This window comes from Parapedobacter sp., from assembly GCF_035556095.1.
In the GTDB taxonomy this organism is placed as follows: Bacteria; Bacteroidota; Bacteroidia; order Sphingobacteriales; family Sphingobacteriaceae; genus Parapedobacter.
Map to the genome: position 1 here is coordinate 690483 of NZ_DATMFT010000021.1, position 55872 is coordinate 746354.

Sequence of the window (55872 nt, forward strand, 5' to 3'; positions counted from 1 at the left end):
GCGATAGTAGCTGATTCTTTCATCACATCCCCGAGGTTGCCGGTAAGTGTCAATTTACCTTTTCCGGGGCTTAAACTTGATTCGATATAGAGGATATCACCGCCAACTTGGGTCCATGCCAAGCCGGTAACAACACCTGCTACGTGGTTGTTTTCGTAGTATTCTTTATCGAAGATGGGGGCGCCTAGTACTTGCTCCACCATATCAACACCGATCGGCAGAGGCAATGGATCTTCCATAACGAGGTGGGTAGCCACGCCACGGACAAGGGAACCGATTTTCTTTTCCAAGCCACGCACGCCCGACTCACGGGTATATTCATCGATAACCTTCTCTATGACGTTGGCACGGAGGGCGAACTCCTTGGCATTAAGGCCATGTAATTCCCGCTGTTTCGGAATCAGGTGCTTCTTGGCAATCTCGATTTTCTCTTCGATGGTGTATCCGTTAACCTCGATAACTTCCATGCGATCCAATAACGCCGGCTGGACGTTGCTCAATGAATTGGCTGTAGCGATGAACATGACGTTAGACAGATCGTAGTCGAGTTCGACATAATGATCGTAAAATGCATTGTTTTGCTCAGGGTCGAGTACTTCCAGCAGTGCGGATGAAGGGTCGCCACGGAAGTCGCTTCCTACTTTGTCTATCTCGTCGAGTACGAATACCGGATTGGATGTTCCAGCTTTTTTTAGTGACTGGATAATGCGCCCCGGCATGGCGCCAATGTAGGTTTTCCGATGCCCCCTGATTTCGGCCTCGTCGCGGATACCACCTAGCGCCATGCGGGTATATTTACGGCCGATTGCTTTGGCTATCGACTTGCCCAACGATGTTTTTCCGACACCCGGAGGGCCCACCAAGCACAGTATCGGTGCCTTCATGTTGTGTTTGAGCTTCAGAACGGCAAGGTATTCGACGATTCTCCGCTTTACTTTCTCGAGACCGTAATGGTCTCGATCCAATATCCGCTTGGCACGCTTCAGATCGAAATTATCTTTAGAGAAATCATTCCAAGGTAGGTCAAGTAGCAGTTCTAAATAGTTGACCTGAACGGAATAGTCTGCCGCAGCGGGGTTGATGCGCGCGAGCTTGTCGAGCTCTTTGGTGAAGTGTTCGGCGACTTCCTTGGACCATTTTTTTCCCTTCGCCCGTTTGCGCAGGTCTTCCATTTCCAGATCGGGAGTGTTGCCGCCCAATTCTTCCTGAATGGTTTTTAATTGCTGGTTGAGAAAATAATCCCGTTGCTGCTTATCTAAATCGCCCTTAACCTTATTCTGTATCTGGTTTTTAAGTTCCAGCAATTGAAGTTCAATGTTGAGCTGTTCCAACACCTTGGCCGCCCGCTTCTCAAGGTTAGCAATTTCCAGTAATTCCTGCTTAAATGGCAGGTCGGCATTGAGGTTGGAAGAAATAAAATTAATCAGAAACCCGGGGCTCTCGATGTTTTTTATCGCAATGCCTGCTTCGCTGGGAATGTGCGGCGACAGCTGAATGATTTGCAACGCCATCTCTTTGATGGAGGAAATCAGGGCGTTAAATTCCTTGCTGGTTTTGTGTTTTTTCTCTTCGAAACGCTCAATGTGGGCCTTAATATAGGGTTCGCTCTGAATGAGGCCACGGAGCTTAAAACGTTGCTTGCCTTGGATGATAACGGTAGTATTGCCATCCGGCATTTGCAATATTTTGATGATCATCGCTACGGTACCAACCGGATGCAACTGTTCGAACGTAGGGTCCTCGATTGACATGTTCTGTTGGGATACGACCCCGATGATGCGATCGCCTTTATAGGCTTCCTTTACCAACTTGATGGATTTGTCGCGCCCCACGGTGATGGGGATGACCACACCAGGAAACAGTACGGTGTTGCGTAAAGGGAGAATGGAAAGCGACTCGGGGAGGTCGGCATTGCTCATCTCATCTTCATCTTGCTGGCTTAATAAAGGAAAGAATTCCGTGTCTTCATTTATAATGGGAATGGCTTGATTAAAATCAAATGGATCAAAGTTGCTCATGAATAAATTTTCGTCTATGATGGGGCGCCATTTTGGCAGCCGTATACTTGCGCTGTGTTAATTGTATTTCTTGTGGACATAATTGCAATGCCTATGCCAATAGTATGTGTTTCCGCTAATTCTACGAATATCATATCATTCAGACATATGTGCTGAAAAAAAGTCAGCAATAAAAGACACGGTCGGGTTGCATATGCATTGTGAGGTGTCGTCATGTTAAGTCACTAATATAGGGATTTGCGAGATAAAATTAAATTGGCAAATAATAAATTGCTGGTTTGGAAGTTTTAAGTTGAGGCTGGGGGTCACTGGAGTTGCACATAGCGATGCTTATAGTTATGTTTGTAGCACGGAAATTGTAGTAAGGGATAAATGACCGGGTGTCAGTTCAATAAAAAGTGGTGCCCCCGTGTATGTTGTATAATTTAGAAAGCGATGAAAATAAACGATTTGAAGATTATTTTAAAACGATTGAACGTTGGTGTAGTGGTAGGAATAATGTGTTTAACTGCGTTGGTTGCGCAAGCTCAAACGACGGAGACCGCACCGAGTAATCCTAACGTGCGCTTAGGGCAGAAGGCGCTGATTGATGGTGATTTTAAAGCCGCAGCAGGTCATTTGCAAAAAGCACTCCCCGCAGAGGCCGGTGATCCGAATGTGATGTATATGTTAGCGTACTCGCAATACCAAATAGGCGAATACCGGAAATCGCTGGAATCATTCACTAAGGTCATCGAGTTGCGGCCAGACCATGAGTCGGCTTATTATTACCGCGGCAAAGCAAATAATGCGTTGGCTGTGCAAACCGACACACGAATTAGTTCGAGTAATCGGGAGAAAATGTTGAATCAAGCGATAATAAATTATACCAAGGCGATTGAGCTCAATGGTGAGGACGTGAAATATTACCAAAATAGGGGTATTGCCTATAGGGATTTGGGAATATTACGTGGTACAGCCGGAACTGCGAACTACGACAAATCCATAGCTACTGACGCCTACAACAAAAGTGTAGTGGATTTTGAGCAGGTGCTGGTTATGGCTCCGGGTAAAAAAGATATCCAAACGGAACTCAAGAAAGCGAAAGTTTATCGCGATAACTTGAAATAAACTGAATTTAGTGTCTTTATTATAGCCACTCACCGGTAACGGTGTAGTGGCTTTCTCCAATTACCAGTACGTGTTGCTGTTTCGTGATCCGGTATAAGGAGTCTACGTAATAATCGAGCTGTTCGTTGGTTTGATAAAGCATATTGCTAACTTGGTTGATTACGCGGACATGCGTCACAGTACCTGAATCTGTTTTTTCTATCCGGATTTCTTTCGTACGTAACGTCGAATCGATAGGAGTATAGGTAACGGAAGAGCCTGTGCTATCCACCCGATAGCTGTTTTGCCAGGCTGGTTTATTGATGTCAGCGTCTATAAATAAAGCAAATTCGCTCTTCCAATCGGCTACATGGATTTTCTTCCGCTCATCTTCCCCGTTTTTTGCTGCCGTTTTTATAATTTCGGGATTATGTTGCTGCAATCGCGCGGCTTCTTTTTCAAAATATTCTGCTAAACTGAAGTATGGTGCCGTATGCAATGCATTTGATACGCGCTCGGAGTCGCTGCATGACGATAACGTGATCAGCAACACCGTGGCGCTATAAACAAAGGGTATATTTAACCGCCGCATATGACCTCGTCGTTATACCAAAATATTGCCCGTCATCTCTGGTGGGGTGGGTACGCCCATAATCGTCAAAATTGTAGGGGCAATATCACCCAATTTACCATCGACTATGGCGTTGTAGTTGTCGTCGATGAGTATACAAGGTACCAGATTGGTGGTATGTGCCGTGTTGACCGAGCCGTCGTCATTTATCATAAATTCTGCATTTCCATGGTCGGCAATGATGATAAAGCTGTAACCTTCCCGGCGCCCACATTCAATGACCTGTTTAGCACAATGGTCCACTGTCTCCACAGCGCTTACCACAGCGTCAAATACGCCAGTGTGTCCCACCATGTCAGGGTTGGCGAAGTTTAGGCAGATGAAATCGGGCTTGTTGGTTACCATATCTTCACAAATGGCATCGGCCACGCCCTGTGCGCTCATTGCTGGCTGCAGGTCGTAGGTCGCGACTTTGGGAGAGGGAATCAGAATGCGGTTTTCACCACGGAATGCGCGTTCGCGCCCGCCCGAAAAGAAAAAGGTTACATGGGGATATTTTTCCGTTTCCGCGATACGGGTCTGTGTCTTGTTGTGTGCCTCCAACACTTCGCCAAGCGTATTGGTAAGGTTGTCTTTAAGAAACAATACCTGAACGTTTTTGAAAGTCTCGTCATAAGTGGTCATGGTGAGGTAGTGGAGGTCGAGCGGGTGCATACCGAACTCGGGGAATGCCTGCTGCGTAAGGGCTATCGTAATTTCCCGCCCGCGGTCCGTACGGAAATTGAAGCAAACAACGACGTCGCCGCCCGCAATTGTCGCCAAAGCATTGCCATTGCTGTCGGTCTTGACGATGGGCTTAACAAATTCATCGGTAACCCCTTCGTTGTACGACTGCTGGATGGCCTCACGGATGTCCGTCGTGGGCATGCCGATGCCGTGTGCCAATAGATCGTAAGCCTGTTTAACTCGTTCCCACCGGTTGTCGCGGTCCATGGCATAATACCGGCCAATCGCGGACGCCAGCTGGCCCACACTTGCGGCTAAAAACTGCTCCATATCCGTTACGTAACCAATTCCCGAATTGGGGTCGGTGTCGCGACCATCTAAAAATGCATGTATGAAAACATGGTCATTGGTCAGCCCAGCATGTTTGGCTGCTTCGCATAACCCTTTCAGATGCCTGGTATGTGCATGTACACCGCCATCAGATAATAGGCCGATAAAGTGTACACGTTTGCCGTTGGTTTTTGCATAGCCGAATGCTTCTTGCAATGTGGTATTTCTATTGAATTCACCATCGGCAACCGCCTTATGTATCCGTCCCAACTCCTGGTAGACAATCCGTCCAGCACCTAAGTTCATATGGCCTACTTCGGAGTTGCCCATCTGGCCTGCAGGAAGGCCAACGGCTTCGCCCGACGCTTCAAGCGTGGCATTGGGGCGGGTGGCCAGCAATTCATCTAAAAATGGTGTGTTTGCCGCTCGCACGGCATTGGATTGGTCCTCTTTGCCATAACCTAAACCGTCTAAGATTACGAGCGCTACTTTTTTGTCTTTCTTCACGGAACAAACTTAGATAAACTTGCTTTTAGATGCAAGTTTATTCGATGTTGGTGGGCACGCGGTATGTGTAGATTGGGTGATTGTCAAAAGATGGCATGTTTTTAGCGGTACGTTGGTCGTTAAGCAATAATTCGGTCAGAGGCTGCTTTTTGTAGAATTTAATCTACACTTGAGCGCTTTTCGCGGACAAGAAATAGGTTGAATGCCAAATGCAATTGATATTTGAATAAACAATTACAGTGAAAGTGATGGGAATCAGATTGATCAGAAAGATGGGGTTGACGGGGGTGATGTGCTTCGTGATGACAGTAGGGTTTGCTAACATCAACGATGTAATTGACGACATCGCCTCTTGCGTAAGGGGGGGCAATACCAAGGAGCTTTCCAAGTATTTTTCGTCGACAGTGAGTATGACGTTGCTGAATGACGAGGGAATTTATTCCCGTGTACAAGCTGAGATTATTTTACGGGATTTTTTCGGTAGGAACGCCCCCACGGGTGTGAAGATTGCCCATCGGCTGGATTCAAATCCCAATTTTAGATACGTTGTTCTCAATCTCGAGACCGCTAAAGACACTTTCCGGGTTTCTTACAAGCTGACAAACAACGACAATATGTTCCAAATTACGGAATTTCGTATCGAACCCATTTATTAACAACCCATCCGATTTTTATTTTTATTCTTCTTCTTTTGTTTTAAATAGCCATCTTAGCGCCGTTTAATAACGCTGTTTTTGTGTCTATCCAAGTTGGCTCTGTACGCTTGGTGTGCACGAAATGCACATGAACAATAACCAATGACTCAGCTAGAAAACGAGCAGTTGCAGCGGTTTATCACTGCAGCGCTCACAGAAGATGTAGGCGACGGTGACCATACTTCGCGGTCTACCATTCCGCCGAATGCCGTAGGAGAGGCCCAATTGATTATCAAGGAACCAGGGATATTAGCGGGTGTGGAAGAGGCGTTGGCGGTGTTCCGTGAGGTGGAAGCTGCCCTGTCGATAACCACATTCAAATCCGATGGCGATGCCGTCGACGTTGGTGAAGTGGTACTAACCGTGAGGGGGAGTATCCACAGTATTTTACTTGCGGAAAGATTAGTGCTCAATATCATGCAACGGATGAGTGGCATTGCTACCACCACGCATCGTATCGTCGCTGCCATAGCTGGGACTGGCACAAAGGTATTGGATACGCGGAAGACTACACCGTTGCTTCGGTTTCTGGAAAAAAAAGCCGTACTAATCGGTGGTGGTGTAAACCATCGATTCGGCTTATACGACATGATGCTGATAAAGGATAATCATGTGGACTATGCCGGGGGGATAACGAATGCAATTAGGCGGGCAAACGATTATCGCAAAAAGATGGATAGGCCCATAGCAATTGAAGTGGAAGTACGAAATCTGGGTGAGATTGAACAGGTACTGGCTGTGGGCGGGGTAGAGCGTATTATGCTCGATAATTTCACTCCTGATGCGCTGCGGGAAGCCGTGGCCTTGATTAATGGGCGGCTGGTTACCGAAGCATCGGGCGGAATTACCATAGACAATATCCGCGATTATGCCATGGTGGGGGTAGATTTCATTTCTATTGGCGCCCTAACCCATTCGGTGAAAAGTTTGGACATGAGCCTCAAAGCAAAGGTGGTCGATTAAACAATGGAGGTGTTGGTTTTTGCTTCTTTTTCGTTAATTTGCAATTCATGATATCGATCTATCTCATAGGAGCCGTTGTCTTGGCCTACTTGTTCGGATCCATCCCTACGGCCGTATGGTTGGGGCAATCGTTTTATCGGGTGGATGTGAGGGAATACGGCAGCGGCAATGCAGGTGCTACCAACACATTCAGGGTGCTAGGCACGAAGGCCGGCGTAGCCGTGATGCTAATCGATATTTTGAAGGGGTGGACGGCGACTAACCTGGCCTACTTCATTGGCCCTTCCGTTACTGGCCCGCAGACCGCTGCACAATTTGTCAATTATCAGCTTGCCTTGGGTGTAATTGCTGTAGTAGGGCACCTATTTCCGGTTTTTGCCGGATTCCGCGGCGGAAAAGGAGTAGCAACCTTGTTTGGGATGATTCTAGCAGTTCATTTCCAAGCGGCGCTGGTGTGCGTGTCTGTGTTTCTCATCATGCTGTTGCTTACACATTATGTTTCGTTAAGTTCGATTAGCGCTGGGTTTGCTTTTCCGTTCAGTATCGTTTTCCTGTTTCATACGTCGGTTAAATCGGTGTTGTTGTATGGCATATGCATTTGTGTGTTAATTTTGATTACCCACCAAAAAAATATTGAACGCCTACTCAAAGGCAAGGAGTCAAAAGTTTATTTATTTGGGAAACGCGCAAAGGTATAACTTCTTATATTTCGGCATATATATTGCTTTCTTTGAAAGAAAATGGTTGTTGGCTATCTAAAAAAATTACATCATGAAACTGTCATGGTTTTCAAAACTACACAAGGAAATGATTAAGCCATGACAGCTTCATTACCACTAAAGAAAAATTTAAACAGATGAAAAAAATCATAAAACATACGTGTATGCTATTGGCCGCTGTCATTATCGTTTCATGCGCCACGGTTCCACTTACGGGAAGACGGCAGCTGAGCTTGGTCAATGAAGCCGAAATCCAACAGCAAGCCGCGTTGGTCTATAAGGATTTTTTGGGGGATTCCAAAACCAAGGTAATCAAGAGTTCAAACCAAGCACAGTTGGTGCAGCGGGTGGGGAAGAATATCGCCAATGCGGTTAATCGCTTCCTGCAAGAAAACGGGTATGGCGACCAATACGATTTCCATTGGGAATTTAACCTGATTGAGGAAGACCAAATCAACGCATGGTGTATGCCGGGTGGTAAGGTTGCTGTGTATAGCGGCATTTTGCCGGTAACGAAAAACGAGGCTGGCCTGGCGACCGTGATGGGGCATGAGATTGCCCACGCTATTGCCAAGCATTCGGCCGAGCGGATGTCGCAAACCATATTGGCCCAAGCGGGCGGTGTTGCCGTAGACGTTGCCACTGCGGAAAAATCGAGTACCACCCGTGCTGTACTCAATACAGCTTATGGATTAGGCGGGCAATTGGCGTTGCTCAACTACTCGCGGAACCAAGAGAGCGAAGCAGACCGATTGGGTTTGGTATTCATGGCCATGGCCGGCTATAACCCCAATGAAGCGATTGGTTTTTGGGAGCGTATGGCCCAAGCTAAAGAGGCCCAAGGTGGGGGAGCGCCTCCGGAGTTTCTGAGCACGCACCCCAGTGATGCGCGCCGCATCAACAACATTAAAAAATTGATACCTGAGGCGCTAACTTATTACAAGAAATAGAGGATAAGGCTGATGACGTTAAAGCAACCCGATATCGCAGCTATTCGGACGACGTATAAGATGGGTGAATTGCGTGAAAGCGAAATAGCTCCGGATGGGATAGTTCAGTTCAGGAGATGGTTCGAAGAAGCATTGGAAAAAGATGTTATGGAGCCGAATGCCATGACGCTGGCTACGGTATCAACAGATGGGCAGCCGTCGGCACGGATTGTTCTTCTTAAAGACCTTAACGACTCCGGTTTCGGTTTTTTTACCAATTACGAGAGCCAGAAAGGGAGGGAACTGAGCGGTAACCCAGCTGCGGCATTGCTGTTTTTCTGGCCGGAACTGCAGCGGCAGGTACGTGTCGTTGGGAAGGTAACCAAAATGCCAGCCGCGCAGTCGGACGCATATTTCCGTTCCCGGCCAACTGGGAGCCAGTTGGGAGCTGTTGCGTCTCCACAAAGCCGGGAGATTTCGGAACGGGCGGTGCTTGAAGTGCAGTTGGCCGAATTGGAGCAGCGTTACGCTACTGGGACGCCTATTCCGAGGCCATCGCATTGGGGCGGCTATCGTCTCAAACCCGACACCATTGAGTTTTGGCAGGGTGGGGATAACAGACTCCATGACCGCCTGCGCTATTCGCGTGACAAAGCAGGATGGAAAATCATACGATTGGCTCCTTAACAACGACTCAGATGGGAATCATAATACGCGTTCAAGAATTATTGGCGGCCGAATTTGGTGATCAAGCCGTGACGGCGGTCGAAGAGTTGGGACTGCAACCGGCATTGGTGATACATCGCGAAAAGCTGGCAGCAGTATGTCTATTTCTCCGCGACCATGAAGAAACCTATTTCGACTTCCTTTCTTGTATCAGTGCGGTCGACAATGGGGTGGAGAGCGGTTCGTTTTCGGTGGTGTACCATCTGGCCTCCATACCACACCAACATCAGCTTACATTGAAAGTGATCGTTGAAAACGACCGGCATTTGGACAACCTTCCGGTTGTACCTACGGTAAGCGGTGTCTGGCGAACCGCCGATTGGCACGAACGGGAGGCATTCGATCTCATGGGGATTTACTTCGAAGGTCATCCGGACCTGCGGCGGATACTGCTGCCGGAAGATTGGGAAGGTTACCCATTGCGAAAAGATTACCAAGAAGCGGAAACATATCATGGCATTGCAATTAAGTGATACACCATCTTACCAAGAAGTGCAACCTTATCAGGGAGCGCAACGGGCATATGAAGCGAGGTTGGCTGCTATAGGTGCGGAAGAGATGATCATCAATATGGGGCCGCAGCATCCATCCACTCATGGGGTGTTACGGTTGCAGTTGGTTACCGATGGCGAAATAGTCAAAGAAGTCATTCCACATGTAGGTTACTTACACCGTTGTTTCGAAAAACATGCGGAATCCATGAACTATGGTAAAACCATTCCGTTTACCGATCGGATGGATTACCTCGCTTCGATGAACAACAGCCACGCTTTTGTAATGGGCGTGGAGCGCATGCTTGGCATCGACCAGAAAATCCCAAAACGGGTTGAATACATCCGGGTGCTGGTATGTGAGCTCAATCGAATCGCTTCGCACCTCATCGCTATCGGTACCTATGGTATCGATATTGGGGCGTTCACACCTTTTATGTGGTGCTTTCGCGACCGGGAGCATATCATGAATATGCTTGAATGGGCATCGGGGTCGCGGATGCTTTATAATTACATCTGGGTGGGTGGGTTATTCTATGACTTGCCCGTTGGCTTCGAAGAGCGTTGTGGCGAGTTTATCCGATATTTTAAGCCCAAGCTGCCCGAATTAGACGAATTGCTAACAGCGAATCAGATTTTTATATCGAGGACTGCGAATATCGGCACACTGCCTGCTGATGTGGCGATTAACTATGGCTGTTCCGGACCGACGCTTCGCGCCTCGGGTGTTAAGTGGGATTTGCGGCGCGTGGATGAATATTCGGTTTATCCGGAGTTAGCGTTTGACATTCCGATAGGCAAGGGCGAGATGGGATGTGTGGGAGACTGTTGGGACCGTTTCAAGGTGCGCGTGGAGGAAATCAAGGAATCCGTACGCATTATCGAGCAATGTCTGGAGCGATTAGAAGGGCCGTTGAAACGTACCGCCGATTTTGACCCGCGTGCATTGGTGCCAAAAAAAGTGAACCTTAAAGCACAGGATTACTACGTGCGAGCCGAGAATCCGAAAGGTGAACTGGGTTTCTATTTTGTAACGCAGGAAAAAACTGATATTCCGAAACGCGTGAAAGCCCGTGGGCCAAGCTTTAACAACCTCTCCGTGCTTCCCGAATTATCGAAAGGTGTGCTGATTGCCGATCTGGTAGCCATCCTTGGTTCCATCGATATCGTGTTGGGGGAGGTAGACCGATGATTGATAATCAACTGTTTATATGGTTATTGATGGAGAATGGCGTGGACAGATAAACTGAGTGAAATAAAATTTGGAAAGTTGCAAATAATCATTACCTTTGCAGCTTCATAATTTAGGTTTATAATTGGTTAGTAAAGGTTTCCATTCTCCCCGTTTGGAAACCTTTCTTGTTTTTATCCCCCTCTCTTTTTCCTTTGCTTTTGCTGGTTATTTCTGGTATCGAAGTAGGAGCTAAAAAAAACGCCCCGGCAGGTAACCGAGGCGCTCTTTGTTTGCGTGTCTATTTTGTTTAGAAATAGAACTGGATTCCGATGCGGGGTGCAAACGAACTTGCATCCAGACCGAAAGAATTACTAGAGTCGTTGTCACCACTTTCTGGTTTCAATGTGGTGTTCTGATAGTACAGTCCCTTTACAGAAAATTCGATACCGATTTTGTCTGTAGGGAAGTACGCAAAACCCGGTGCCAATTCAACACCATAACGCTCGGAACTAAATAATTTGTCGTCGTTTTGTTTAGAAGTTCCCCAGCCCATGGGCACGGAAAGCTGGCCGAAAAATTTAAAGTCGCCATCACCTTTGTAAAGCCTAGCATAAGGAGCTGCTGAAAATTCGCCTACCTTTACTTTGTCAACACCATTATCCTCCTGGCCCCAGGCATAGCCAATTCCGAGGCCCACTGCCACATTGTCGCTTACAAATACGCCAACGCTGGGTATAATAGAAAAGCTTTGTTCGCTACCATCAACATCTTTAACATTCGAGTAATCATACGAAACGGTTCCTCCTAGAATAGTCTTTCCTTTTTCAGTTTGTGCATTAGCGGCGAATGTTACGGCTGCTGCTGCGGTTAGTGTAAGAAGTAATTTTTTCATGATGTATTAAAATTTTAGTTAAACTTTCAAGGCAATTGGTATAAATTTCGAATTATACTATTTGACCTTTGAAGTCAGTATTGCAATACCAGTGCCAAACTTCGTCATGGAATCGTCGGTTTTGTCATGGGTTTGTCGCTTTTGGTAAATCAATAAAAAGAGCTATATGGCTTTATATCGTAAGTTATACTGCTGTTGTGAACTATAAATTTTATAGGTAGGTTAGAGTTGTGTTTGGTGTTCTGACTTTTTAATAAATATTGTCAATTAATAATTGACAGGCCAAATCTGCTCGTTGGGAAAATTCGAAGTTGACGTATCTATATGCCCGATGGTTACATTTGCGCACCGAAATAGTTGCTAAGACACAGCAGTTGCACCACCCATTACAATGGCGTGTTTCACTTTGCCTTACATATAAAAAGGAAAAAACGTTTTAATACAGTCGGTGGTGTTTACTCAAAGTATTCTTTTATCCGTTCGAAAAAGGTTTTTTCATTCCGGCCCGGTTGGGGCTTAAAATTCGGTGAACTACGTAAACGCTCTAAAAGTTCTTTTTCTTCTGACGACAGCGCTTTGGGTGTCCATACATTCACATAGACCAATTGGTCGCCTTTGTGATATGAATTTACTTCGGGTACGCCCTTTCCTTTCAGGCGTAATATTTTCCCGCCCTGCGTGCCGGACTCAATTTTTATTTTTGCTTTGCCATCGATGGTTGGAATTTCCGCACTCGTGCCCAATGCCGCATCTACAAAATTGATATACAGGTCATAAATCACATTGGTGCCATCCCGCTTCAGACTTTCATGGGGCAGTTCCTCAATAAGGATGATCAGGTCGCCGGGTACACCGCCCCGTGGAGCGGCATTTCCCTTTCCGCTCATGGACAGCTGCATGCCTTCGCTTACCCCGGCGGGGATGTTGATGCTGATCGTCTCTTCGCCGCGCATCAGCCCATCGCCATGGCAAGCCGTGCATTTGGCAGATATCTCCACACCTTCGCCATTACAGGTGGGGCAGGTGCTGGTGGTCTGCATTTGGCCCAGGATCGTGTTGGTAACGCGCCGTACGGCACCGGTCCCACCACAGGTACGACATGTATTGAATGACGATTTGTCTTTTGCTCCGGTTCCGTCGCAAGTGGAGCAAACCACTTTTTTGTTGACCTTGATTTTCTTTTCCGCTCCTTTGGCAATCTCACTGAGTGTGAGCTTTACTTTGATGCGCAGGTTCGTTCCCTTTGCTACGCGGCGACCACTGCGTTGCCCTCCGCCACCAAAAAAGCTTTCGAAAGGACTTCCACCGCCGCCGAAGATATCGCCGAACTGGCTGAATATGTCCTCCATGTTCATGCCGCCACCGCCAAATCCACCGGACGCGCCGCCGGCGTGGCCGAATTGGTCATAGCGCTGACGCTTCTCAGCATTGCTCAATACTTCGTAAGCTTCAGCTGCTTCCTTGAACTTTTCTTCTGCTTCCTTATTGTCCGGATTCTTGTCGGGATGGTATTTGATAGCCAATTTGCGATAAGCCGACTTGATTTCGGCTTGATCGGCATTGCGTGAAATACCTAATATGTCGTAATAGTCTCGTTTTGCCATGCTTACTTATCCGTTAACTTCCAACGACAACCTTGGCGTGGCGTAGCACTTTATCGTGCAAGAAATAGCCTTTTTCAATCTCGTCAATCACTTTACCCTTGAGGTCATCGCTTGGAGCCGGAACGTTGGTAATCGCTTCGTGTAAGTCGGCATCAAAAGGTTTTCCGATGGATTCCATCTCTTTCAGTCCTTGGTTGCTCAAAATGGTTTTGAGTTTTTGGGTAACCAGCGATACGCCTTCTTGTATCGGCGCTACTTCAGTAGTTGTTTCAAATGCTTTCAGCGCACGGTTCAGATCGTCCATTACCGGTAGCAGGTTGGCAATGACTTCCTTACCGGCGGATTGCATGAATTCGATACGTTCTTTAGCTACCCGGCGTTTGTAATTATCAAATTCAGCATATAGGCGTAGGTATTTGTCATTGGCTGTATCTAGCTCCGCGCGTAATTGAGCAGTTGCCGCTTGCTCGTCAGCAACCTGCTCCTTTTCGGTTGAGGCGGCGTCAGTTTCCGGCGTTTCCTGCACGGGCGCTTCTGGATTTCCCATATTGTCGTTATTATCGAGGTGTTGTTTTTTCTTATTTTTTGCCATAGCTGTCATCAAAGATGGTTGTCAACTGCCGCTCCTAACCACAATTTCGTTGCCAGCCGTGAAATTCAGCCACCCTGTCAGTATTTTGCCTTTGCAAATGCCATTTTGGATCGGGCCACGTGCCCATGTGCCGTAATTTTGGAATTATATTGACACATTGTCTTGCAGCATGCCGTCGATGGTTTTGATGATACGTGATGGCATATTACGGATGATTTGGTAGTCGTGAGTGGCCATCAGGATGGAAGTGCCACCCCGGCTGATTTCTTTCAGCAATAAAACAATCTCTTCCGAGGTTTCAGGGTCTAGGTTCCCAGTGGGCTCGTCGGCCAGGATGATTTCCGGATTGTTCAGCAATGCCCGTGCAATAACCACCCGTTGCTGCTCGCCACCCGACAATTCGTGCGGCATTTTTTTAAGTTTGGAGCGGAGGCCGACCTTTTCAAGCACGTCCAGTATCCGGTTATTGATCAGGTTTTTGTCTTTCCAGCCCGTTGCACGCAGGGCGAAGGCTAGATTCCTTTCCACCGTCCGGTCGGTGAGCAGGTGGAAATCCTGGAAGACAATCCCTAGCTTGCGTCGCAGGAACGGTACCTCACGCTCACTGAGTTTTTTCAGATCAAATCCGGCGACCATTCCTTCACCGCTGGCAATATGCAGGTCTCCATAAATGATTTTGAGTAGGCTACTCTTGCCACTGCCTGTTTGCCCGATAAGGAAGACGAATTCGCCTTTATCGATGGTTAGGTTTACGTTAGCGAGCACAAGATGCTTGGGTTGGTAGATATCAACATTTTTGAGTGTGATTACCGTATCGCCGATCATATAACTATAGTTCTAATTTCTTAATTTGTCCGAAAGGCATTTCTTTGACAATTTCCATGATGTATGCCGCTTTTTCACCCAATCCCAGTTTCTCAAGGGATTTATCTGGCCGGTCTACCCGGAAGTAGGCAAGCAACGTAAATGCATCGTCGCGCAACTGGACATAATCCGGTATTTTGGCTACGCCCTTGACTTTGATGACATACATGGTGTACAAAGTTAGCATTATTACGTGAAAGATAAAGGCTTCATCGGTGGGCGGCCAAAAAATCCAGCGTATTGACGCCGTCAGCATAATCATCGAGAGCCGGTTGTTGGCTTCGTCCTAACGGGACTACCGGAGCGATAACCCCTAATGGCTCATTACTGACCACACATTGCAGTTGTGGGGCCAGTTCGTCCAGCCGGTTAATGAGCTTTCCGGTAGATTGATACGTTTCGAGATACAGTACGCCAAGCGGTGATGCGCTGCGTTCATCGGGTTTGAGTAAAAGGAAGCCGTTGTCAAAGTGTTGGTCGCCATTGATGAGGTAAATCGACTTGTTGTAGTCGTAATTGTTGGCGTATTTATAATGGTTGATGATGTCCGAAAACGGTGCGATACCCTTGAAGAATACCGAAGGGTCGTAGCCCTCGGGTACAAACAATTTTGACACACTACGGCAGCCGAGACCGAAGTAGTCAAAAATATCATTACCCAATAGTCGAATTTCATCCGCATTTTCCGTTCCGGTTAAAATGGCGGCACTATTGCGGTTTTTACGTATGATATGCGGCTTGTGCCCGAAATAGTAGGAGAAATACCGCGAACTGTTATCGCTTCCAGTAGCGATGACCAAATCAAATTCGGCCAACCGGGCCGTCACCTCGATTTTAGGAGTAAAACCGGGCTCGATTTCCCGCAGCTTGGCCAGTAGGTGAGGGGTAAGCACCGGGTCTACTGCTGCCATCTTCACTTGTACGTTAAAGCCTGCTGCCAATGCACAAAGGATATCATGGAATCCCACCAATGGGATATTACCTGCCAGTACCAGTCCGACAGTCTTATTAATATCGCCATCGAACGGGTAAGGAGCAAGCCAATCTCGGAGCTTTTCCTTTGATAAATTAGAAGCAGTGGTCGCGAGTGCGCGACGTGTGTTTGCCGGAGTGAACCATGGGTTATTACGATAGGCCAATTCAACGACTTGCAGTAGCTCGGGCGCATCCGATAGCAAATAATCACCCAGTTTGGTTAAGGCGTCTATGCGTTGTTTCTTTGTCAAAATGTGAATATTAAGACCGTTTTTAAACAAGATTTGTTGTATATTTGCTGCTAAATTTGTTTGGCAACAAAAAGACGACTAATTTTGTAGTGAACTTTTTAATCAAGTTGCAAAAATAGGTTTTTTTATTTTATCATATTCGTAAGCGTAAGAGATAGATGGCAATTAAGATAACAGATGAATGCATAAATTGTGGGGCTTGTGAGCCCGAATGCCCGAACAATGCAATATACGACGCGGGAGTAAGTTGGCGGTTCTCCGAGGGGACTAGTTTGAGCGGTGTCATCGATTTTGGCGATGGTACCACCCTCGATGCGGATGAAGAACAGGCTGCTATATCGGACGAAGTTTATTACATCGTGTCGGATAAATGCACGGAGTGTGTAGGTTTTCACGATGAGCCACAATGCGCCGCGGTATGTCCGGTGGATTGTTGCGTGGATGATGAGGACGTCCGCGAGACGGAAGATGAACTGTTGGCCAAGAAGGCTTGGCTGCACGCGGAGTAATGCCAATTCGCATTATCGTTCGTGTTTAACAGACAAGGCCCCCCATCAAACGATGAGGGGCCTTGTCGCGTTTACGGCGTTTTAATTTAGCATTTGCCTGGCACTACCAATACGGGGCATGAGGCTCTCCTCGTTACACTTTCAGACACGCTGCCCGATATGAAATGATCAAAACCGGTGCGGCCATGCGTACCCATGATGATGAGGTCGGCCGCCCATTCGCTGGCCACGGTAAGTATTTCCTGTTTGGGGTTACCGATCCGGCTGAACGTAAATACCTCTTTAAGGTCTTCGAAACCCTTGCTTATTTCATCTAGCATGGATTTGGAGTTTTCTTCCTGTATTTCGGTTGTTTCCGGAATTATGATGGGCTGTTGGCCCATTAGCGGGTCAGCGCCGTAGTTAGTGGGTGCAGCGGGCTCAATGACGTGGATGAGTGCAACCGATGCGCCCATTAGTTTAGCAAGGCTATAGGCGTGTTGCAATGCTTTTTTTGAGCATTCGCTGTCGTCCGTAGCGATGAGTATGCGATTGTAAGCCACTGATTTCGTTTCCATAACTAATGGTGTTATTACGTATTACTCCATAATGTCTATAAAGATAACAACAATTTATGAATTTTGGTTTTCGGCGTTTATGCCGGCTAAGGCTATGATAGCTCTTGCATCAGTTTATCAAATTCAGCACGTAGCGCGGCGAGTTCGGCTTCCACTTTGGCCAAGCGAGGTGCGAGTCCGGCTGATGTTTCGACACCTTCGGCGCCCGAATCCTCTTCTTCGGGGACCGTTGTGCCCCCCAGCAGCTGCATGTAGCGAGCTTCTTTTTGTCCCGGCCGTTTCGGTAGTTGCTTCACAAACGGCTGATCGGCATTGGCTAGGTTGTCGAGGAATGACTGCACTTCTTCCAACGATTCAAATTCGTACATCCTGCCGGAATTGGTGTTCAATTCGCCGGGTGTCTGTGGGCCACGAAGCAGCAATAAACAGATGATAGTGACCTCGGCGGGAATAACGGGGTATACCACAGCAAAATTGTGCTTGTACTTGGTGACCCGACTGGCACCCCCCACAACGGTTGATACCAATCCCTTCTTACGCAGTGCATCAAGCGTGGTAATGACCGTGTTATCATCGTATTGAACAACCGGTTTCCGCGACGTTTTCTGGTTACATGCAGCAACCAACGCGTTGAGGGTAAGTGGGTAGTATTCGGGGGTTGCTTTCGCTTTTTCCATTAAGACGCCCAGTACACGTTGCTCTTCGGCAGACAGGACGGGTAGTGGAGATGTTATATCCATGGTTTGGCTTTTATCAATTCGTTACTTTCCAAAAATGGAATATTTATCCGAATTAAACAACTTTGTGTGAAAAAGGCGCTTCAATAACTATCTTCGTCAAATCAAATCGATGCGCATTGTTCCGGATTGCCTACCACCCCAGCTTTTTCCATCTATTGCCCATAGGGCATCGTTTTCCCATGGAAAAGTATGAACTGATTCCCGCGCAATTGATCCATAGGGGCACGGTGCAACCGACGGATCTATTTGCACCGGGGTTGGCGGCATTCGAGACCATTGCGCTCGCCCACGCTCCACATTATTGTCGCCAGTTGCTCAACCTATCGCTATCGCTGGCTATGGTGCGGCGTATCGGTTTCCCGATGTCTGCGGAATTGGTGGAACGTGAGCTACGGATCGTGCAAGGCACCATAGATGGCTGCGTATTTGCCATGGAGCATGGTGTCGCTTTCAATGTGGCAGGGGGTACTCATCATGCGGGCTATGACTGGGGTGAAGGGTTTTGCCTGCTCAACGACCAAGGAGTGGCTGCTGCCTGGTTAACTAGCCAGGGGATTTGCCAACGCGTGCTGATCGTCGATCTGGATGTGCACCAAGGAAATGGTACCGCCCAGCTTTTCGACGGCAATCCGCACGTGTTCACCTTTTCCATGCATGGTGAGCGTAATTTCCCATTCCGCAAGGAGCGATCTGACTTGGATATCGGGTTGCCCGATGGAACGGATGACGACACCTACCTCGCGTTACTTACACATCACCTAGCGACCGTTTTCGAGGAGGTAAAGCCCGATTTCGTGTTTTATCAAGCTGGCGTGGACATATTGGAGACGGATAAGTTGGGAAAGCTGGCGCTTAGCAAGTCGGGGTGCCGGAAACGTGACGCGTTGGTGTTCCAACGCTGTAAATCAATGGGGGTACCGGTGCAGGTAAGTATGGGCGGTGGTTATTCTCCCCAAATCCGCGATATTGTGGATGCACACTGCCAGACATTTGAAGAAGCGGCCCGAATATATGACTGAATTCAACTAATTAGTATACGAAGATGTTTTATCACACAGAAGCAACAATCGACCAACTGGCTGTCCACCGCGTGGGCAATAAATTACGTGATGAATTTTATGCCCTTAGTGAAGCACCTATCGCTTTGGAAGATGAACAACTGACTACCTTGCTGCTGCATTACTTCCTTAGTCCGTTTACTAAGGTAAATGAGGTGTACCGGCTCACACACGCCAGCGGTACACTCGAACTGAATGAAATCTATCATTTTTCGAAATCGTTTTTTGAAGGTAACCTGGATTTCCATTCACTCGGGCAGCAAGTATGCAAGCACCTTTTCGAAGCGTCAAACCACCCCAATATCAAAGGCGGGGAGCTCTATGTTGTTTATCTGCGCAATGTGCAGCTCGAAGGCGTGGAGCATGATGCCATCGGCATATTCAAATCTGAAAGCAAAGAGCCTTTTCTCAAGGTATCGCCAGTACAGAGCTCGTTTGAAATTGCGTATGAGCAGGAAGCGATAAATATCAATAAACTGGATAAAGGGTGTATAATCATCAATACCGACAGCGAGGAAGGGTATAAGGTATTAGCCATCGACCAAACGAACCGGCAGCAGGAAGCCGCTTATTGGAAAGATAGTTTTCTTAGCGTACGTGTGCGGAACGACGCGTTCAATAAAACAGGGAATTTCCTGAAAGTGTACAAAGCATTCGTTGATGAGGGGCTGGATGCGGCGTTTGAAATGGAGCGTACCGATAAAATTGATTTATTGAATCGGTCAATGGACTACTTTAAAGAGAAAGATACATTCAAAACGAAAGAGTTTGAAGAGGAAGTGTTGGGTAATCCACAGGCAGCGGCACTATTCAATGATTATCGCCAGCAATTTGAAACCGATTACGAGTCGCCTTTTGGCGAGCAATTTGATATCGCCCCTGGAGCGGTAAAGAAAGCCAATGCAACATACAAAAGCGTGCTGAAATTGGATAAGAATTTCCATATTTACGTACACGGGAAGCGAGAGTATATTGAAAAAGGGTTCGATGAAGAAAAAGGGTTGAATTACTATAAAGTGTATTTCAGGGAAGAACAATAAGGCCGCTTTTCTGACCAATTATTTCCAGATTCTTTCCAGATTTCTCGGCTACTTTGGTCGCCATTTAAATAATGTAGTCTGATAGCGCTTTATGACAAAAAAGGATGATGTATTCAACGAAGTGATCAAGAAACCCTCCGATTTTAAGTTCGGTGCCACGGTTGCCAATGCGTTTGATGATATGGTGGAGCGTTCTGTCCCGTATTACAACGAAATCCAGCGGATGATCATTGAGCAAGTGTGTGAGTTTGCGGTTCCGGACACGAACGTGTATGATTTGGGTTGCTCAACGGGCACAACCTTCCTGAATTTGGACCCACTGGTTGATGAACGTATCCGTTTTGTGGGTGTGGACGATTCGAAGGATATGCTCCAAAAGTGTACCCAGAAATTAAAAGAGGCGAAACTCAAACGCCCTTACGAACTGAAGAACGCAGACCTTCACCAGGATTTTGTCATTGAAAACGCCTCAGCCGTGGTACTTTGCCTTACGTTGCAGTTTGTACGCCCCATCTACCGGGAAAAATTGCTTCGGCGCATCTATGAAGGACTCAATCCGGGGGGCGTATTGGTTATCTCCGAGAAAATTCTCGCAGAAGACAGTCTGTTTAACCGCAACTTCATCAAATATTATTACGATTATAAGCGTCGTAATCAGTACAGCGAGCTGGAAATCTCACAGAAAAGGGAGGCGCTTGAAAATGTGTTGATACCTTACAAATTGAGCGAAAATATAAAGATGCTAATGGAAGCAGGCTTCGGCCATACCGAAGTGTTCTTCAAATGGTACAATTTTTCAGGATTTATTGCCATAAAAAATTAACGGGATGGTTCAGATTGGCAATTTCTTCTTCAAGTACCGGAATTTTCTGTTTATTTTCCTCTACCTGGCGTTATTCATTCCGTCTGCCCCGGTTTTTAGTGAGGCAGACTTCGGTTCGGATTATTACCGATATCCTTTGATCATCGGGTTGGCAGTTACTGTATTGGGGCAGCTCATCCGTGGTGCTACTATCGCTTTGGCTTATATCGTCAGGGGCGGCAAAGACAAGAAAGTGTACGCGAATACCCTGGTAACCGAGGGTATTTTTGCACACTGCCGCAATCCACTTTACGTTGGTAATATCCTAATGCTTGTCGGCGTGGGGATTCTTGTCAATTCCCAGCTTTATCTATTGGTTTTTATCCCCCTTTTTCTCTTCATTTACCAAGCGATCGTTTTGGCCGAGGAGCATTTTTTGCGGAATAAGTTCGGTGTGGAATTCGACGCGTACGCCAAGCGGGTGCACCGCTGGTTAATCAATCCCCTCGGGTTGGGGAAAACCATCGCTGGGATGCACTTCTCGTGGAAACGCTGGCTAATGCGGGAATACAACACCCAAGTGGTATGGCTGCTCTGCATCGTGGTGATTCTGGTATTCAAATACACACATTGGCAATGGGGTGACGCCACGCGGAATACGTGGTTTATTATTGCCGTGCTGGTATTGGCCTGTTATTACGGTGCAATTCGTTACCTGAAGAAGTCGGGTAAATGGGAAAAAGTGTAAGGTAGCACCCGTATTGCAACTTGTTAAACCAGATGCAGTTCCTGTTTGGTACCCGTCGCACAGGCGCGATAAATAGCGTCGATTATTTTTAGATCTTTCAAGCCCTCATTGCCGTCTACCGGCACGATGGCCGTGTTGCCATCTAAGATGATACCTGCCATTTCATCCATTTGCAGGGTTTGATGGGTAACATGGGGTTGTGTCAATTCGCCTTTGTTGGTGCGCCCCTTGATGGGGCCGTAGCCCGTGGAAGGCTGCATTTCCGCAAATCCCTTTTCGCCGTTGAGGAAAAAGCGGTCCAAATAATTCATATTGTAGGTAGATAGGCAGGATGCCACAGCCCCGCTTGGAAAACCCAACTGGAAAAGGATGGTTTCATCCACTCCTTCCTTGAATTTTACCGGGTCTGTTTTGGTTTCCTGGGCGGTTACCCAAACGGGTTCCTCACCCACCATATACCGCGAACCGTTAATCGCGTATATGCCGATATCCATCATGGCGCCGCCACCGGCAAGGTCTCTATCCAGCCGCCACTGGCTGGGGTCGCCAATCCGAAAACCACATTGTCCCTGAAAGAACTTGATTTTTCCGAATTCGCCAGCCGTACGCATTCGTACCACTTCCACGGTCTTGGGTTCGAAATGCATCCGGTAGCCTACCAACAGTTTGACACCTGCCTTGGCACAGGCATCCACCATTTCCTGTCCTTCAGTGGCATTAAGCGCCATCGGCTTCTCACAAATGGCATGTTTTCCCGCTTTGGCCACCCGCATTACTTGGTCGTGGTGCAGTGCATTTGGCGTAATCACATACACAGCATCGATGTTTGGATTGTCTTTAATTCGATCGAAATTCTCGTAATTATACCGGCTCTGTTCGGGCACACCGAATCGGTCTCCCCAATCGGACAATTTATTGGGGGTTCCACTAATGAGTCCTGTTATTTTAGCACGCTTGCAAGATTGCATTGCTTCAGCAACCCGCGAAGCGTAACCTCCAAGCCCCATCAGTGCCACACGGAGCGTTGGACCTTGCGATGATGTGATGGGCTTTAACCCGCCATCGGCTAGGACATCATAAGACGAAAGGAAAGGGAATGCAGCGGCCGAAGCAGCCAATTTTTGCAGGAAATCGCGACGAGAATTCTTCATGATGGTGTTTTTAATCATCCTGTTTTTTTTAAGGTTAACTACAAAGCGCTCGGATTGTTTATAATTGACAAGTATTCGCGTACAATCAATCAGTCAAACGAATAATACGCCTCGAAATCCCCTGGCACCATAGTAAGAGTCAGCACCGTTGTGATAAACGAATACCCGGCCGAAGCGCCAATCGCCAAATATTGCACCGCCGAGTTCTCGAACGCTGTTAGGCGTTTTCAACCAGCTGGATGTTTTTGTGTCGAACCTTCCAAGTTCTTGTAAGGCTTGGTACTGGTCTTCCGTTAGCAACTCGATGCCCATCTCTGTAGCCATATCCATTGCACTATTCGCCGGCTTATGTGCTTTTCTTGATTCCAATGCGTCCCGGTCGTAACAGATGCTTCGACGGCCTTTGGGGCTTTCGGCGGCACAGTCAACGAACATATATGCGCCTGTTTTTTTGTCCTGGCCTACAACGTCCGGTTCGCCGCCGGTTACTTCCATCTCGTCGAGCGACCATAATTTTTTCGGATCGGCTTCAAGCCGGGCTTGTATTTCACGCCAATCGAAGCCTTTGTGCCGGTCCATGTTTTTTTCAAAGCGCTCACGGAGCGTTTTGAGTAATTCATCGCGTTGTTCAGGAATCAGTTCGTTTTTTGCCTTTGCCATATTGTCGGTTAATTCGTTTATTTAATTGCTTCCAATATTACTCAAAATTATAAATAACAGTGGAATGTCTCTTTAAAAATCATACCGCGTGCGTATTCCTGATCACCGGAAAAGGATGGGTGTCCGATTATTCACTGATTAGGGTACCTTTGCCGAATGGATAAACAGGTAGGCGAGTTGAAGAGGGGATGGGTATTGGCCGCACTCATGATGACCATGACGCTGGCTGCCATGGATATTACCATTGTATCCACCGCTATTCCCCAAATTGTTTCGGATTTGGGTGGATTCACGAAATTCTCTTGGGTGTTTTCTATTTATCTACTTGCTCAAACGGTTACGATTCCATTGTATGGGAAGCTTTCTGATGTTTTCGGCCGAAAAAGCATCCTGTTGTTTGGCATAGCCGTTTTTCTGTTGGGCTCTGCCGCGTCTGCCGTAGCCTGGGATATCGGTTCGCTGATTGCTTTCCGTGGCGTACAAGGCTTGGGCGCTGGGTCCATTATGGCAATGGTCAACACCATAGCCGGCGACATCTACACGATACAGGAACGTGCGCGTATTCAAGGGTATCTCTCCAGTATCTGGGGTATCAGTGCTGTCCTGGGGCCGGCATTGGGTGGTGCATTGGCCGAGTACGTCAATTGGCGTTGGATATTTTTAATAAATCTCCCAATAGGGGCAGTCTCTCTTTTTTTCCTAACTGCGTTCTTCAAAGAGAAGGTGATTCCTACAGCGCCTGTTATTGACTACAAGGGGGCGATATTAATCTTATGTACACTCGGTTTGATATTTGTTTTTTTATTGGAGGGTGGGCAGGGATGGCCTTGGCTTTCATTACCGAGTGTTTCATTATTGGGTTTGATACTGGTATTGGGCATATGGGCGTTCCATACAGAGAAAAAATCGGCAGATGCCATTATGCCAGCCTGGTTGTGGAGAAATAGAACGCTGGCATTTACCAATTTAGCGATGGTAGGGATGGGGATTGTGATGATGGGTCCTGAAACCTTTCTACCAACGTTTACGCAGGCAACCCTTGGTGTCGGGGTCATTGCTTCTGGATTTATTTTGGCCAGCATCAGTATCGGTTGGCCAACGGCTTCTGCGCTGTCGGGGAAGCTATATTTGCGGATTGGTTTCCGGAAAACGTCGTTGGTCGGTGGCATATTGGTTTTGATGGCTTGTGTGGGATTTCTCTTGATGCCACAACCCCAACCCATTTATCTGCTTGTTCTTGATCAGGTGTTAATCGGCGCGGGGTTCGGATTGTTATCTACCCCTTCGATGGTTGGCGTACAGTCGATGGTGCCGTGGCAGCAAAGAGGCGTGGTAACCAGCGCCAACGTCTTTTGCCGCAATTTGGGCCAGGCCCTTGGTGCAGCTATTTTTGGTGCCGTTTTCAATAACACGTTCTTGCAACAAATGAAGCATGCCCCAACAGATTTACCCGCTTCGGCAAACAACGTGCTGGAAATCATCCATACTCCCGAGTTGCCCGAAGTAGGTAAAGCATTTTTACGTAGTGCAATTAATGTCGCAATGCAACATATCTACTGGGGGTGCGCGTTCTTTGCCCTGATTATCTTGGCCTGTATCTACCATGTTCCGCGCAGAAGGAACAAAGACAAAGCGGTATCAGGTGTAACACACCTGGATATGTGATTCAGTTTGGCCAACGATAATTGGTTTTTGTTGCAACATAGTTGCGTGTTTTGAAATATTGTGTAGCTTTGTGTCCGAACAGGCGTGATAGGTAGGCTTGGGTAACATCAGATAAATGATTCGGATGACAGGAGCAATTTTTTTTGAAACCATTATTATCGGAGGGAGCTATGCTGGGCTGTCTGCGGCGATGTCACTGGGGCGATCGTTAAGAAAGGTGCTCGTGATTGACAGTGGATTACCATGCAATAGTCAAACACCATATTCGCACAATTTCATCACCCAGGATGGCGAGACACCCCACGCTATAAAAAAAAAGGCGCGGGAACAGGTAATGAAATACCCAACGGTACATTTCTTGGACGATTTGGCAATTGATGCCACGAAAACTGCGGAAGGTTTTGCTGTTACTACAAAAAGCGGCGATAGATTTGTCGGTAGTAAGCTGATAGTGGCAACCGGTATCAAAGATGAATTGCCTGCTATCAGTGGGGTCGCTGAATGTTGGGGGATTTCGGTGATCCATTGTCCGTATTGTCACGGTTATGAATTCCGTAATCAACAAACAGGTATCTTGGCAAACGGCGATCGGGCGTTTCACCTGGCTTCATTGGTTAGCAACCTCACCAGTGATCTCACCATCATGACATCGGGCACCCCAACTTTCACTCCAGATCAGCTGGCCAGATTGGGGCAACGGGCAATTTAGATTATTGAAACCGAGGTAATTGAATTCAAGCACCATGGCGGTCATCTCGAAGGGGTCGTATTTAAGGACAATCATGTCGCACCTTTCCACGCCGTATATGCTGCTATTCCTTTCGTTCAGCACTCCGGCATCCCCGAGGCGCTGGGTTGCATGCTTACCGAGCAGGGCCACATTAAGGTAGACCACTTTCAGCAAACCACCGTTGAAGGGGTATATGCTTGCGGCGACAACACTAGCCCGATGCGTTCGGTAGCTAATGCGGTTGCGGCAGGTAATTTTACCGGAGCGATGGTCAATAAGGTGCTGACCGACGAAGACTTTTAACCGGCGAATGGGGATTAAATCAATTTCTGTTCTATGGCGATTTTCACGAGTACTGCGGTATTTTTTGCACCCAGTTTCAGGAGGAGGTTTTTACGGTAGCCTTTTATGGTCTTCCTCGATCAACCCTTGAAGCCCTTCCGTCAGGATTTTATGGTCGTCGACAATCGCTACTTTTATCCTGCTATTCATTTAACGTGGTTTCAGTATCTTATGGTTTCAAAGATAGTGTATTTACGTCCGCTAAATACACCCTTTGGGGGGTATGCAGGTGAAATATTCCTCGCGGCCATGGTGACAGAGGCTGTTCAGTCAGCAACAAGTTGCTCTAAGAATTCTCTTACCTCATGGAGATTATCGAAAGATCGCGCAGTTGGCAGGGTCTGCCGGATTGGCAAGTGGGTCTGCACGCCGAAGCAAGTTAGACCGGCTGCCTTAGCGGCGGTTGCCCCCGTTACCGAATCTTCCAACACCAAGCAATCGTCCTTGTTTAACCCTAATTGCGCTACGCAGCGGAGGTACGGCTCTGGATGCGGTTTTGGCTGTTGCACATCTGTCCGGCTCACGAGTTCGGCAAAAAAATGCCGTAGGTTATTCCGTTCCAGGTGGTAGGTGGCAACTTCCCGTTTACTGGAAGTAACGACGGCCATGGTAACTTTTCGCTGACGCAAGAAATTGATTAAATCTGCCGCACCAGGCATCAATGATACCGTTTCTACATCGTGCAGGTCGGCGATAAGTGCACGTGTTCGGTCGTAAAACGCCGCTTTATCGACTTCAAAATCATATTTATCACGTAGATGCTCCAATGCCTGTCCATCCGTTTTGCCAGCCAGTTCATTCAGCCACATGTCACTGTTCAGTGTAAACCCGTAGTATTCCAGTGCTTTACGCCATGCCTTGTAATAAAACCATTCCGAATCAATAAGTGTACCGTCCAGATCAAACAATACGGCTTTCCAGTTTCCTATCATATATCGTGTTCCTCCATTCGCCGTAAAGGTACGAAAAGCAATTCAGCACCTTGCCAGAGGAATCAGCTCACGAGAGCGGTTCAGGCCCAGGGGGCGCGTCGGATGGCCTTGATTTATCGGTAGGTAGGGGGATAAATTCATTATTGTCATTTGGTGGCAAAATAAATCGGCCTTGTTTCCAATCTTCTTTAGCCTGTTCAATCCGTTCTTTGCGTGACGAGACGAAGTTCCACCAAATGAAACGGTCACCCAAGGACTCTCCACCAAGGAGCATCAATGTCGTGGCTTCTTCCTTTGCAATAATGCGGGGGTCGACGCCATGAGAAAAGACGAGCATTTTACCTTCGTTATACGTCATTCCAGCTATTTCTACCGCCCCTTTGACAATATAAAACCCACGCTCGGCGTGCTCTTTGGGAAGGCCGAAAAGCGTGTTTTTCTGTAAAACCACATGGAGGTAAAATAAGGGTGAGTTCGTATGTACCTGACTTTGCAATCCGTAGGCATTGCCTGCGATCAGTCGCATCCAGATTCCTTTATCCGTATAAATCGGCAGTTGTTCCGGTTTATAATTGGTAAACGAGGGAGTCGTCTCTTCGTCCTGCTCAGGAAGCGCAACCCAAGTTTGTATCATCTCCAGACCACCGGCTAGTGCGGAGGGGCTTTCAAACCGCTCTGAATGAGCTATACCACTTCCCGCGGTCATCCAGTTAACTTCTCCGGGACGGATAATCTGCTCCATCCCCAAACTGTCACGGTGCGTTACCTCGCCGCCGAAAAGGTAGCTCACGGTCGATAAACCGATATGGGGATGCGGAAGCACATCCAAATCGGATGGCGAGGCAATTAGGTTGTCAATGGGACCAGCGTGGTCCATGAAGATAAACGGGCCGATCATCCGCCGCAATCGGAACGGAAGGATTCGCTTCACTTTCATTTCGGCGCTTATTGCCGCTGTACGTGATTCGATGACTAATTCGAGCATAATTTGTTGTTCTAATGTGAAAAACGTTTCCTTTGGGACTTGGATTTTTCGACATGCACTATCGTATTTACTATGTTTCCCTCGCCTCCGTACTTATTTCTTGCCGTGATTGGTAGGCTTCGTTTTTTGTTTCCCTTGTTCGGTCATCGCAAAGTCTTTCCGCCTGCTCATCGTCTTAATGAACGCTACTTTCCTAAAACGTACTGCACTCCAATCGTCGTCAATGGCTATTTGGCGTACGGCTTCGAAACCCAATTTTCCGAGTATTTCCCAACCTTGATCCCTGTTTATTGCTGCGTTGTATTTTTTCGATGTTCCTTTCGGGTAGGCAAACCAAACGACAGCGTCGCCCTTTAATTTTCCTTGGATAGCCGACGCCATTTGATCAATATCGGCTTTGGTCTTAACGAATGTCAACACGAATTCGATTTGGTCGGCCGGGTTTATGGCTCTTTTGACGGTTGTGTCGTGTTGCATCGCGGTGAGTTCACCGTCAAACTCAATTGGTGCGTTTAAAACAAAGACTTCCCGTTGTTCCTTGAAGTTTAGTTTCTTGAATATGACTGTCATCGCAATTGTTGGGTAATTAACCGTGCTTGGTGGGTTAAATATACGTTTTCAATTTCTAAGTTTGAAGATTACCTTATATAATCTCGTCGATGACATTTGCTTTCGTAATTATTATCGCAGCGGAAACGATAATAAGCATTGGCACGCGACCGCGTAAGAATCTTCACGGAAATTTTTTGTTGGTAATACGACTAAAGCGTAGCCAATATGCGGCCCATGGCCCGGTTAACAAAGCACTGATATTGCCGTATAAGAGGATTGGCCCACATTTGGCCAAAGCGCGGCCAAAATGTGACCAACAAAAAAGCAGCCCTTAGGTGCGCTAGAGGCCTTTTTTTTAGTGTTTTTGTGAGCTCATTGGTACAAAATTCGAACTCTTTTTTGAAAAATATCTCAGATACTATCTTTTTCCGATGAAGACTGCAACGACAATATGAAATAGGTAATCGAAGCCAATTACAAGCAGATTAAAGCGGACGTTATTAAGATTGTAGAAAATGAAATGAAACGTATTAAGACTACCTCGATTTACAACATTTAATACAACAGGAGCCATAATACAATAATTAATTTTGCTAAATTTGATAGAAATGTTGGCAAACTTTAAAGGGAAGATGATTGATAAACTAACGATTTGAAGCAAAAAGCGAATGTCAGTATAAGATGGTATAATATCCAAAGAGAATTATGAGTTACAAAGAGATTAAACCGCATCCAAATTTAGCAGATTACATCGATGCCTATTGGATTAGTGAGGGAGTGGAGAGGCAGCGTATCAAAGCCATGATATTGCCGGATAATTGCGTTGACCTGATATTTAATTTGGGTGAAACATCATACAATGGCGCTTTAACCATGTATCCAGAGAAAACTTATCTTGTGGGAACAATGACCACTTTTAAAGAAAGCGTTATGTATGCATCGAATAAACTTGTAGGAGTTCGCTTCAAGCCTTCAGCTTTTTCTTCTTTTTACAACTATGCACCGTTAAATGAAATCAAAGACAAAATTATTGAATTTGAAAAACCCCTTTCACCCGATATTCATAAGGTAGAAAAATACTTTACTTCTTATCTTGATGAATTTTTCTTAAATGGACTGACAAAAGGAACGCATAATCTATTCAAAGTAGTGAGAAATATTGAAATAGCCAATGGTCTGATTGGTATAGATACATTGGCAAAACAGAATTATACGACAACGAGGCAATTAGAACGAAACTTCAAAAAGTACATTGGGATTAGCCCGAAAGAATTTGCCAATATTGTTAGGTTCAAAACCGCTCTTTCCAAAATAAAGCACAATAGAAAACAGCAGAGCCTATCGGATATTGCTTACGAATGCGGGTATTATGACCACGCTCATTTGAGCAATGAAATAAAAAGATATGCAGGAGTAGTTCCCTCAAAATTTTGATTTTGTCGTTTTTTTCCAAAGTTCTGGTCATAACTATCGTTTATTTTTGTAAAAATAAAATCAGGATATTATGACTGGAATTAATTCGCAAAAACTAAAACACGAGCAGATACAATATATCGAATTTTTATCAAAGGACATTGTTCGGGCCAAAGATTTTTATACCAAATGTTTTGGTTGGGAGTTTACAGATTATGGACCAGAGTACACCGCTTTTGCAGGCGACTACGTTGATGGCGGCTTTACCCATGGGGAACCCGTAAACGGTACTATCTTGGTTATTCTGTATTCGGAAGATATTGAAGCGACTAAAAGTAAAGTTATAGATGCAGGAGGCACTATAATTAAGGATATTTTCAGTTTTCCTGGAGGGAAACGTTTCCAATTCACCGATTTAGATGGCTACGAACTCGCTGTTTGGACAGAATAAATAATAGCGAATGAACAAAAAGAACGATTTAAAAGCGTTAAAAAAAATACTTGAAAAAGAATAATAGAGCAACAATAGAACACGTTACATCCTAATAGTCGCATAACTAGAGTTGTGTCCACGTTGCTCCACAGCGATATTAACTATTGAAACTAAAGTGCTTATCATTTATACTAAAATTATCTGAAATTTATTTTGGACAGTACACCCTATAATTCTATCTTTGCACCACTTTCCAAAAGTAGGAAAGTTCGTTCTGAATAGAATAAAAGATGATTCCGTAGCTCAGCTGGTAGAGCAATACACTTTTAATGTATGGGTCCTGGGTTCGAATCCCAGCGGGATCACGTCTTGGGACAAGTCTAAAAACGATAGACTTGTCCCATTTTTTTTGACTTGTAACTTGCTGTTACTCTGATAAATAAGAGCGATCGCAGAATTTAGTCTCGGAGTTCGATGTTGTGTTCCGTCAAAAACCAAAAAATCAGGGAACATCGAACTCACAATAACCCTTTTTTCCTCAATATCGCCGTTTTCATAGCGTCTATCGATGTTTGCGACCTTTTTTAAGGCAGAAGCCACCAAGTCTTTTATCTCTGTCCCTACTACTGCCAAATCATTTAATCTTCTCTCCAAATCCTCAATCTTTCCTTTGGTCAATTTCTTTACCTCTTGGAAATCATCGTCCGCCATTTCTCCATCGGCATTCTTTAGAAGTGCATTTTGATAACGTTTGTTCAGTGCATCAATCTCGCCAATGATATTTTTTCGTTCGGTATTTTGAGCTTTGGTTTTGTTGTTGAAATCTTTTATGAAAGCCTCGATAAAGACATCAACCATACCTTCTTTTGGAGACATATACCGTAATTGTTTTAAGAAAGCCTCATTAACAGTTTCTGCTTTGAAACGTGTTCCGCAGGCGGAAGTACAGTGGTAATAATAATAGTAATTGCCCATCTTGCCCTTTGATGCACTTCCCGTCAACATTCGGTCGCATTTCGGACACTTGAGGAATCCTCTAAGTGGCAGATTGTCCATAGCCACAATTTTAGGCTTGACAACACGTTTTCTTCCATCAAGTATATCCTGCACATCCGCAAAGGTCTTTTCACTGATTAACGGCTCGTGTTGCCCTTTCACAAAATATCCCTTTTCTTCTTTGTAGGGAGGAATAAATATTTTACCACAGTACAACGGATTGCGCACAGCGACCCAAAAATTGTTCTTGCTGAACCGACCTTTGCCATCGGCTTTTTCCCGAAGCATCTTCCAAATCTGTTCGGTATTGAAGTTATTGGCAATGATTTGTTCAAACGCCCATTTCAAAAGAGGTGCTTCGACATCATGTTGGGCAATATATTTCTTTTTATCCTCTGTCATTCTGTTGACATAGCCCAATGGCGCAGTACCCATATAACGCCCCTCTTTCTTAGCCCTACGCATCCCATGGAAAACATTCAAGGCGCGTCTATCATTTTCCACCTCTGGTGAAGCAAGATAAAAAGCAAGCATGATTTTGTTTTCGGGAATGGTAAGGTCTAAAGGCTGTTCTATCGCCATTGGCTCAACACCATGTTTCCGCAACTGGTTAATCATCTGATAGGCATCCCCAGCATTTCTACTGAACCTATCCCATTTGGTAAATAGTATTATTGATCCCGAACTATTGGTTTTTGTTTTCCGTAAATTGGATAGATATGTCTGCCATTCTGGACGTTTGAAAGATTTTGCCGAGTGATCTTCTATGTACACATCCCTTATCGGAATGCCCTTTATTTCACAATATTTTCTTAAACGATCTTCTTGGTCACGTTGCGAATACCCTTTGTCCGCTTGCTCGTCTGTCGATACACGTATGTATAAATCTGCCTTTCTCATCACAACAGTTTTCCTTTTTCATTGGATTAAAGCTTCCCTCTTAGATACTGGTTAACTGCAATGTGAGCTATCTTCTTAACAAACTCCAAAATAGCCTGTGCTTCTTCTAAATCGACCTCCGTCCCTTTCTTTTTCAAGATTTGGATAACTCTTTCGGGAGTCAAATCGTTTGTTTTTTCCTTGTCCATCCTCTGTTCATTTTTGCTTATTAACAGTGTTACTTTAGCCTGTACAAGCAAACTTATCCATTGATGAAGTGAATGTTGGGTTATGTCTTTGGACTGAATTACTTGGCTTAGATTGGCTACGAACTTTAGAATAGCCATAAGCACATTTACGGTGCCACGCAGTGATCTACCGTAAAAGAGCTTATGGCTATGATTTGGAACAGGAGATAGAAAATGTCATTCCACAGCTTAGGCTGTTATACTCCTTATTTCTATCCCCTGTTAAGCTACCGACAAGAATGGAGTTTTTAAACTATTTTAAAATGGCTTTCCTCACAACTTCCACGGTTGATTTTATTTAAAAAGCGAGTATTGCCTGTTGTTCCCGTTTCATGGAGCAAAGGTCTGTCCATGTTCTTAACGCAGGCAAAAGGTCAAAACATGTTTGTACAAAAATCTCCACCCTTTGGGTCGTATTTTTCTCCAAAACCTTGTGCCTGCTAAACACTTACCTTTTATGCTCCCGAAACGAAACATAGCATACTCCGGCTCTTTACACGAATAAAAAAAATGTCAGGCATGAGGGTAAAAGCATTGGAAATAGTATTGAAACAAAACAACAGCACCTCCTCTCATTGCCAAATAAATCAATTTAAAAAAGTAAAGAAATGATACAGCAAATCAACACATCGGAAGCAAGCGTATATGTTGGCACATATGCAAAATATAATAATGGTTCAATCTTCGGGGAATGGCTAAAGTTGTCCGACTATGCCGATAAAAAGGAGTTTTACACAGCTTGCAAGGAGCTACACAGAGACGAGACAGACCCCGAATTTATGTTCCAAGACTTTGAAAACATCCCGAAAGGACTAATTGACGAAAGTTGGATAAGCAATAATATATTTGAGGTTTTGGAGGCTTTGGAAGATATGGACGAGAGCCGACAAGAGGCATTTTTAATCTGGTGTAACAACGGACACCAAAAGCTGTCCGAGCGCGATATTGATGACCTAATCAGCAATTTTGAAGATGACTATTTAGGCGAGTATGAGGACGAAGAAGATTTTGCTTTTGAACTGGTGGCGGAAATGGATTTACCCGAATTTGCAAAAACATACTTCGATTATAAAGCGTATGCGCATGACTTATTTTGCGGTGATTATTGGAGCGATAGCGGTCATGTGTTTTATAATAGCTAAGCAGGATTTAACCATAGGCGACCGCCTTACAGGTGGTTGCCTATAAAAACATGATTCGTACATGATTCGGTTAAATGCTCTTACTAAAAAAATCGAGGCAAAAAGGCAGATCCTCCCCAGGTCGGAACAGCCTTTTTGCGGAAAGCGGAACAACTCCTTTGTGAAATACTTCCGCTCTGCTATCCCCAACACTCGCATTTCCCAAACAAGTTGTGAACTATTATTCTACTTTCTTTCATGAGCTGATGCGAAAAAGAAAGTAGCAAAGAAACCTATGTATATGATGGATTATGCAATCCTTTTAGTCATTTAGAATGCTATTGATTACTTTTTTCATATCATTTCCAATCAATACATATTTTGAAAAGCCAAGTTCCGAAAGTTCTTTGATGATTTTTTTATCGTCCATATCGCTGTGGGCAATCAGCTTCAATGTAGGGTGTTGATTTTTTAGCTCCTGTAATTGATTTATAATGTCTTTATTGGAAAAATCAAGATCAATAATGCAAATTGTAGGTAGTGATTTTAACGTCGAGAATTGATTGTTCCCATCCGTAATATTATAGGATCGGAAAACGACTTCTATTCCCAAGGAAACGAGGTCATCATGTATCAAATCCATCACTGGACTCTTATCATTGATAAAGGCAGCAGTAATTCGGTTTATGTTCTTAGTCTCCATATTGAGGTGTTTTACTTATTCTGTATGGAGTGCCTACAACAAAAAAAAGCGCAGGCAACTACACTTACTCGATACTGGGGCACTGGTATACCTTATCTCCAAATAAGCGAGCGCCCACGCCTAAAGCGTGAGCGTTCTTACTTATTGTCTCGGAGATATAAAAATTACCAGTTTTCAGTACCAAGACTTAAAGCAAAAACACTTTAAGTATTTTAATATTTTCTATTAGCAAAGATAGCAATGTAGATTTTCTTACGCAACACAACTTTATCAAGACAATATTTGACACAAAAAAACGGCACAGATCAAATAGAACTGTACCGTTTTCAAATAGTATATTATTGTTTAACCTAACTTGAGGTTTCCGCCTCTATATTTTGCATTGCTTTTTCGGATGCTTTTTTCTGCCTTGAATAACTCCACAAGAACAGCACTCCAAATATAATCAAGGCATATGCTATCCATTTGCCCAAACGTTCTACAAGTCGGATAGCAACTGATTTTTCATAGGATGAAAAGCCCTCTGCTCCGGTTGGACTACGTCGATAAAACCTCCGACGGTTGATCCAATAACGTAATCCCAGACCTATAACCAAGAATATAATGCCGATAACCAGTGATGCTCCCATAACGATATGATATTATAATTCAACAGGTTGAATTTACGAAAAAACATCCGCTTTCTATTCGATCCCGAACTCCTTTGGATATTTGACTGTTCCTTTGACATTTTGTAAACCATTTTCCATCAGTTCTATTGCCATGCAATTTGCTTCAGGAACATCAAATGGCAATTTAATCCCAAATTCTTTTGCCTGCTTATAGCCAAATCTTGGATAGTAGTTTTCATGTCCCAATAATACGACAGAACTAAAGCCCAAATCTTTCGCCTTTTCATGAGCGGTTTCTATCAATTTACGACCAATACCCTTACCTTGAAAATTTGGCAGCACCGCAACAGGAGCTAATGCAAGTGAATCGTAACTATTAGCGTTGACGTCTATAATCTTAATTTTTGTAAGCAAAATATAACCGACTATTTCGTTATTAATTTCTGCTACAAGCGACAGTTCGGGAACAAACGCATCGGATTTCCTTAATCGCTCAACCAAATAATGCTCCTGATGATCGCTGTAAGCTTCGTTTTCAAATGCATTTTTTATCACATCAAAAACCGCTTTAAAGTCTTTATCAACTTCCGTTCTTATATTCATATCCATAATCTGTAAAAGTATAAAATCCCACCCAATGGGCAGGATTTTACTTTTAGTCACGACTATTAAACTGGAAACTGATCTGTTTCTCGTTTCCAAAGTTGTCCGAAATCCAGATGTCAAAGGACTGTGAAACGGTCGATTGGGAAGTGTAATACAATCGAAACTGTGTCTGTGGTAATTCATACAAGTCATTCGGCAAATACGGAGGTTCATTATGATATCGTAAAGTTCCCTTTCCGTCAAACTGGAAATAGCGCAGGTAATATTGCGCATCATGGAAGTTTCCCGACCGCTCGATGGTTACCCGTATTTCCACCGTCTGCCCACTTGTCACCTCTTTGGGTACAGGCATCACCTGTACCTCAAAAGGGTAATTCTGCCTAATGTCGAGTTCGTCTTTTTCGCAGGAGGTCAGCACCACAGCGCAGACCAACATCACCAAGAACATGAACATTGCCTGTACATGATGCTTGTATTTTCTGATGAATGTTTTCATTGCAAATCAATTTAAAAGTTAAACCTTAGTCCCATCCCTGCCGATGGACGAAACTGTTTCAAATCCGTACCCCAAAGCACTTTTGTCCGCCCTTGCAGGAGCAAGACAAAACGGTCGGACAGATACGCTTCAAGTGTGAGCCGTCCACCTGTACCAAAGACAAAATTGTCTTTGTCGAGAATGGTCGAACCATCGGGTAGCATAGCATTACTTCGATTAATGGTTTCATAGCCTCCAGCAGCTGTAAGCCCTGCATTCAACGTAATGGTCTTTCGTGCATCGCCCAATAGCTGAAGACTGTAACCCACCTCAACCGTATAGGTTTCGAGCGGTATCCGTACATCCCTGTAATCCGAGAGCTGATGCGTGTACTCCGCACCCCATATCCAGTAATTGCCGTTCTTTCCGTTCACAGTAAGGGTCAAATTCAGATAGTAATTGTCGCTTACTTCTTTGGACAGCATACCTGCGTTTACTTCCAATCCTTTTTGCTTAGGGAGCATTCGCTGTGCCTGTACCGCCGTGATACTCCATAGGGCAAGCATCACAGCAAAAATGTATTTCATCATTGTTCTTTCGTTTTGGGTTAATTAATCTTTAGGTGCATATCGTTTATCAATTTGGCATTGACGAGGTCTGAATTTTCCACTTCCAACACCTGCTGTCTACCACCGTTCTTTTCAAAGATTTCAATCACGAGTACCTTGTCATCCGTGATGGTAAATTGGTCGAGCAGGAACACGTTTTGGTCTGTCGTATTACCCGTGATTTCACCGAGTGTTTTGTACATTCTTAGTGGGTGCATTGCCTTTTCCTGTACCACGGTACGCTTGGCAACTTTCTTGTCCACGACCTTGAAATTAATAAAGTCAATTTGGAACGGCACATTGCTTTTGTTGCTCAGTTCGGTATGGAAATAGAATTTTCCGTTATGTGTATAAATACCTTTTAACAGAAATTGTATGCCGTAGCTTTTCGATCCGATATGTTTTACAATTCGTTTGTTGTTCTTGTAAATCGTTTCCATGAGCAAGCCCGCCAGTGAAGGAGAATTGCCCCCTAATTCCTCAAACAGCACATCGTTGCCATTTTCCCTGTCCGATGCCTTTTGCATCGTCAGCAAATCATAATTCAGCGTTGAGGGATAAGCACTATAGAATACATTGAAATTGTAGAAGCGACCATCGTCCGTAATGACGGAAAAATTGGTTTCCTCGTCAAAATCCCTTACGCTTGCTTTGATACGCAAGACGTTTTCCGCATCTTCGGCTTTGCCCGCGATAAGATATTCACTTCCCAAATCCACGTAGCGGATAGCAGACGGGAATATCAGATGAGAGGTTTTGCTGTAGGTTACCTGCATTTTGTAAGGTTCTACCTTGCCCATACTCAATTTTGTGGTATTGGATGCAACTTGCTGTGCATTTGCGCCTGTAATAAATACTGTCAAACAGACCATTGCCAAGAGGCTTTTAAATATTGCGTTCATATCGTTATTATTTTTTTGTTGAACTTTAGTTTTTTGAAACAAGGAAAATTTGATGACCGGCTTTGACGGTTACTTTGGGTGTTCTCACTTTTTTGGAGAAATACCCCGAAACACCCTGTACCACACCTCGGGAAAGGTCGCCTGCCATTTGTTGCCCTGCCGAGCGTGTCATCATAATAGACGTGCCAGAGGTTTGGCTCATATTGGAAGCTATCTCACTAAGCGCATTCATTTCGGGCGAATACGGTACATTTAGACCTTGCTGTCCATCCACATCATACACGGTAATATCAACTGGAATAATATTACCCTCATATTCGATGGACGTTACCTTTAACTGCAATCTGCCACCTTGAAACTTAGCATTTGCAGTCAGCACCGTTCCTGCCGGAATGGAACGTACTGGCGTTTGTGCTGTTTCCAACAGGCGTAAACGTACACCACTTTCGCCCGTCACGATCTGTGTTTCCTGTACCACGGCCTTGATGCTGTTTTTGGGTTGTATGACCTGCTGGGAAACACCTGCTGTATAAAAGCCACGGTTTCGGATTTCGTTCACGTTTACCAAAAACGCACTGTCGGTCGGTTCACGGTACAAGGCTGAAACCGTATTTTTCCGTACAGGAGTGAATGCTACAAAATGCTCTTTTTGTGAAGCATTATTTGCAGGAACGATTGCTACCATACTGTTTGCGCTATTCGGCTGTGCAGGAGTTTGTGGCAGATAACGGGAAGCCATTTCGTATGATTTTTCCATCAAAGCCAGTTGGTCTTCCACGGTCGTTGTGGGTGGTACTTCTTTTTCTGCTAACTGATCTTTGAGTTCCTCAATCTGTTTACGAAGTTCCTGCGTTTCATAATCGCTATTGTCGTAAAACGAGGTCAGCGTACTTTTCGCACTTCGGTAACTGTTCAGCGCAGGATTACTGCTCCTGCGTGTACTACCGCCATAAGCATAACCGCTTTCGTAGTCTTCATCCAGCTGGTCTGCCTTCGAATCAGTGGTACTATCCTCGCTCCAATAGTCGGACAATGACAGGAGCGAATTACGCTTTTCCTGCATTTTTTGTTCGAACATTTCCTGTTCATAAGCTTTCTGCTTGTCGGATTGAAGCCCTGCATCGCTCGCCTGTGGTACAGCATCATTCAGACCAATATCTTCAACCGCTTTCTTATCAGAAGAGGGTTTAAAGATAAGGTACATACAGCCGAAAAACACCACACCCATAAGGGCAAAAATGAGTGGCTTCTTTAACTTGTCAATCTTGTTCTGCTCCCCGTCTTGGGTTGCATGCATCTCGTCTTTCGAGTCGTTATCTTTGACCAGAAAACGAATTTTGTCGTTTTGATTTTCTTTCATGATTTTCACCTTTTAAAATTTGTTGTTGTACTATCCTGGGGAGAAACCGAGGAGCTGTTTTGTCTAATCGGATTTTCGATATGCTCAATGATTAAGGTATTGTCGGAATGCGCTACATCGTAGCACATTTTGAATAGTACAATGACCGTCAATAGCGTATAACCTGCAAAGAGCAGCAGCGTATAGCGATGCTGTTTTGCCACAGGCATCGCTCGCCACTGTCCATCGAGCTTATCAAACCAATTACGGATTGTTGTTCTTAAATTTTTCATTGCCTAATCCGCTTTAGAAACTGAACCGTTTTTGCTGGTGAGCCACTTTCTGCTTCGGCGCATCCCTCACCATAGCAATTGCTTCCCTTGCATGGGGAGCGGTTACCACGGAGAGTTTGTTCAGTTCCTTTTGTTTCAATAATTGCCCGAACTGGTCTTTTCTCGTAACCTCCATTTTGTCCAAAAAGAATTTCCCATTCAGGTGCTTTACCCACATACAACATTGTACATAGGGTTTATCATTGCCTGCCCATTGCAGGTAGCCTTTTAGCAACAAACCCTGTTTAGCTACATCTTTGGGATTGTCAGCGAGGTATTCACTGATACTGTCTTTCAACTTTCCGGCATAAGCCCCTTGGGTTTGGAAATAACCGTTGTATCCTTTTGCGGCAAGGATTTGAGCGAACGTATTCAAATCTGATATTGTTCCCATAATCTTGATTTTAGCGGTCTATGACTTCTATATCCCTGTTTTCCAATACCGCAAACTTTTCGATATTGAAACCTTGTGGATTGTTGTCCGACTTGACCGAGTTTAACAATAGGCAGGATGTGACTAAATTCCGTCTGGTCACATTGCTTGGACGGATGATAAACTGTTTGGCATACGTCCGCACGGCATAGGGATAGATATCGAAGTTGCAAACCACACTGTCTACTTCGATGCGCTGTTGCACGTTGCCCGAAATGATACGGTTGTAATAGCCCTTTTCTGAAAGGTCTTTGTAGTAATCAAATGCCGATTTGTCGGCAAGATTAAAAGCCCTTTTCATGTTGCTTTCGATAGCGTTCTTATCGGGTGCAAGCGTAAAAAACAATTCGTGGAAACGCTTTACGTGTTCCCTTGCTTCAACGGGTCTGTTGATGCTCGCATCCTGCGAAAGTGCCAACATCAGCGATTTCCCGTTGTCCAGTACATAAACCTTTTGGCGTTGTGCCTCCGCAAACGCATAAGCTTTCCAAATGCTAAAACCTACCACGGCAGTGCAGAGTACCGCAAACACAAGGGCATACAGCCGTATTTGCTTAAAGCTGTTTTCTATATTTCTTAATGTTTTAAATTCCATTGCTTTCTGATTTTTATTTATTCATTAACCTGCCACCGATATTACCTACGACTGCACCCGTTCCTGCTCCGGCGATGTTTCCTGTTTTCGATGCCGTATAATTTACGTTGCGCATAAAGTTTCCTGCACCTCCTGCCTGTATCACCCAACCAGCCACTGTTGGAATGGTGAAGTAGCCTACGATGCCGATTATCATGAAAATGACATACACGGTATTGGATGTATCGGGGATATAAGTTGGATCGGCAAGCATATCAATGTCCCGTTCGATGATGAGCGTTTGTATCTTAGCGAGCATGGAGCTGAATAAATCGGCGATGGGCAACCACAGATACACGCTGATATATCGGGTCAGCCATTGCGTGAGCGTGGACTGAAAACCATCCCACACTGAAATCGCAAAGGCTATCGGCCCGAGTATGGACAGCACTATAAGAAAGAACGTCCGTATGGTATCGATGACCAGAGCCGAGGCTTGGAAAAGCACTTCCAGTACCTCACGAAACCAATCACGGATGTCTTTTTTCAAATCGTATAACCCACGTTCCATATACATCCCCGATATGGCAATCAAATCGGATGGCGACCACCCCAATTCTTCCAATTTCTTATCAAATTCTGCATCGCTTACGAGGTAAGCTGTTTCGGGATTGCGAAGCATCGCTTCTTTTTCCAACAGGTCTTTTTGTTGTTGTAACTGGTTAAGGTCGAGCACTTGGTTATCGAGCATCGCATGGGTACCTTTTACCACTGGACTTAACACGGCATTGATTGTTCCCAAGACGATAGTCGGAAAAAACATAATGCAAAGCCCGATAGCGAATGGTCGCAAAAGTGGAAATACGTCTATCGGTTCGGCACGGCTCAACGCCTGCCATACTTTCAAGGCTACGTAAAACAGTGCGCCCAATCCTGCGATGCCCTTGGCCACTATCGCCATATCGGCAGACAGCGGAAGCATCTCATCATACAGCGAGCGCAGAAGTTCGTGAAGATTGTTCCAATCCATAGCCTACCAATATTTTTGTTCAGCAGTGCCGTAGAGTTCAAGCACTCTTTTGGTATTGTTCTGCTTTTTCGCCCTTAAAATGCTTACAGAGATATTCTTGTTGGTAAAATACCGCACAAGGCTGTGATAATCTTTGACCTCTTTGTACACCTTGTCGATAACATCCATACGCTCTTTATCATTCAAAGAAAGTCCGGTCGAGCTTACGATCTGTTTCAGTTCCTTTAGTAGTTCCGTACTCTCGTTCAAGAGCGTGGAATACCCGTTGGCAATGGCTGTTAGTTCCTGTGGGCTGAAATTTGGATCGTTCATCATTTTACCGAAATTCTTTACATACATTTCGGACACATCACCCACAAGCAAAACGGTCTGTTGCACCTTGCGGGCATCTTTCACCAGATTGTTTACAACTTGCAGTTTGTCGTAATATTCCTTGCCCTGTTCATACACTTTTTTGACTTCGTTGAAGTTCTTGACCACATTCGATACAGTGGATGAGGTTTGTATTATTTCATTTGCACTGTTGATGATGCCCGATGCAAGGTTTGCAGGATCGGTCACTACAAATTGCGCTTTCGCTGACGGTGCAACGGCAAATATGAGAGCCGTACACACCAGTAACATTAACTTGTTCATTGTTCTGATTTTTTAAATGATTAATAATTACCTGCCTATCGAACAGGCAGGTTTGCTTGCTCACGTCTTTGTCCAGCAATGCGCTTGATTGCCTGCTCAACATTACCGTCCAGTTCCGAAGCAAGCTCCATGACTTCCATTTTTTCGGTCTCTTCTGTGGTGTATGTCAAATATTCTTCGAGCGACACCTCTGTCGCATACACGGCGGAATGCGTACCGCCAAGTCCAATCCACACTTCTTTGTAAAGCCTTGACGGATCATTGTTCATGTTGATGGAAAGGATTTGGGACTTTTCTTTTTCCGTCAGCCCGAGCATAGCCTGGATGTCATCAAACTTGTTCATGTACTTGCGTTGGTCTAAGAGTATTTTACAATCGGAATTGTTGATGATACTTTCCTTGACCACGGGTGATTGGATAATGTCGTCCACTTCCTGTGTGACCACGATTGCCTCACCAAAGAATTTCCGAACCGTTTTAAAGAGGTACTTGATATACTCCGCCATGCCTTCTTTGGCGATGGCTTTCCACGCTTCTTCAATTAAAATGAGCTTTCGGATTCCTTTTAATCGTCTCATTTTATTGATAAAAACCTCCATAATAATGATGGTTACGATGGGAAAAAGAATTTTGTGATCCTTAATTGCATCAATCTCAAAAACAATAAAGCGTTTGGAAAGCAGGTCTAATTGCTTGTCGGAATTGAGCAGGTAATCGTATTCGCCACCTTTGTAATACGGTTCCAAAACGTTGAGAAAACCCGCAACATCAAAATCCTTTTCACGAACTTGTTTTTCTTCCAATACCTTGCGGTAATCTCCTTTCACGTATTCATAAAAACCGTTGAAAGACGGAGAAAGACTTTTGTTTTTGATTCGTTCGATATAACCCGAAACCGCATTGGACAATGCGACTTCCTCCGATCGTGTGGGAGCTTCGTCATCTCGCTTCCACAATGTCAAAATCAAGGTTTTGACACTTTCCCTTTTCTCAATATCGAATACACCATCATCCGTGTAAAATGGATTAAAGGCAATCGGGTTATCTTCGGTATAGGTAAAGTAAACACCATCTTCGCCTTTGGTCTTCCCTTTAATCAGTTCGCACAATCCCTGATAGGAATTTCCAGTATCCACGAGCAGGACGTGTGCACCTTGCTCGTAATACTGGCGCACCATGTGGTTGGTGAAAAAAGATTTACCACTTCCCGATGGTCCCAAAATAAATTTGTTACGGTTCGTGATGACACCTTTTTTCATAGGCAGGTCGGAAATATCCAAATGGATGGGCTTACCTGTAAGCCTGTCTGCCATCTTGATTCCAAAAGGCGATGGCGAACTTTGGTAATTGGTTTCCTCGGTGAAAAAACACAGTGCAGGTTCGATGAACGTGTAGAAACTTTCTTCTGCCGGAAAGTCTCCTGCATTGCCTGCTATACCTGCCCAATACAGCGTAGCAACATCCACGGTATTATGCCTCGGCTTGCATTCCATCAAAGCAATGGCACTACCTGTGTCATTCTTCATTTGTTTGAGTTCGTTCGGATCATCCGACCATGCCATCACGTTGAAGTGCGCCCGAATAGAGGACAGCCCGAAGCTATGCGCTTCATTCAGATACCGTTCAATCCATTCTTTGTTGATCTGGTTTGCTCGGCTGTACCTCGCCAGTGAGTGCATATTGCGTGCGGACTTTTCAAACTTCCGCAGGTTCTCATCGCTGTTGTCCAAAAACAGGTACTGGTTATAGATATGGTTACAGCTAAGAAGCAAACCGACTGGCGAAGCAAACGAAAGCAGGCAATCGCTCCTGTCCGTGGACAGCTTTTCGTACCTCGAATTGGAGGATACCGTATTGGGCAAATCGTCCGTATCGGACAGCGTATGCAAGCACAATCTTTTGTTGCCTATACGTACATCTTCACTACCCAGTGCTATGTCCTGCATGGGTGTTCCACTTTCCCTTGATAAGGTGAAATACTGTTCGAGTAACCCTTGTTTGTCGTTTGTTCCGATAATATCGTCCTCGGTCAAACGTTCCAGTTTCACAAAACCACTATCATTGATAATACGTTCAAACTGTGCGACCGATTCCATAAACCTACGAACGGTTTCTTTATCCCTGATCTCTTTCGGGATAAGGACACCTTTGCAAAGCGATGAAAAATTACTCTGCATCCGCATCCGTTCTTTGGTTGTCTTGGTCAGGAATAGATAACAATAGTGATTTAAAAACGGGCGTTCGTTGAAATGTTGCTGGTAGGATTTGGCAAGAAAACTCTGGTTCTCCTGTGTCAGATCCGGCGCATAATTTTCCTTGATGTACCAGTCCTGTTTGTGAACAATGGAATAATCCGGCAAAGTCTTGATTGCCTTGTGCCATGCCGAATGAATCGCATCGTATTCTGCCGATGCTACCGTGAATAGCTCAGGCAGGTGTATTCGAAAGCAAGCCGTGATGTCTGCATCCTTTGAAATGATGCAATTGTGTTCCACCGCCAGTAATGGAAACTTGCTTTCCAACGTTGTGGCTTTTCCTGTATTTCTCATAGGGCTTTGGATTTAGCGTTGAACCTCAGATAGCGGTGTACGGGTCTGCGACAGATGATGTATTTCGGATGCCTTTTCTTTGCACCGACTTTCATCAGTCCGTGTTCTCCATACTTGCCGTTCAATGCGAATGTTTGCCATACGATGAGTGATGCTCCACCTACCCCGATAAACAGGCAAACGTAGGAGTTTACGCCTGCCATGTACATGACCATGACGAGGATAAGCACGCCGAGCAGACCACCAGCGAAGATGAAAAGGTACTGTGCTTTCAATCCTTTGAACTCGACCGTTCTGCCGATACCTTTATTGATATTGTAATTGCTCATAGGTTGTCGGTTTAAAGAAAGAATGAACGGAGAATAGTCGCTGCGACGATCAAAAAGATACAAGCCCCAAACCACGACGCTGCCGTCTTGCTTGTATCGGGGTCACCGCTACTAAATTTGTTGTACACCTTTACGCCACCGATTAACCCGACCACAGCCCCAATCGCATAAATCAACTGCGTTGCAGGGTCGAAGTAACTCGTTACCATCTGCGTGGCTTCTTGGATGCCTGCCGAGCCGTTGCCCTGCGCGAACACACCGAATGCCGACAGGAACACAACGCCTGTCAGCAACACTTTTTTGCTTTGTTTTTTCATGATTTAATTCCATTAAATTGTTTCCGACGCCCGCACCCCTTGCAGGCTTTCGGAACAAAAGTCCTAAGGAAATCGAAGCGTTATGGGAAAGTGGAAATTGGAGGAATTAGTTGGCAGGGAGTGGCGTTATGGGTTTGAAAAGAGGCATAAAAAACGTCAAACTTTTTACGGTTTGACGTTTTTTAAAGTGATGTTGAAACAACTATAAAAGTTAATGCCGTTTAATGAAGCTTGCATTAGCTTTTTTTATAATTTAGCAAATGGCGACAACAAACGTTTATAAATAATTAAACACGGAAAACTTGCATATATTTGAGAGTTAGCTGTAATCATATACAGAAATATCCAAAAACATGAATTACTTCAAATACACAACATTCGACACTACTAAACTTATTATTAAAAATAAAACTATTAGATGGTCTAGCCCTTTAAAATTTAACGATATCGAAGAATGTCAATTTGTTCCTTATTCTAGAGATAGCTTTGAAAGGGCAAATCGTGAATATTTGGAAATTCTTGAAAAGATTGCCAAAGGTGAAAATATAGATGTAGATTATAAAAAATTAAAACCTATATCTCATACTCTTATAGCAATGATTCGATTATCTATTGAGCGAAATACTTTTAACTCATCGAATATGATAGATGATGTACTGAATTTAGCAAGTAATCCTGAAGCCGACTATAGAGAATATATTAATAAGGGATTAATAAGAGTATTTAGAATACTTTGTGTTACAGCTAAATTTGACAATAAATTAATGTGGGCTCATTATGGTGATCAACATTATGGTTGTGTTATAGAACTATCTAATTTATACGTTAATAAGCCACATGGTTTAAGAGAAGGTAGAGTTGATTATCATGAGAATTTATATCCAAGAACAAACTCATTAGATGTATTTTTATATGGAGAAACTCCTGAAATTAGAGATTTGATGATTCAAGATGTAATTTTTTCTAAAAGATCAATTTGGAATTATGAAGAAGAGTATCGATTAATGTATTCAGAAAATTTTGGTAATATAAAGTTTGAACATAATTTCCAAACTAATGAGAAATCTTTAACTGTATCTAATCAAACAGATCAACTTTTTACAGATGTACCCATTAGCAAAGATTTTATTAAGTCAATAACCTTTGGTGTAAGAGTTACAGATGAAAAAATAATGGAAATGAAAGAGCATCTTAAATTAAATAATATTAATTGCATATTATACAAAATGATATTGAATGGGGAATTATTAGAAAGAATCTCATTGTAAAAATGACTACAGCTAACAACAGTTTGTCAAAATAGCGGGTTTAGTGCTAAATTCAAGTTCAGTTCTTCGATTGAACTTTTTTGCAAAATTAAAAATTTGTGCTTCGATGTCCGCCACAAACGCCAAGCTGCCAAACCGTTAAATAGTTGCGTGACAAAAGGGAGTTTGCTTACACAAACTCCCCAATATCGAACCCCTCCAAATCACTTTTCCGCAAATCGGGAGAACTGAAATCCGTTCCGGCGGAGAGGCTCTTGTCCAACAGCTCTGCAATCTTCCGTGAAGCTCCATCCATTGAGTTTTCGAGCAGGCTTAACAATTCTGTTCCCTGTAATCGCTGAACTATATCCACCGCTTTTTGTTGCTGAGCAGGTTCGAGCATGTCTTGCTCCAGCCATGCCCCCACTGTTGTTAGTTTATCAAAGTCACTCCTATGTGAACATACCAAAAACTGACAGTTCCCTCCACTTCAGCAACACTTTGTCACTTTTTAATTATGATTTAAATCCATTAAGTTGTTTTTCATACACACGTACCTCTCATGCTTATGGAACAAAAGTCTAATGGAAATCGAAGTAATATGGAGAAATGGATTGACATAGCTTCCTTTCCCATGCCATCTGCCAAAAGCAATTTATACCTTCCTCTAAGTATCTAGACATCAATATTTTTTGTATTTTAGTAAAGTGTGAAATGTTACTTGTCGTTATTTTTCGCCGTAATTATATAAATCTAAGCTGTATGCCAAATCAAATTGAACTAGAAGAGAAAAAGCAATCTGAAACTTTAGAGAGTGAAGTAAAAAAATTTGCTGACGGTCTACCGTACTGGTCTAAGTACCTTGCAGAGAAACGATTTTCCGGTTTAGAAATAACTGACGGAATTGTATCAACAGCATATTCTTATTTGTTAGAAGAACTTGAATTAAAAGATAAGACGGATAAACCCGCCATAAATCTGAACCCAAGTTCACAACAGATAGGAAAATATAAAAGGGACTTACTTTTGACCAAAGTTGAAGATGTCGAGGGAGTAAATGCTCTTATTGAAGGACAAAAAATTGAATTTGGAAATAATCTAACAGTAATTTACGGCACAAATGGATCGGGCAAGTCTGGATATACAAGATTGCTCAAACAGGTATTCTATTCGAAATCACCGGAAGATATACTTAGAAACATTCACATAGCAGACGGACATAAGCCAGTTAACGCAAAATTCACATTTACATCAAGTTCAGGAGAAAGTTCCTTTCTTTTTGCAGAAAGAAGTAATGCGGAGTTTAAGCAATTTTCTGTTTTCGATGGTAAGAGCGTAATTAGGCATCTTGATCAACGGAATGAATTTGAATTTCGACCTGCGGGTTTAGGTTTCTTTGCTGACTTCACTGGTGCTATCTCAAAGGTCGAGCAGAAAATGAGTTTTGATCTTGATTTAAAAAAGGCTGGACATACCGCTCAAGATCTAGGTGATCTTTTTGAGGGTGAATCTGAAATTAAAGAAATCGTCAAGGCAATAAACGCAAAGACCAAATTATCTGATCTACAAAAATTGACGCCTTTCAGTGAAGATGATAAAGTCCAAAAAGCAGAAATTGATAAAGCTTATGACGAACTTTTACTTGCGTCAAAAAATAAAGAAAGGGAAATAAAGCAGCTTCAAACAAATAAGAAATTATTGGGAGAAAACAGATTAGCTTTAGAAAAACTAAATCAATATTTTAACGCCGATTATATAAAAAAAATAGTAAGCTCTATTCAAGATTATTTAGATAAGGAAGCAATTGCAAAATCAGAAGGAATAGAAAACTTCAAAACCGAGAAAGTCCTTCAGGTTGGTTCTAAAGAATGGAAAGACCTCATCTTATCCGCTGAAAATTTTGCAAAAAAGCAAACAGATGGACAAATGGAATATCCTAATTTAGGTGATAACTGTCTATTATGTCATCAACCATTATCTGAAGAAGCTGTGCAGCTAATATCAAATTATTGGGTCTTCATTAAAAGTGTTGCTGAAGAAAATGCAAATAAAGCATTAGAGACACTAAATAAGCTTGAAGTGGGATTATCTAAATTTAACTTTGACCTATTCCCTGATGGTAACACCCTTACTACTTGGCTGGATGAGAAATATCCAAAGGAGCTAGGAGAGATTAAGCGTTCTCTTGAGTCGCAAAAGCTACTCTGTGAAGAAATCGTATCTAATGTAAAAAATAAACACATCAAAGAATTTCATTCCATCCAAATACCTCTTCTACATCACCAAACTATTGAAGCTAACATAGATGCTTCCATTGGGATTTTGGAGAAGGACGAACAGCTTAAAGAATTAGAACGTCTGGAAAAGAGTAAAACATTTCTTTCCCACAAGGAAAAATTCAACACCCACTTTTCAAAATTCCAGTCTTTTCTTGAAAACCAACAATGGATAGCCAAAGCGGGAAAAGCAAATTTTAGAAAATCCAAAACGGAGACTACCAACACTGAGAAAGCTCTCTCCGATAAATATTTTAACCAACGGTATATCGATGCTTTCAACGAAGAATGCAAAAAACTAAATGGCAATTTCGGGATTGAAGTCAGTCATACAGGATCTGCTGGTAAGTCTTATCGACAACTTAAACTTAAAGGCAATAATCCTCATGCAGTCCTTAGTGAAGGCGAACAAAAAGTTATTGCAATAGCGGATTTTCTTGCTGAAATGAAGTTGTCAGAAATAAATAGAGGAATTGTCTTTGACGATCCGGTGACATCATTGGATGAAACAAGAAAAAGTGAAATTGCCAAAAGACTAGTCCAAGAGTGCAAGGATAGGCAGACGATTATATTCACTCATGATCTTGTTTTTGTTTCTTCCCTCATAGGCCATTGTGCTGACCTTACTGTTGAACATGTTTGCCATTGGATTGAAAACAGAAATGGTAGTCCTGGTCAAATATGGCTAAATAACAGTCCATCTTATGAGAAAGAATATAGGAATGCTGAGCCTTCAAAAAAACATTACAACGAAGCTAAGAAAGAGGACTGCTCTCCAATGCAAAGAGAATTTTTATTAAAAGCTGGATTTGCTTCGTTACGAACAAGTTACGAAGTTCTTGTTATAAATGATCTTTTCAAAAATGTAGTGCAAAGGTTTAATGAACGAGTTAGTATTGATTCACTCAATTCAGTCTATTTTGATAGTGATCTTATTGAGGAACTTCAGGACAGTTTCGGTCAGTGCTGTCGATATATGGAAGGACACACTCATAGTGACAAGTATGCCTATAAAAAACCCGAACCGATTAATCTGAATGAAGAGATCCAACGTTTTGAAGCGATTCGTACTAAGATTAGAAAATACAAAAAGCCAACAACCTAAAAAAGCGGGGAGTTTGCTTACACAAACTCCCCAATATCGAAACCCTCCAAATCACTTTTCCGCAAATCGGGAGAACTGAAATCCGTTTCGGCGGAGAGGCTCTTGTCCAACAGCTCTGCAATCTTCCGTGAAGCCCCATCCATTGAGTTTTCGAGCAGGCTCAACAATTCCGTTCCCTGTAATCGCTGAACTATATCCACCGCTTTTTGTTGCAGGGCAGGTTCAAGCGTATCTTGCTCCAACCATGCCCCCACGGTCGTTAGTTCGTCAAAGGTAACCCCTGTGGCAAACTCATTGTCGCCGTCCTCAAACCCGTATTCATCCCATTCGTCTTCCTCATTTTCAAAATCGGACATACTCCCGAAGACTTCATCCGGTTCTCCCTCAATCTGCGGATTTTCCAATCCAACACCTATCCCGTAGGTTTCTGTTCCAAAATTATCAACTATCCCGTCACGTTCACCGGATTGGCTCTTTGTGGCACGCTTGGGCAAAGCCTGTCGCTCCACAGGCTTGGGAAGCCCCATAATATCCGGCAGGTCGGGTCTTGGCTTTTTCCGCTTGACCTCCCTGCGGACGGTCTTATTGATGACCACCTTATCTTTCAGCAAAAGGATAATGACGATGATAAGGCATATTACAATCAATGTTTCCATAGCTATAATATTGGCTTTTGGTTTCGGGCATGGATGGTATTTATTTCCTCGCCGAAATCCTCAAAGTGCTGTTTCAATACGCTGTGTAGATAATCTGTCAGCGTGATTTCCCCGTCTCCGAGAACACAGACGATACGGGATAATTTCTTGTGGAAATCGGTGCAGATATACACCGACTTGCCACACCTTGCGACAACTCCGGTCGGTCTTAGAAAAACCGCCTTGTATCGGGCAATGCGCAGTACCTTTTTCGGTTGGTTTTGCTGTGTCTTTTTCATAATCGAATACTTTAAAAAATGGGTTTAAACTTATCGTTGAAATCATCGGTGATGGCTTTTTCAAACTGTTCAAAATGATGTTCGAGAATATTGTCCAAATAGGCATACAAGGGTATCTTATCCTCGCCGATGACCTGCACGATACGGGAAAGCCGTTCGTGGTATTCCTGCCGGATGTAGATGCTCTTATCGCCTCGGCGTGTCATGGTATGGCTGTTGAGAAACCGCTCGCCGTAGCCTATATCGGAAGCCCTCTTTTGCCGTGTACGCTCTTTGGCTACGGGCTTTTCCGTGGGTATTTCCTTTGGCGGTTCTGCCGTTGGCTCTTGGGGTGCTACCGCCTGTTGGGGCTTCTTTGTTTCGCCTGCCATAATCGACATGAGATACGCCTCGTCAATCGACTTTTTCTTGTTGTCGTTGTCCATAGCGGTTACAGGTTAATGGTTCTTAAAAATTCACTGATGAACAAATCCAGTCCAGAGTTTTTCATCAACCTTTTATCGGGGGGCAATAGCGTGGAACGGAAGACGGTCTTTGCCGTTGCCTCGCTTTCCTTGCGGAAGCGTTTGCTATCGGCAATGCGTGTTTCCATTGCTTGCAGTCCGACTTCCTTAATGACGTTGCCGTAGATTTCGTACAGTTGGGACTTTTCCCTCCCATCGACCATGTTCCAAAACAGCCGTATCGTTTCGATGGAGGTCTGCCCGTGTTTCATAAGGACATTGGTCAGCACATCGGTAAAACTCAATGTGCTTTCCATCACGACGCGATCTGCCGTGATGGGCGAAAAAATGTGGTGCATTCCTGCCAGTGTGTTGAGCAAGCCTGAAGTGTTTACAGTTCCGGTCAAGTCAAAGAAAACCATGTCCACGGGAACGGTCGAAGATTGTACGAATGCCTGTGCATCCGTTAGGGCATTGTCAGCCTTGCTTTGCAGTACCGGATAGGCTTTCTTGTTGATGGTGGAAAATTGGCGGTGCGCCAGTTTTTTCAGCACCTCGTTTTGCATCACCGCTTTCAAATCCCGTTCCCTCATTTGGCAGATGCTGTGCTGTGGGTAATCGCAGTCAAGGACGGCTACATTATAACCCATCAGGTAATGGAGTATGCTTGCCGTAACTGTCGTAAATGTGCTTTTTCCAACACCTCCCTTTTGGCTTGAAAAAGCAATGAATTTTGTCCTGTTTGTTGCTTCCATTTCTATTCTATTTTTAAGTTTCTGTTTCCGTGGACTGCCTGCTGTCCTGCATGGAGCAGGGTTGTCACCCCTGCACACCGTCCGGCAGTCTTGATACAATTCCGTCTGTCGGGCTTGCCGTCATCCGTTCAGTCAACCGTGCCGTCATTCCGGCTTTCGGGCAGGCAAGACCGATGGCTTGCCTGTCGCCCTGCCCGATGGAATGTCTACCGGATAGCTTTCATGCTGTCCGCTGTTCCTGCCTGCCGTATGGAATGCCGTCATGCGTTCCGGCTTTCCTGCAATCCTGCGCTCCGGCTTGCCTAACTGCCATCGGGAGCGGATGCCTGTAAACAGGCTTGCATGACTGATGGCACAAAGAAGCTGGTTATTCCGATGCACTCTTTTAAGGTGGTAGTTCGGGGCATTTGTTGGCAATGTTTGGTCGTGTCCAACAGGGCAATGGTTCGGAAAAGCCACCCTTACTTTGTAAGGACTTAAATGCAAGGGGTAAATGGAAAAATCATTGGCGTATGGAAGTTGTGGGCGGAACGGCGAAAAGCCGTTTTTTTCCGCTTTACCCAATCCGACCCGTAGGGCGGATTTTCTGTTCACCCGAACAGAGCAAGTTATGTTTTGAGGCACTCGAAACCCGTTTCGTGCCCCAAAACCACTTGCCCTTGCAGGGGCTTGGTAAACACCCTCCGAAGTCGGGGTTTAGTTTAATTAATGGATTTAGATATGGAAGATAACAGAAGAAACCGAACAAACAAAGGTGGGCGCAAGCCTAAAGCAGACCCAAGCATCCACCGTTATGTATTTCGTCTTACAGACGAAGAAAATGCGAAATTCCTTACACTGTTCGAGCAATCGGGAATAAAAGTAATGGCACATTTCATTACAGCCTGTATCTTTCAGAAGCCAATCAAGACCGTAAAAATTGATATGGATGCAGTCGATTTTCATACGAGGCTCACCAATTTTTACAGCCAGTTTAGAGCAGTTGGCGTGAACTATAACCAAATCGTGAAGATACTTTACCGCAATTTCTCGGAGAAAAAGGCATCGGCTTACCTCTTTAAACTGGAAAAGCAGACGGCAGAAATGGCGGACTTGTGCCGGAAAGTGATTGAGCTAACACAGGAATTTGAAAAAGAACACCTGCAAAAACATAAGTAATATGATAGCAAAGATTGGCAAAGGTAAAAATTTGTACGGTGCAATTTCATACAACCAAAAGAAAATTGACAGTGAAAACGGGCAGGTTTTGTTACTGAACAGAATACCCGAAACGTTGGATAATACCTATTCCACAAGCTACCTGCACCAGTGTTTTGAGCCGTATCTGTCCGCAAATATCAGAACAGAAAAGCCAGTGCGCCACATATCGCTGAACCCTGATCCTGCGGATAGGGTCAGCGATGGGCAGTTCGTGGAAATGGCGCAGGAGTATATGGAGCGCATGGGGTATGGCAACCAACCCTATATCGTTTTTAAGCATACCGATATTGAGCGTACCCATATCCATATCGTGACGGTCTGTGTGGGTTTGGACGGGAAGAAACTACCGGACAGCTACGACCATCCACGCTCGATGGCAATCTGTCGGGATTTGGAACAAACTTACAATCTTATACCTGCCACGGAGAAACAGCGCACAGGAAATGAGCAGATATTCAGTCCAGTAGATTTCAGAGCCGGAGACGTTAAGAGCCAAATCGCTTCCGTGGTGCGACACCTGCCGAAGTATTATGGCTACGCAAGCCTCGGAGCATACAACGCCTTGCTTTCCCTGTTCCATATCACCGCCGAGGAAGTCAAAGGGGAATTGCACGGACAGCCCAAAAATGGGCTTGTCTATTTTGCATTGAACGAGCAGGGAGAAAAAACGAGCAATCCTTTTAAGGCATTCCTTTTCGGTAAGCAGGCAGGACTGGACGAACTGCAAAAGCAATTCGCAACAGCTAAGGAGAAAATGAAAGTCAACCCCGTAAGAGCCGTACTTAAAAGCACCATTGAAGCAACCATGCACATTGCTATAAACGAAGCCGATTTTAAAAAGCAACTGATGGAGCAGGGCATCAATACCGTGGTACGGCGCAACGATGAGGGGCGTATATACGGTATGACTTTTATCGACCACGAAAGCCGTACCGTTTGGAACGGTTCAGCTTTGGGCAAAAACCTTTCGGCTAATGTCTTTCATGATTGGTGGAATGAGCAGGCAATCGGGCAACGCCAAGAGGCAAAAAAAACATCCGCACAAAACCCATCCTCGACCACTGGCAACACCGTTGAGAAAGAGGAAACCCATTCACTTTTTAACTTTCTGAATAAAGGACAGCTCACCCATGATTTGTGGATAGACGGATTGGGAGGGCTACTGCCGGAGGCACAGGGCGAAGACTACGAGGAACAGGAATTTGCCAACCGTATGAAGAAAAAGAAGAAACGCAAAAGGTATGGAAGACAACAATAGCTTTTTTTAACCATCAAAGACCAGGATTAACATCTTGGTCTTTGTGGTTTTGGTTTCAACCGTTACTCAAATTCAATTATTCTCTAAGTACATGAAAAAGTTATCTCATATTTGTTTAACTTTGTCCTATGCTTTAGACGGAAGCGTGCCACTCATCATAGCAAAGCTGTATCAGCACCGTACCTCTTAATATATTATTATCATCGAAACAACTATCTCGTTTCGGAACATGGTTGATGAGTGACATTTTTCAGACGAGAAATTGTAGAAAGATGAATAATAAAGTAAATGGGCATACAGGTGATTTCATTAAACGTCAAGCCAAAAAAATCAAAAAGCAGGAAAATATCAGTTATGTTCAAGCATTGGAAAAAGCATCTATAAATGCAGGTTTCAAGAATTGGAAACACTTTCTTAATGCCAGTAAAGATGCAAATCAAACAAATCTTAAAGAAAATTTAGAACAGGGTATTGCTAAAACTAAGCTTGCAACCATTCAAAAAGCAGTCAATCCTTATAGAAACCTACTTGTTGCAGGGATAAATATTTTACTTGATAAAGGTCTTATCTCACTGGACTATTCCCCTACGAATGATAATGATGGACATTTATTTACTGATTTATTTGGTTACCCGTCTGTTGTAATGTGGCAGGATATAGGTTACGAAGAACTAAGAATATCAGTTTGGTGGAAATATGACCACAGCCAACACCCACAAGCTAACCTTAGCGGAAACAGTCGTGAGCGTTTTACCACAACAAGCCCTTTGGCAAAAAGACAACACTACAAAAAAATTGTAGGTGTTACTGCGACAGCTTGGCTTGAAAGAAAAACCGGAAAGTTTATGCAGGGTAAAGGCAAAGAGAGAATTTATGACATCTACACAAGAAAAGTAGATAAAGAGGAATTATTTAATCTCCCCACTCAAACAGCAAAAGGCTACAAAACAGAGGGTGAGTTTTTCTTTTAGAGTAGTTATCATCGGTTACAGTTATTCACTGTAACCGATATTCATAGCCAATTATTGCCACCAAAAGCCATCCGCCCCCCTTTTGTATAAGTGCTTTTAAATAGCCTCTAAATTTCCTGCATCACTAAAAATTTTTGTTATGCAAGGAGAAGACGATTTGAGAGGATTAGCCAAAATCACGGCTTTTATGCGTGCCGTAAGTATTCTGTTGGTACTGATGCACTTTTATTGGTTCTGTTACGGGTTCTTTGCCGAACGGGGATGGGCACTGGAAATTATCGGTAAGATATTGACCAATTTCAACCGTACCGCAGGGCTTTTTGAACACACGCTTTACACCAAGATTTTTGCAGTGGTATTATTGGCGTTAAGCTGTCTCGGTACTAAGGGCGTAAAGAATGAAAAGATAACATGGGGTAAGATTTACACCGCCTTAGCCATCGGCTTTGTACTGTTCTTTCTGAACACGCCATTGTTGAAGCTGTCGGCAGGGATTGCCACATCGCTTTATATCCTTACAACGTGCTTGGGATATATAGCCTTGCTCATGGCAGGGGTATGG

Annotated in this window: 62 protein-coding genes, 1 tRNA gene and 2 pseudogenes (2 of these 65 running past the window's edge); 26 read left to right on the forward strand and 39 right to left on the reverse strand. The window is 44.3% G+C overall.

What is annotated here, in order from left to right; genetic code table 11:
• On the reverse strand, positions 1-2018 hold the 5' portion of the coding sequence (gene lon, locus VNQ80_RS13450; protein ID WP_325639434.1) for an endopeptidase La. 442 nt of this gene lie to the left of the window's left edge; the window shows 2018 of its 2460 coding nt (coding positions 1-2018); it begins with the start codon at positions 2016-2018; the stop codon falls past the left edge of the window.
• Positions 2019-2453: 435 nt separating this feature from the next.
• Between lon and VNQ80_RS13455 the strand changes: the two genes are divergently transcribed.
• Positions 2454-3128 carry a tetratricopeptide repeat protein gene (locus tag VNQ80_RS13455; RefSeq protein ID WP_325639436.1) on the forward strand — a complete coding sequence of 225 codons (675 nt, stop codon included), beginning with the start codon at positions 2454-2456 and terminating at the stop codon, positions 3126-3128.
• Positions 3129-3147: 19 nt separating this feature from the next.
• Here VNQ80_RS13455 and VNQ80_RS13460 read toward each other — a convergent pair whose 3' ends face one another.
• Both VNQ80_RS13460 and gpmI read right to left on the reverse strand, forming a co-directional pair.
• Complete coding sequence (locus tag VNQ80_RS13460; protein ID WP_325639438.1) at positions 3148-3699, reverse strand: hypothetical protein; 552 nt, start codon at positions 3697-3699, stop codon at positions 3148-3150.
• 12 nt (positions 3700-3711) lie between these two features.
• The gene (gene gpmI, locus VNQ80_RS13465) at positions 3712-5241 is read right to left on the reverse strand and encodes a 2,3-bisphosphoglycerate-independent phosphoglycerate mutase (protein WP_325639440.1); all 1530 of its coding nucleotides are present in this window, start codon (positions 5239-5241) and stop codon (positions 3712-3714) included.
• A gap of 248 nt (positions 5242-5489) precedes the next feature.
• Between gpmI and VNQ80_RS13470 the strand changes: the two genes are divergently transcribed.
• The 7 genes from VNQ80_RS13470 (at position 5490) to VNQ80_RS13500 (ending at position 10956) form a co-directional block, all read left to right on the forward strand.
• Positions 5490-5897, forward strand: coding sequence for a DUF4783 domain-containing protein (locus VNQ80_RS13470; RefSeq protein ID WP_325639442.1), 408 nt, complete (start codon positions 5490-5492; stop codon positions 5895-5897).
• A gap of 141 nt (positions 5898-6038) precedes the next feature.
• Positions 6039-6899 (forward strand): carboxylating nicotinate-nucleotide diphosphorylase, encoded by an 861-nt coding sequence (gene nadC, locus VNQ80_RS13475; protein WP_325639444.1) that lies wholly within the window; start codon positions 6039-6041, stop codon positions 6897-6899.
• A gap of 47 nt (positions 6900-6946) precedes the next feature.
• The gene (gene plsY, locus VNQ80_RS13480; RefSeq protein ID WP_325639446.1) at positions 6947-7597 is read left to right on the forward strand and encodes a glycerol-3-phosphate 1-O-acyltransferase PlsY; all 651 of its coding nucleotides are present in this window, start codon (positions 6947-6949) and stop codon (positions 7595-7597) included.
• A 158-nt stretch (positions 7598-7755) separates the two neighbouring features.
• Complete coding sequence (locus VNQ80_RS13485; protein WP_325639448.1) at positions 7756-8568, forward strand: M48 family metallopeptidase; 813 nt, start codon at positions 7756-7758, stop codon at positions 8566-8568.
• A gap of 12 nt (positions 8569-8580) precedes the next feature.
• Positions 8581-9234, forward strand: coding sequence for a pyridoxamine 5'-phosphate oxidase (gene pdxH, locus VNQ80_RS13490; RefSeq protein ID WP_325639450.1), 654 nt, complete (start codon positions 8581-8583; stop codon positions 9232-9234).
• Positions 9235-9245: 11 nt separating this feature from the next.
• Entirely contained in the window at positions 9246-9746 is a 501-nt protein-coding gene (locus VNQ80_RS13495; RefSeq protein ID WP_325639452.1) for an NADH-quinone oxidoreductase subunit C, read from the forward strand.
• 85 nt (positions 9747-9831) lie between these two features.
• On the forward strand, positions 9832-10956 hold the full coding sequence (locus tag VNQ80_RS13500) for an NADH-quinone oxidoreductase subunit D (protein WP_325639589.1): 1125 nt from the start codon (positions 9832-9834) through the stop codon (positions 10954-10956).
• Positions 10957-11245: 289 nt separating this feature from the next.
• Here the strand turns inward: VNQ80_RS13500 and VNQ80_RS13505 are convergent, their stop codons facing one another.
• From VNQ80_RS13505 to VNQ80_RS13530, 6 genes are all read right to left on the reverse strand, one after another.
• Entirely contained in the window at positions 11246-11830 is a 585-nt protein-coding gene (locus VNQ80_RS13505; RefSeq protein WP_325639454.1) for an outer membrane beta-barrel protein, read from the reverse strand.
• A 455-nt stretch (positions 11831-12285) separates the two neighbouring features.
• Positions 12286-13434 (reverse strand): molecular chaperone DnaJ, encoded by a 1149-nt coding sequence (dnaJ, locus tag VNQ80_RS13510; protein ID WP_325639456.1) that lies wholly within the window; start codon positions 13432-13434, stop codon positions 12286-12288.
• 13 nt (positions 13435-13447) lie between these two features.
• Entirely contained in the window at positions 13448-14026 is a 579-nt protein-coding gene (locus VNQ80_RS13515; protein ID WP_325639458.1) for a nucleotide exchange factor GrpE, read from the reverse strand.
• A 144-nt stretch (positions 14027-14170) separates the two neighbouring features.
• On the reverse strand, positions 14171-14851 hold the full coding sequence (locus VNQ80_RS13520) for a cell division ATP-binding protein FtsE (RefSeq protein ID WP_325639460.1): 681 nt from the start codon (positions 14849-14851) through the stop codon (positions 14171-14173).
• Between the two features lie 4 nt (positions 14852-14855).
• Positions 14856-15059, reverse strand: coding sequence for a fructose-6-phosphate aldolase (locus tag VNQ80_RS13525; protein WP_325639462.1), 204 nt, complete (start codon positions 15057-15059; stop codon positions 14856-14858).
• Positions 15060-15099: 40 nt separating this feature from the next.
• Entirely contained in the window at positions 15100-16116 is a 1017-nt protein-coding gene (locus tag VNQ80_RS13530) for an acyl-CoA reductase (protein WP_325639464.1), read from the reverse strand.
• A 158-nt stretch (positions 16117-16274) separates the two neighbouring features.
• Here VNQ80_RS13530 and VNQ80_RS13535 point away from each other — a divergent pair, with 158 nt between their 5' ends.
• A complete protein-coding gene (locus VNQ80_RS13535; protein WP_325639466.1) occupies positions 16275-16625 on the forward strand; it encodes a 4Fe-4S dicluster domain-containing protein in 351 nt (116 codons plus the stop codon).
• An 86-nt stretch (positions 16626-16711) separates the two neighbouring features.
• On the opposite strand, the gene VNQ80_RS13540 is transcribed toward VNQ80_RS13535, so the two are convergent.
• Positions 16712-17182: a universal stress protein gene (locus VNQ80_RS13540; RefSeq protein ID WP_325639468.1), complete on the reverse strand. Its 471-nt coding sequence runs from the start codon at positions 17180-17182 to the stop codon at positions 16712-16714.
• Positions 17183-17274: 92 nt separating this feature from the next.
• Positions 17275-17922, reverse strand: coding sequence for a YceH family protein (locus tag VNQ80_RS13545; protein ID WP_325639470.1), 648 nt, complete (start codon positions 17920-17922; stop codon positions 17275-17277).
• A 179-nt stretch (positions 17923-18101) separates the two neighbouring features.
• Between VNQ80_RS13545 and VNQ80_RS13550 the strand changes: the two genes are divergently transcribed.
• The 4 genes from VNQ80_RS13550 (at position 18102) to VNQ80_RS13565 (ending at position 21570) form a co-directional block, all read left to right on the forward strand.
• Positions 18102-18941, forward strand: a complete 840-nt coding sequence (locus tag VNQ80_RS13550; protein WP_325639472.1) for a histone deacetylase — start codon at positions 18102-18104, stop codon at positions 18939-18941.
• A gap of 23 nt (positions 18942-18964) precedes the next feature.
• Positions 18965-20020, forward strand: coding sequence for a nucleoid-associated protein (locus VNQ80_RS13555; protein ID WP_325639474.1), 1056 nt, complete (start codon positions 18965-18967; stop codon positions 20018-20020).
• A gap of 91 nt (positions 20021-20111) precedes the next feature.
• A complete protein-coding gene (gene cmoA / locus VNQ80_RS13560; RefSeq protein ID WP_325639476.1) occupies positions 20112-20843 on the forward strand; it encodes a carboxy-S-adenosyl-L-methionine synthase CmoA in 732 nt (243 codons plus the stop codon).
• A 4-nt stretch (positions 20844-20847) separates the two neighbouring features.
• Entirely contained in the window at positions 20848-21570 is a 723-nt protein-coding gene (locus VNQ80_RS13565; protein ID WP_325639478.1) for an isoprenylcysteine carboxylmethyltransferase family protein, read from the forward strand.
• Positions 21571-21593: 23 nt separating this feature from the next.
• Here the strand turns inward: VNQ80_RS13565 and VNQ80_RS13570 are convergent, their stop codons facing one another.
• Together VNQ80_RS13570 and VNQ80_RS13575 are read right to left on the reverse strand one after the other, a co-directional pair.
• Entirely contained in the window at positions 21594-22721 is a 1128-nt protein-coding gene (locus VNQ80_RS13570; RefSeq protein WP_325639480.1) for a Gfo/Idh/MocA family oxidoreductase, read from the reverse strand.
• A 93-nt stretch (positions 22722-22814) separates the two neighbouring features.
• Positions 22815-23381, reverse strand: a complete 567-nt coding sequence (locus tag VNQ80_RS13575; protein WP_325639482.1) for a DUF4256 domain-containing protein — start codon at positions 23379-23381, stop codon at positions 22815-22817.
• A 156-nt stretch (positions 23382-23537) separates the two neighbouring features.
• Here VNQ80_RS13575 and VNQ80_RS13580 point away from each other — a divergent pair, with 156 nt between their 5' ends.
• Positions 23538-25046: an MDR family MFS transporter gene (locus VNQ80_RS13580; protein WP_325639484.1), complete on the forward strand. Its 1509-nt coding sequence runs from the start codon at positions 23538-23540 to the stop codon at positions 25044-25046.
• A gap of 124 nt (positions 25047-25170) precedes the next feature.
• Positions 25171-26079 (forward strand): annotated as a pseudogene (locus VNQ80_RS13585) (NAD(P)/FAD-dependent oxidoreductase).
• Positions 26080-26384: 305 nt separating this feature from the next.
• Here VNQ80_RS13585 and VNQ80_RS13590 read toward each other — a convergent pair.
• The 3 genes from VNQ80_RS13590 to VNQ80_RS13600 form a co-directional block, all read right to left on the reverse strand.
• On the reverse strand, positions 26385-27050 hold the full coding sequence (locus VNQ80_RS13590) for an HAD family phosphatase (RefSeq protein WP_325639486.1): 666 nt from the start codon (positions 27048-27050) through the stop codon (positions 26385-26387).
• Positions 27051-27117: 67 nt separating this feature from the next.
• Entirely contained in the window at positions 27118-28035 is a 918-nt protein-coding gene (locus VNQ80_RS13595) for a pirin family protein (RefSeq protein ID WP_325639489.1), read from the reverse strand.
• A gap of 93 nt (positions 28036-28128) precedes the next feature.
• Complete coding sequence (locus VNQ80_RS13600; protein WP_325639491.1) at positions 28129-28605, reverse strand: hypothetical protein; 477 nt, start codon at positions 28603-28605, stop codon at positions 28129-28131.
• Between the two features lie 687 nt (positions 28606-29292).
• On the opposite strand from VNQ80_RS13600, the gene VNQ80_RS13605 reads away from it, so the two are divergent.
• The 3 genes from VNQ80_RS13605 to VNQ80_RS13615 all read left to right on the forward strand — a co-directional run bounded on the left by VNQ80_RS13605 (position 29293) and on the right by VNQ80_RS13615 (position 30798).
• Entirely contained in the window at positions 29293-30021 is a 729-nt protein-coding gene (locus VNQ80_RS13605) for a DUF6597 domain-containing transcriptional factor (protein ID WP_325639495.1), read from the forward strand.
• A gap of 70 nt (positions 30022-30091) precedes the next feature.
• A complete protein-coding gene (locus VNQ80_RS13610) occupies positions 30092-30451 on the forward strand; it encodes a VOC family protein (protein ID WP_325639497.1) in 360 nt (119 codons plus the stop codon).
• A 274-nt stretch (positions 30452-30725) separates the two neighbouring features.
• Positions 30726-30798, forward strand: a tRNA-Lys gene (locus VNQ80_RS13615).
• 526 nt (positions 30799-31324) lie between these two features.
• On the opposite strand, the pseudogene VNQ80_RS13620 reads toward VNQ80_RS13615, so the two are convergent.
• A pseudogene (locus VNQ80_RS13620) lies at positions 31325-32329 on the reverse strand (recombinase family protein); the annotation flags it as partial.
• 26 nt (positions 32330-32355) lie between these two features.
• Positions 32356-32655: a hypothetical protein gene (locus tag VNQ80_RS13625; protein ID WP_325639499.1), complete on the reverse strand. Its 300-nt coding sequence runs from the start codon at positions 32653-32655 to the stop codon at positions 32356-32358.
• Between the two features lie 509 nt (positions 32656-33164).
• On the opposite strand from VNQ80_RS13625, the gene VNQ80_RS13630 reads away from it, so the two are divergent.
• Entirely contained in the window at positions 33165-33698 is a 534-nt protein-coding gene (locus VNQ80_RS13630; protein ID WP_325639501.1) for an antirestriction protein ArdA, read from the forward strand.
• A 301-nt stretch (positions 33699-33999) separates the two neighbouring features.
• Here VNQ80_RS13630 and VNQ80_RS13635 read toward each other — a convergent pair whose 3' ends face one another.
• The 15 genes from VNQ80_RS13635 to VNQ80_RS13705 all read right to left on the reverse strand — a co-directional run bounded on the left by VNQ80_RS13635 (position 34000) and on the right by VNQ80_RS13705 (position 45121).
• The gene (locus tag VNQ80_RS13635) at positions 34000-34380 is read right to left on the reverse strand and encodes a DNA-binding response regulator (RefSeq protein WP_325639503.1); all 381 of its coding nucleotides are present in this window, start codon (positions 34378-34380) and stop codon (positions 34000-34002) included.
• Positions 34381-34730: 350 nt separating this feature from the next.
• Entirely contained in the window at positions 34731-35009 is a 279-nt protein-coding gene (locus VNQ80_RS13640; RefSeq protein ID WP_325639505.1) for a molybdenum ABC transporter permease, read from the reverse strand.
• A gap of 54 nt (positions 35010-35063) precedes the next feature.
• Positions 35064-35594, reverse strand: coding sequence for an N-acetyltransferase (locus tag VNQ80_RS13645; RefSeq protein ID WP_325639507.1), 531 nt, complete (start codon positions 35592-35594; stop codon positions 35064-35066).
• A gap of 52 nt (positions 35595-35646) precedes the next feature.
• Positions 35647-36051 carry a DUF3872 domain-containing protein gene (locus VNQ80_RS13650; protein ID WP_414693000.1) on the reverse strand — a complete coding sequence of 135 codons (405 nt, stop codon included), beginning with the start codon at positions 36049-36051 and terminating at the stop codon, positions 35647-35649.
• A gap of 53 nt (positions 36052-36104) precedes the next feature.
• The gene (locus VNQ80_RS13655) at positions 36105-36662 is read right to left on the reverse strand and encodes a conjugal transfer protein TraO (protein WP_325639511.1); all 558 of its coding nucleotides are present in this window, start codon (positions 36660-36662) and stop codon (positions 36105-36107) included.
• Between the two features lie 17 nt (positions 36663-36679).
• Positions 36680-37582, reverse strand: a complete 903-nt coding sequence (gene traN / locus VNQ80_RS13660; protein WP_325639513.1) for a conjugative transposon protein TraN — start codon at positions 37580-37582, stop codon at positions 36680-36682.
• 25 nt (positions 37583-37607) lie between these two features.
• A complete protein-coding gene (gene traM, locus VNQ80_RS13665; protein ID WP_325639517.1) occupies positions 37608-38942 on the reverse strand; it encodes a conjugative transposon protein TraM in 1335 nt (444 codons plus the stop codon).
• A gap of 5 nt (positions 38943-38947) precedes the next feature.
• Positions 38948-39214: a nitrogen regulatory IIA protein gene (locus tag VNQ80_RS13670; protein WP_325639519.1), complete on the reverse strand. Its 267-nt coding sequence runs from the start codon at positions 39212-39214 to the stop codon at positions 38948-38950.
• 13 nt (positions 39215-39227) lie between these two features.
• Positions 39228-39647, reverse strand: coding sequence for a hypothetical protein (locus tag VNQ80_RS13675; protein WP_325639520.1), 420 nt, complete (start codon positions 39645-39647; stop codon positions 39228-39230).
• 10 nt (positions 39648-39657) lie between these two features.
• Entirely contained in the window at positions 39658-40281 is a 624-nt protein-coding gene (traK, locus tag VNQ80_RS13680) for a conjugative transposon protein TraK (RefSeq protein ID WP_325639522.1), read from the reverse strand.
• A 13-nt stretch (positions 40282-40294) separates the two neighbouring features.
• Positions 40295-41290 (reverse strand): conjugative transposon protein TraJ, encoded by a 996-nt coding sequence (gene traJ, locus VNQ80_RS13685; RefSeq protein WP_325639524.1) that lies wholly within the window; start codon positions 41288-41290, stop codon positions 40295-40297.
• 3 nt (positions 41291-41293) lie between these two features.
• On the reverse strand, positions 41294-41926 hold the full coding sequence (locus VNQ80_RS13690; protein ID WP_325639526.1) for a DUF4141 domain-containing protein: 633 nt from the start codon (positions 41924-41926) through the stop codon (positions 41294-41296).
• Positions 41927-41961: 35 nt separating this feature from the next.
• Entirely contained in the window at positions 41962-44475 is a 2514-nt protein-coding gene (locus VNQ80_RS13695) for a TraG family conjugative transposon ATPase (RefSeq protein WP_325639528.1), read from the reverse strand.
• Positions 44472-44804 (reverse strand): DUF4133 domain-containing protein, encoded by a 333-nt coding sequence (locus tag VNQ80_RS13700; RefSeq protein ID WP_325639530.1) that lies wholly within the window; start codon positions 44802-44804, stop codon positions 44472-44474. Before VNQ80_RS13700 ends, VNQ80_RS13695 begins: the two co-directional genes overlap by 4 nt.
• 11 nt (positions 44805-44815) lie before the next feature.
• Positions 44816-45121, reverse strand: a complete 306-nt coding sequence (locus VNQ80_RS13705; RefSeq protein WP_325639532.1) for a DUF4134 domain-containing protein — start codon at positions 45119-45121, stop codon at positions 44816-44818.
• 82 nt (positions 45122-45203) lie between these two features.
• On the opposite strand from VNQ80_RS13705, the gene VNQ80_RS13710 reads away from it, so the two are divergent.
• Together VNQ80_RS13710 and VNQ80_RS13715 are read left to right on the forward strand one after the other, a co-directional pair.
• Complete coding sequence (locus VNQ80_RS13710) at positions 45204-45329, forward strand: hypothetical protein (RefSeq protein ID WP_325639534.1); 126 nt, start codon at positions 45204-45206, stop codon at positions 45327-45329.
• Between the two features lie 145 nt (positions 45330-45474).
• On the forward strand, positions 45475-46389 hold the full coding sequence (locus tag VNQ80_RS13715) for a DUF2971 domain-containing protein (RefSeq protein ID WP_325639536.1): 915 nt from the start codon (positions 45475-45477) through the stop codon (positions 46387-46389).
• 169 nt (positions 46390-46558) lie between these two features.
• Here VNQ80_RS13715 and VNQ80_RS13720 read toward each other — a convergent pair whose 3' ends face one another.
• Positions 46559-46795 carry a hypothetical protein gene (locus VNQ80_RS13720; RefSeq protein ID WP_325639538.1) on the reverse strand — a complete coding sequence of 79 codons (237 nt, stop codon included), beginning with the start codon at positions 46793-46795 and terminating at the stop codon, positions 46559-46561.
• A gap of 335 nt (positions 46796-47130) precedes the next feature.
• On the opposite strand from VNQ80_RS13720, the gene VNQ80_RS13725 reads away from it, so the two are divergent.
• A complete protein-coding gene (locus VNQ80_RS13725) occupies positions 47131-49749 on the forward strand; it encodes an AAA family ATPase (RefSeq protein ID WP_325639541.1) in 2619 nt (872 codons plus the stop codon).
• Positions 49750-49766: 17 nt separating this feature from the next.
• Here the strand turns inward: VNQ80_RS13725 and VNQ80_RS13730 are convergent, their stop codons facing one another.
• The 5 genes from VNQ80_RS13730 to VNQ80_RS13750 all read right to left on the reverse strand — a co-directional run bounded on the left by VNQ80_RS13730 (position 49767) and on the right by VNQ80_RS13750 (position 52475).
• Complete coding sequence (locus tag VNQ80_RS13730) at positions 49767-50405, reverse strand: conjugal transfer protein TraD (RefSeq protein ID WP_325639543.1); 639 nt, start codon at positions 50403-50405, stop codon at positions 49767-49769.
• A 2-nt stretch (positions 50406-50407) separates the two neighbouring features.
• Complete coding sequence (locus VNQ80_RS13735; protein WP_325639545.1) at positions 50408-50683, reverse strand: DUF3408 domain-containing protein; 276 nt, start codon at positions 50681-50683, stop codon at positions 50408-50410.
• Positions 50684-50694: 11 nt separating this feature from the next.
• The gene (locus tag VNQ80_RS13740; protein ID WP_325639547.1) at positions 50695-51108 is read right to left on the reverse strand and encodes a DUF3408 domain-containing protein; all 414 of its coding nucleotides are present in this window, start codon (positions 51106-51108) and stop codon (positions 50695-50697) included.
• A 5-nt stretch (positions 51109-51113) separates the two neighbouring features.
• Positions 51114-51881 (reverse strand): ParA family protein, encoded by a 768-nt coding sequence (locus VNQ80_RS13745; RefSeq protein WP_325639549.1) that lies wholly within the window; start codon positions 51879-51881, stop codon positions 51114-51116.
• A gap of 144 nt (positions 51882-52025) precedes the next feature.
• Positions 52026-52475, reverse strand: coding sequence for a hypothetical protein (locus VNQ80_RS13750; protein ID WP_325639551.1), 450 nt, complete (start codon positions 52473-52475; stop codon positions 52026-52028).
• Positions 52476-52601: 126 nt separating this feature from the next.
• On the opposite strand from VNQ80_RS13750, the gene mobA reads away from it, so the two are divergent.
• From mobA to mobC, 4 genes are all read left to right on the forward strand, one after another.
• Positions 52602-53039, forward strand: a complete 438-nt coding sequence (gene mobA, locus VNQ80_RS13755) for a conjugal transfer protein MobA (protein WP_325639553.1) — start codon at positions 52602-52604, stop codon at positions 53037-53039.
• Position 53040: 1 nt separating this feature from the next.
• The gene (gene mobB, locus VNQ80_RS13760; protein WP_325639555.1) at positions 53041-54339 is read left to right on the forward strand and encodes a conjugal transfer protein MobB; all 1299 of its coding nucleotides are present in this window, start codon (positions 53041-53043) and stop codon (positions 54337-54339) included.
• A 272-nt stretch (positions 54340-54611) separates the two neighbouring features.
• Positions 54612-55310 carry a hypothetical protein gene (locus VNQ80_RS13765; protein ID WP_325639557.1) on the forward strand — a complete coding sequence of 233 codons (699 nt, stop codon included), beginning with the start codon at positions 54612-54614 and terminating at the stop codon, positions 55308-55310.
• A gap of 139 nt (positions 55311-55449) precedes the next feature.
• Positions 55450-55872, forward strand: the beginning of a protein-coding gene (gene mobC, locus VNQ80_RS13770) for a conjugal transfer protein MobC (protein WP_325639559.1). It continues 1578 nt past the right edge of the window; the window shows 423 of its 2001 coding nt (coding positions 1-423); its start codon is at positions 55450-55452; its stop codon lies beyond the right edge, outside the window.

Excerpts from the sequence above, each read along its gene's own strand:
- VNQ80_RS13590 (WP_325639486.1), bottom strand. The coding sequence starts at position 27,050 with ATGATAGGAAACTGGAAAGCCGTATTGTTTGATCTGGACGGTACACTT.
- VNQ80_RS13735 (WP_325639545.1), bottom strand. The coding sequence starts at position 50,683 with ATGAAAAAGACACAGCAAAACCAACCGAAAAAGGTACTGCGCATTGCC.
- VNQ80_RS13520 (WP_325639460.1), bottom strand. The coding sequence starts at position 14,851 with ATGATCGGCGATACGGTAATCACACTCAAAAATGTTGATATCTACCAA.
- VNQ80_RS13610 (WP_325639497.1), top strand. The coding sequence starts at position 30,092 with ATGACTGGAATTAATTCGCAAAAACTAAAACACGAGCAGATACAATAT.
- VNQ80_RS13525 (WP_325639462.1), bottom strand. The coding sequence starts at position 15,059 with ATGTATGTCATCAAAGTCAAGGGCGTAGCCAAAATACCGGATTATGTC.
- VNQ80_RS13650 (WP_414693000.1), bottom strand. The coding sequence starts at position 36,051 with ATGTTCATGTTCTTGGTGATGTTGGTCTGCGCTGTGGTGCTGACCTCC.
- VNQ80_RS13730 (WP_325639543.1), bottom strand. The coding sequence starts at position 50,405 with ATGGAAACATTGATTGTAATATGCCTTATCATCGTCATTATCCTTTTG.
- VNQ80_RS13460 (WP_325639438.1), bottom strand. The coding sequence starts at position 3,699 with ATGCGGCGGTTAAATATACCCTTTGTTTATAGCGCCACGGTGTTGCTG.
- VNQ80_RS13725 (WP_325639541.1), top strand. The coding sequence starts at position 47,131 with ATGCCAAATCAAATTGAACTAGAAGAGAAAAAGCAATCTGAAACTTTA.
- VNQ80_RS13670 (WP_325639519.1), bottom strand. The coding sequence starts at position 39,214 with ATGAAAAATTTAAGAACAACAATCCGTAATTGGTTTGATAAGCTCGAT.
- VNQ80_RS13675 (WP_325639520.1), bottom strand. The coding sequence starts at position 39,647 with ATGGGAACAATATCAGATTTGAATACGTTCGCTCAAATCCTTGCCGCA.
- VNQ80_RS13695 (WP_325639528.1), bottom strand. The coding sequence starts at position 44,475 with ATGAGAAATACAGGAAAAGCCACAACGTTGGAAAGCAAGTTTCCATTA.
- VNQ80_RS13700 (WP_325639530.1), bottom strand. The coding sequence starts at position 44,804 with ATGAGCAATTACAATATCAATAAAGGTATCGGCAGAACGGTCGAGTTC.
- VNQ80_RS13515 (WP_325639458.1), bottom strand. The coding sequence starts at position 14,026 with ATGGCAAAAAATAAGAAAAAACAACACCTCGATAATAACGACAATATG.
- VNQ80_RS13625 (WP_325639499.1), bottom strand. The coding sequence starts at position 32,655 with ATGGCTATTCTAAAGTTCGTAGCCAATCTAAGCCAAGTAATTCAGTCC.
- VNQ80_RS13470 (WP_325639442.1), top strand. The coding sequence starts at position 5,490 with ATGGGAATCAGATTGATCAGAAAGATGGGGTTGACGGGGGTGATGTGC.
- pdxH (WP_325639450.1), top strand. The coding sequence starts at position 8,581 with ATGACGTTAAAGCAACCCGATATCGCAGCTATTCGGACGACGTATAAG.
- VNQ80_RS13715 (WP_325639536.1), top strand. The coding sequence starts at position 45,475 with ATGAATTACTTCAAATACACAACATTCGACACTACTAAACTTATTATT.
- VNQ80_RS13555 (WP_325639474.1), top strand. The coding sequence starts at position 18,965 with ATGTTTTATCACACAGAAGCAACAATCGACCAACTGGCTGTCCACCGC.
- VNQ80_RS13740 (WP_325639547.1), bottom strand. The coding sequence starts at position 51,108 with ATGGACAACGACAACAAGAAAAAGTCGATTGACGAGGCGTATCTCATG.
- VNQ80_RS13710 (WP_325639534.1), top strand. The coding sequence starts at position 45,204 with ATGGGAAAGTGGAAATTGGAGGAATTAGTTGGCAGGGAGTGGCGTTAT.
- VNQ80_RS13655 (WP_325639511.1), bottom strand. The coding sequence starts at position 36,662 with ATGATGAAATACATTTTTGCTGTGATGCTTGCCCTATGGAGTATCACG.
- VNQ80_RS13485 (WP_325639448.1), top strand. The coding sequence starts at position 7,756 with ATGAAAAAAATCATAAAACATACGTGTATGCTATTGGCCGCTGTCATT.
- VNQ80_RS13535 (WP_325639466.1), top strand. The coding sequence starts at position 16,275 with ATGGCAATTAAGATAACAGATGAATGCATAAATTGTGGGGCTTGTGAG.
- VNQ80_RS13690 (WP_325639526.1), bottom strand. The coding sequence starts at position 41,926 with ATGAACAAGTTAATGTTACTGGTGTGTACGGCTCTCATATTTGCCGTT.
- VNQ80_RS13500 (WP_325639589.1), top strand. The coding sequence starts at position 9,832 with ATGATCATCAATATGGGGCCGCAGCATCCATCCACTCATGGGGTGTTA.
- VNQ80_RS13765 (WP_325639557.1), top strand. The coding sequence starts at position 54,612 with ATGAATAATAAAGTAAATGGGCATACAGGTGATTTCATTAAACGTCAA.
- plsY (WP_325639446.1), top strand. The coding sequence starts at position 6,947 with ATGATATCGATCTATCTCATAGGAGCCGTTGTCTTGGCCTACTTGTTC.
- VNQ80_RS13595 (WP_325639489.1), bottom strand. The coding sequence starts at position 28,035 with ATGCTCGAATTAGTCATCGAATCACGTACAGCGGCAATAAGCGCCGAA.
- VNQ80_RS13575 (WP_325639482.1), bottom strand. The coding sequence starts at position 23,381 with ATGGCAAAGGCAAAAAACGAACTGATTCCTGAACAACGCGATGAATTA.
- VNQ80_RS13580 (WP_325639484.1), top strand. The coding sequence starts at position 23,538 with ATGGATAAACAGGTAGGCGAGTTGAAGAGGGGATGGGTATTGGCCGCA.
- VNQ80_RS13550 (WP_325639472.1), top strand. The coding sequence starts at position 18,102 with ATGGAAAAGTATGAACTGATTCCCGCGCAATTGATCCATAGGGGCACG.
- VNQ80_RS13505 (WP_325639454.1), bottom strand. The coding sequence starts at position 11,830 with ATGAAAAAATTACTTCTTACACTAACCGCAGCAGCAGCCGTAACATTC.
- VNQ80_RS13640 (WP_325639505.1), bottom strand. The coding sequence starts at position 35,009 with ATGGGAGCATCACTGGTTATCGGCATTATATTCTTGGTTATAGGTCTG.
- VNQ80_RS13705 (WP_325639532.1), bottom strand. The coding sequence starts at position 45,121 with ATGAAAAAACAAAGCAAAAAAGTGTTGCTGACAGGCGTTGTGTTCCTG.
- VNQ80_RS13635 (WP_325639503.1), bottom strand. The coding sequence starts at position 34,380 with ATGGAGACTAAGAACATAAACCGAATTACTGCTGCCTTTATCAATGAT.
- VNQ80_RS13605 (WP_325639495.1), top strand. The coding sequence starts at position 29,293 with ATGAGTTACAAAGAGATTAAACCGCATCCAAATTTAGCAGATTACATC.
- cmoA (WP_325639476.1), top strand. The coding sequence starts at position 20,112 with ATGACAAAAAAGGATGATGTATTCAACGAAGTGATCAAGAAACCCTCC.
- nadC (WP_325639444.1), top strand. The coding sequence starts at position 6,039 with ATGACTCAGCTAGAAAACGAGCAGTTGCAGCGGTTTATCACTGCAGCG.
- VNQ80_RS13600 (WP_325639491.1), bottom strand. The coding sequence starts at position 28,605 with ATGACAGTCATATTCAAGAAACTAAACTTCAAGGAACAACGGGAAGTC.
- dnaJ (WP_325639456.1), bottom strand. The coding sequence starts at position 13,434 with ATGGCAAAACGAGACTATTACGACATATTAGGTATTTCACGCAATGCC.
- VNQ80_RS13630 (WP_325639501.1), top strand. The coding sequence starts at position 33,165 with ATGATACAGCAAATCAACACATCGGAAGCAAGCGTATATGTTGGCACA.
- VNQ80_RS13570 (WP_325639480.1), bottom strand. The coding sequence starts at position 22,721 with ATGAAGAATTCTCGTCGCGATTTCCTGCAAAAATTGGCTGCTTCGGCC.
- VNQ80_RS13745 (WP_325639549.1), bottom strand. The coding sequence starts at position 51,881 with ATGGAAGCAACAAACAGGACAAAATTCATTGCTTTTTCAAGCCAAAAG.
- VNQ80_RS13455 (WP_325639436.1), top strand. The coding sequence starts at position 2,454 with ATGAAAATAAACGATTTGAAGATTATTTTAAAACGATTGAACGTTGGT.
- VNQ80_RS13495 (WP_325639452.1), top strand. The coding sequence starts at position 9,246 with ATGGGAATCATAATACGCGTTCAAGAATTATTGGCGGCCGAATTTGGT.
- traN (WP_325639513.1), bottom strand. The coding sequence starts at position 37,582 with ATGAACGCAATATTTAAAAGCCTCTTGGCAATGGTCTGTTTGACAGTA.
- traJ (WP_325639524.1), bottom strand. The coding sequence starts at position 41,290 with ATGGATTGGAACAATCTTCACGAACTTCTGCGCTCGCTGTATGATGAG.
- VNQ80_RS13645 (WP_325639507.1), bottom strand. The coding sequence starts at position 35,594 with ATGAATATAAGAACGGAAGTTGATAAAGACTTTAAAGCGGTTTTTGAT.
- traM (WP_325639517.1), bottom strand. The coding sequence starts at position 38,942 with ATGAAAGAAAATCAAAACGACAAAATTCGTTTTCTGGTCAAAGATAAC.
- traK (WP_325639522.1), bottom strand. The coding sequence starts at position 40,281 with ATGGAATTTAAAACATTAAGAAATATAGAAAACAGCTTTAAGCAAATA.
- VNQ80_RS13565 (WP_325639478.1), top strand. The coding sequence starts at position 20,848 with ATGGTTCAGATTGGCAATTTCTTCTTCAAGTACCGGAATTTTCTGTTT.
- VNQ80_RS13545 (WP_325639470.1), bottom strand. The coding sequence starts at position 17,922 with ATGGATATAACATCTCCACTACCCGTCCTGTCTGCCGAAGAGCAACGT.
- mobA (WP_325639553.1), top strand. The coding sequence starts at position 52,602 with ATGGAAGATAACAGAAGAAACCGAACAAACAAAGGTGGGCGCAAGCCT.
- mobB (WP_325639555.1), top strand. The coding sequence starts at position 53,041 with ATGATAGCAAAGATTGGCAAAGGTAAAAATTTGTACGGTGCAATTTCA.
- VNQ80_RS13540 (WP_325639468.1), bottom strand. The coding sequence starts at position 17,182 with ATGGAAACGAAATCAGTGGCTTACAATCGCATACTCATCGCTACGGAC.